The organism is Sulfitobacter sp. TCYB15 (genome assembly GCF_040435955.1).
In the GTDB taxonomy this organism is placed as follows: domain Bacteria; phylum Pseudomonadota; class Alphaproteobacteria; order Rhodobacterales; family Rhodobacteraceae; genus Sulfitobacter; species Sulfitobacter pontiacus.
The window spans coordinates 1367169-1422614 of record NZ_CP159193.1 but is presented as its reverse complement, the minus strand read 5'-3'; the positions used below and the strand labels follow the sequence as shown (position 1 = coordinate 1422614).

The 55446-nt window shown below is 61.7% G+C and carries 60 protein-coding genes (2 of these 60 running past the window's edge); 27 read left to right on the top strand and 33 right to left on the bottom strand.

The window, feature by feature from the left end; genetic code table 11:
- The 3 genes from phaR to ABM428_RS06780 all read right to left on the bottom strand — a co-directional run.
- On the bottom strand, positions 1-122 hold the 5' portion of the coding sequence (gene phaR, locus ABM428_RS06790; protein WP_005852439.1) for a polyhydroxyalkanoate synthesis repressor PhaR. It extends 445 nt beyond the left edge of the window; 122 of the gene's 567 nt are visible here — the first part of the coding sequence; it begins with the start codon at positions 120-122; its stop codon lies off the left edge, out of view.
- 133 nt (positions 123-255) lie between these two features.
- Complete coding sequence (locus ABM428_RS06785; protein ID WP_005852437.1) at positions 256-699, bottom strand: phasin family protein; 444 nt, start codon at positions 697-699, stop codon at positions 256-258.
- Positions 700-850: 151 nt separating this feature from the next.
- Positions 851-2656, bottom strand: a complete 1806-nt coding sequence (locus tag ABM428_RS06780) for an alpha/beta hydrolase (protein ID WP_132996871.1) — start codon at positions 2654-2656, stop codon at positions 851-853.
- A gap of 104 nt (positions 2657-2760) precedes the next feature.
- Here ABM428_RS06780 and phaZ point away from each other — a divergent pair, with 104 nt between their 5' ends.
- Both phaZ and ABM428_RS06770 read left to right on the top strand, forming a co-directional pair.
- A complete protein-coding gene (gene phaZ, locus ABM428_RS06775) occupies positions 2761-4077 on the top strand; it encodes a polyhydroxyalkanoate depolymerase (protein WP_064217447.1) in 1317 nt (438 codons plus the stop codon).
- Positions 4077-4667: a DUF6151 family protein gene (locus ABM428_RS06770; RefSeq protein ID WP_340289102.1), complete on the top strand. Its 591-nt coding sequence runs from the start codon at positions 4077-4079 to the stop codon at positions 4665-4667. Before phaZ ends, ABM428_RS06770 begins: the two co-directional genes overlap by 1 nt.
- Before the next feature lie 21 nt (positions 4668-4688).
- On the opposite strand, the gene ABM428_RS06765 is transcribed toward ABM428_RS06770, so the two are convergent.
- The 5 genes from ABM428_RS06765 to ABM428_RS06745 all read right to left on the bottom strand — a co-directional run bounded on the left by ABM428_RS06765 (position 4689) and on the right by ABM428_RS06745 (position 8439).
- On the bottom strand, positions 4689-5399 hold the full coding sequence (locus ABM428_RS06765; protein WP_037943831.1) for an alpha/beta fold hydrolase: 711 nt from the start codon (positions 5397-5399) through the stop codon (positions 4689-4691).
- A 65-nt stretch (positions 5400-5464) separates the two neighbouring features.
- Positions 5465-6079, bottom strand: a complete 615-nt coding sequence (locus tag ABM428_RS06760) for a hypothetical protein (protein ID WP_353628338.1) — start codon at positions 6077-6079, stop codon at positions 5465-5467.
- 35 nt (positions 6080-6114) lie between these two features.
- Complete coding sequence (locus tag ABM428_RS06755; RefSeq protein ID WP_353628318.1) at positions 6115-6864, bottom strand: alpha/beta hydrolase; 750 nt, start codon at positions 6862-6864, stop codon at positions 6115-6117.
- A 2-nt stretch (positions 6865-6866) separates the two neighbouring features.
- Positions 6867-7100, bottom strand: coding sequence for a hypothetical protein (locus tag ABM428_RS06750; RefSeq protein WP_005852428.1), 234 nt, complete (start codon positions 7098-7100; stop codon positions 6867-6869).
- 58 nt (positions 7101-7158) lie between these two features.
- Positions 7159-8439 (bottom strand): MFS transporter, encoded by a 1281-nt coding sequence (locus tag ABM428_RS06745; protein WP_353628317.1) that lies wholly within the window; start codon positions 8437-8439, stop codon positions 7159-7161.
- A gap of 204 nt (positions 8440-8643) precedes the next feature.
- On the opposite strand from ABM428_RS06745, the gene thrS reads away from it, so the two are divergent.
- From thrS to ABM428_RS06720, 5 genes are all read left to right on the top strand, one after another.
- Positions 8644-10593, top strand: coding sequence for a threonine--tRNA ligase (thrS, locus tag ABM428_RS06740; RefSeq protein ID WP_009826554.1), 1950 nt, complete (start codon positions 8644-8646; stop codon positions 10591-10593).
- Between the two features lie 220 nt (positions 10594-10813).
- Entirely contained in the window at positions 10814-11116 is a 303-nt protein-coding gene (locus ABM428_RS06735; protein ID WP_005852422.1) for a DUF2282 domain-containing protein, read from the top strand.
- A 91-nt stretch (positions 11117-11207) separates the two neighbouring features.
- A complete protein-coding gene (locus tag ABM428_RS06730) occupies positions 11208-12056 on the top strand; it encodes a DUF692 family multinuclear iron-containing protein (RefSeq protein ID WP_005852420.1) in 849 nt (282 codons plus the stop codon).
- A complete protein-coding gene (locus ABM428_RS06725; RefSeq protein ID WP_037963054.1) occupies positions 12053-12802 on the top strand; it encodes a DNA-binding domain-containing protein in 750 nt (249 codons plus the stop codon). The genes ABM428_RS06730 and ABM428_RS06725 overlap by 4 nt, the downstream gene beginning before the upstream one ends.
- A 1-nt stretch (position 12803) precedes the next feature.
- Positions 12804-13334, top strand: a complete 531-nt coding sequence (locus tag ABM428_RS06720; RefSeq protein WP_132996877.1) for a DoxX family protein — start codon at positions 12804-12806, stop codon at positions 13332-13334.
- 3 nt (positions 13335-13337) lie between these two features.
- Here the strand turns inward: ABM428_RS06720 and ABM428_RS06715 are convergent, their stop codons facing one another.
- On the bottom strand, positions 13338-13658 hold the full coding sequence (locus ABM428_RS06715; protein WP_289085910.1) for an arsenate reductase family protein: 321 nt from the start codon (positions 13656-13658) through the stop codon (positions 13338-13340).
- A gap of 155 nt (positions 13659-13813) precedes the next feature.
- On the opposite strand from ABM428_RS06715, the gene ABM428_RS06710 reads away from it, so the two are divergent.
- On the top strand, positions 13814-14020 hold the full coding sequence (locus tag ABM428_RS06710; protein ID WP_005852411.1) for a cold-shock protein: 207 nt from the start codon (positions 13814-13816) through the stop codon (positions 14018-14020).
- Positions 14021-14090: 70 nt separating this feature from the next.
- Here ABM428_RS06710 and ABM428_RS06705 read toward each other — a convergent pair whose 3' ends face one another.
- The 3 genes from ABM428_RS06705 to thyX all read right to left on the bottom strand — a co-directional run bounded on the left by ABM428_RS06705 (position 14091) and on the right by thyX (position 17109).
- Entirely contained in the window at positions 14091-14384 is a 294-nt protein-coding gene (locus ABM428_RS06705) for a hypothetical protein (protein WP_235183766.1), read from the bottom strand.
- Positions 14385-15020: 636 nt separating this feature from the next.
- Complete coding sequence (locus tag ABM428_RS06700) at positions 15021-16187, bottom strand: DUF3644 domain-containing protein (protein WP_353628316.1); 1167 nt, start codon at positions 16185-16187, stop codon at positions 15021-15023.
- On the bottom strand, positions 16168-17109 hold the full coding sequence (thyX, locus tag ABM428_RS06695) for an FAD-dependent thymidylate synthase (protein ID WP_353628315.1): 942 nt from the start codon (positions 17107-17109) through the stop codon (positions 16168-16170). The genes ABM428_RS06700 and thyX overlap by 20 nt, the downstream gene beginning before the upstream one ends.
- 201 nt (positions 17110-17310) lie before the next feature.
- Here thyX and ABM428_RS06690 point away from each other — a divergent pair, with 201 nt between their 5' ends.
- The 5 genes from ABM428_RS06690 (at position 17311) to ABM428_RS06670 (ending at position 21617) form a co-directional block, all read left to right on the top strand.
- Entirely contained in the window at positions 17311-18276 is a 966-nt protein-coding gene (locus ABM428_RS06690) for a thymidylate synthase (protein WP_353628314.1), read from the top strand.
- A gap of 12 nt (positions 18277-18288) precedes the next feature.
- Positions 18289-19674 carry a hypothetical protein gene (locus tag ABM428_RS06685; RefSeq protein WP_353628313.1) on the top strand — a complete coding sequence of 462 codons (1386 nt, stop codon included), beginning with the start codon at positions 18289-18291 and terminating at the stop codon, positions 19672-19674.
- 68 nt (positions 19675-19742) lie between these two features.
- Entirely contained in the window at positions 19743-20177 is a 435-nt protein-coding gene (locus ABM428_RS06680; RefSeq protein WP_005852400.1) for a VOC family protein, read from the top strand.
- Between the two features lie 4 nt (positions 20178-20181).
- Positions 20182-20892 carry a DUF1194 domain-containing protein gene (locus tag ABM428_RS06675; RefSeq protein ID WP_353628312.1) on the top strand — a complete coding sequence of 237 codons (711 nt, stop codon included), beginning with the start codon at positions 20182-20184 and terminating at the stop codon, positions 20890-20892.
- Positions 20889-21617, top strand: a complete 729-nt coding sequence (locus tag ABM428_RS06670) for a DUF1194 domain-containing protein (RefSeq protein WP_353628311.1) — start codon at positions 20889-20891, stop codon at positions 21615-21617. Before ABM428_RS06675 ends, ABM428_RS06670 begins: the two co-directional genes overlap by 4 nt.
- Here the strand turns inward: ABM428_RS06670 and ABM428_RS06665 are convergent.
- The 3 genes from ABM428_RS06665 to ABM428_RS06655 form a co-directional block, all read right to left on the bottom strand.
- The gene (locus ABM428_RS06665) at positions 21611-22111 is read right to left on the bottom strand and encodes a MarR family winged helix-turn-helix transcriptional regulator (RefSeq protein ID WP_037943810.1); all 501 of its coding nucleotides are present in this window, start codon (positions 22109-22111) and stop codon (positions 21611-21613) included. The two genes, ABM428_RS06670 and ABM428_RS06665, sit on opposite strands and share 7 nt — an antisense overlap.
- Positions 22112-22223: 112 nt before the next feature.
- The gene (locus ABM428_RS06660; RefSeq protein WP_353628310.1) at positions 22224-22490 is read right to left on the bottom strand and encodes a succinate dehydrogenase assembly factor 2; all 267 of its coding nucleotides are present in this window, start codon (positions 22488-22490) and stop codon (positions 22224-22226) included.
- Positions 22483-22881 (bottom strand): helix-turn-helix domain-containing protein, encoded by a 399-nt coding sequence (locus tag ABM428_RS06655; RefSeq protein ID WP_005852388.1) that lies wholly within the window; start codon positions 22879-22881, stop codon positions 22483-22485. Before ABM428_RS06655 ends, ABM428_RS06660 begins: the two co-directional genes overlap by 8 nt.
- 89 nt (positions 22882-22970) lie before the next feature.
- On the opposite strand from ABM428_RS06655, the gene ABM428_RS06650 reads away from it, so the two are divergent.
- Together ABM428_RS06650 and ABM428_RS06645 are read left to right on the top strand one after the other, a co-directional pair.
- Positions 22971-24173: a pyridoxal phosphate-dependent aminotransferase gene (locus ABM428_RS06650; RefSeq protein WP_184582590.1), complete on the top strand. Its 1203-nt coding sequence runs from the start codon at positions 22971-22973 to the stop codon at positions 24171-24173.
- 22 nt (positions 24174-24195) lie between these two features.
- Complete coding sequence (locus ABM428_RS06645; protein WP_005852384.1) at positions 24196-24591, top strand: hypothetical protein; 396 nt, start codon at positions 24196-24198, stop codon at positions 24589-24591.
- A gap of 29 nt (positions 24592-24620) precedes the next feature.
- On the opposite strand, the gene ABM428_RS06640 is transcribed toward ABM428_RS06645, so the two are convergent.
- Complete coding sequence (locus ABM428_RS06640; RefSeq protein WP_005852382.1) at positions 24621-25994, bottom strand: MATE family efflux transporter; 1374 nt, start codon at positions 25992-25994, stop codon at positions 24621-24623.
- A gap of 145 nt (positions 25995-26139) precedes the next feature.
- On the opposite strand from ABM428_RS06640, the gene ABM428_RS06635 reads away from it, so the two are divergent.
- Positions 26140-27291 (top strand): dienelactone hydrolase family protein, encoded by a 1152-nt coding sequence (locus ABM428_RS06635; RefSeq protein ID WP_353628309.1) that lies wholly within the window; start codon positions 26140-26142, stop codon positions 27289-27291.
- Positions 27288-28160, top strand: a complete 873-nt coding sequence (locus ABM428_RS06630; protein WP_353628308.1) for an alpha/beta hydrolase — start codon at positions 27288-27290, stop codon at positions 28158-28160. The genes ABM428_RS06635 and ABM428_RS06630 overlap by 4 nt, the downstream gene beginning before the upstream one ends.
- Positions 28161-28188: 28 nt before the next feature.
- Here the strand turns inward: ABM428_RS06630 and ABM428_RS06625 are convergent, their stop codons facing one another.
- Entirely contained in the window at positions 28189-28866 is a 678-nt protein-coding gene (locus ABM428_RS06625) for a dimethylsulfonioproprionate lyase family protein (RefSeq protein WP_132996886.1), read from the bottom strand.
- A gap of 150 nt (positions 28867-29016) precedes the next feature.
- Between ABM428_RS06625 and ABM428_RS06620 the strand changes: the two genes are divergently transcribed.
- From ABM428_RS06620 to ABM428_RS06610, 3 genes are all read left to right on the top strand, one after another.
- Entirely contained in the window at positions 29017-30978 is a 1962-nt protein-coding gene (locus tag ABM428_RS06620) for a type IIA DNA topoisomerase subunit B (protein WP_005852372.1), read from the top strand.
- An 85-nt stretch (positions 30979-31063) separates the two neighbouring features.
- Entirely contained in the window at positions 31064-31534 is a 471-nt protein-coding gene (locus ABM428_RS06615) for a hypothetical protein (protein ID WP_168592395.1), read from the top strand.
- Between the two features lie 278 nt (positions 31535-31812).
- Positions 31813-32493, top strand: a complete 681-nt coding sequence (locus ABM428_RS06610; protein WP_037943800.1) for a hypothetical protein — start codon at positions 31813-31815, stop codon at positions 32491-32493.
- Here ABM428_RS06610 and ABM428_RS06605 read toward each other — a convergent pair.
- Positions 32490-32975: a cytochrome c gene (locus tag ABM428_RS06605; protein ID WP_353628307.1), complete on the bottom strand. Its 486-nt coding sequence runs from the start codon at positions 32973-32975 to the stop codon at positions 32490-32492. The genes ABM428_RS06610 and ABM428_RS06605 overlap by 4 nt on opposite strands.
- Before the next feature lie 38 nt (positions 32976-33013).
- Here ABM428_RS06605 and ABM428_RS06600 point away from each other — a divergent pair, with 38 nt between their 5' ends.
- Positions 33014-33448 carry a DMT family transporter gene (locus ABM428_RS06600; RefSeq protein WP_005852364.1) on the top strand — a complete coding sequence of 145 codons (435 nt, stop codon included), beginning with the start codon at positions 33014-33016 and terminating at the stop codon, positions 33446-33448.
- Positions 33449-33454: 6 nt separating this feature from the next.
- Here the strand turns inward: ABM428_RS06600 and ABM428_RS06595 are convergent, their stop codons facing one another.
- From ABM428_RS06595 to proS, 5 genes are all read right to left on the bottom strand, one after another.
- Positions 33455-34189 carry a type I secretion protein gene (locus ABM428_RS06595; protein WP_353628306.1) on the bottom strand — a complete coding sequence of 245 codons (735 nt, stop codon included), beginning with the start codon at positions 34187-34189 and terminating at the stop codon, positions 33455-33457.
- A gap of 82 nt (positions 34190-34271) precedes the next feature.
- The gene (locus ABM428_RS06590) at positions 34272-34955 is read right to left on the bottom strand and encodes an ABC transporter ATP-binding protein (RefSeq protein WP_074635562.1); all 684 of its coding nucleotides are present in this window, start codon (positions 34953-34955) and stop codon (positions 34272-34274) included.
- Complete coding sequence (locus tag ABM428_RS06585) at positions 34948-36195, bottom strand: lipoprotein-releasing ABC transporter permease subunit (protein WP_132997195.1); 1248 nt, start codon at positions 36193-36195, stop codon at positions 34948-34950. The genes ABM428_RS06590 and ABM428_RS06585 overlap by 8 nt, the downstream gene beginning before the upstream one ends.
- A gap of 159 nt (positions 36196-36354) precedes the next feature.
- Positions 36355-36867 carry a DUF2937 family protein gene (locus ABM428_RS06580; RefSeq protein WP_132996890.1) on the bottom strand — a complete coding sequence of 171 codons (513 nt, stop codon included), beginning with the start codon at positions 36865-36867 and terminating at the stop codon, positions 36355-36357.
- 86 nt (positions 36868-36953) lie between these two features.
- A complete protein-coding gene (gene proS / locus ABM428_RS06575) occupies positions 36954-38294 on the bottom strand; it encodes a proline--tRNA ligase (RefSeq protein WP_132996891.1) in 1341 nt (446 codons plus the stop codon).
- 186 nt (positions 38295-38480) lie between these two features.
- Here proS and ABM428_RS06570 point away from each other — a divergent pair, with 186 nt between their 5' ends.
- The 5 genes from ABM428_RS06570 to ppx all read left to right on the top strand — a co-directional run bounded on the left by ABM428_RS06570 (position 38481) and on the right by ppx (position 45739).
- Entirely contained in the window at positions 38481-39842 is a 1362-nt protein-coding gene (locus ABM428_RS06570; protein WP_037943785.1) for an FAD-dependent oxidoreductase, read from the top strand.
- Positions 39843-39990: 148 nt separating this feature from the next.
- Positions 39991-41070: an AI-2E family transporter gene (locus ABM428_RS06565; RefSeq protein ID WP_037943783.1), complete on the top strand. Its 1080-nt coding sequence runs from the start codon at positions 39991-39993 to the stop codon at positions 41068-41070.
- A gap of 4 nt (positions 41071-41074) precedes the next feature.
- The gene (locus ABM428_RS06560; protein ID WP_005852349.1) at positions 41075-41758 is read left to right on the top strand and encodes a hypothetical protein; all 684 of its coding nucleotides are present in this window, start codon (positions 41075-41077) and stop codon (positions 41756-41758) included.
- 52 nt (positions 41759-41810) lie between these two features.
- Positions 41811-43985 carry an RNA degradosome polyphosphate kinase gene (locus ABM428_RS06555; protein WP_037944974.1) on the top strand — a complete coding sequence of 725 codons (2175 nt, stop codon included), beginning with the start codon at positions 41811-41813 and terminating at the stop codon, positions 43983-43985.
- 179 nt (positions 43986-44164) lie between these two features.
- Positions 44165-45739: an exopolyphosphatase gene (gene ppx / locus ABM428_RS06550; RefSeq protein ID WP_037954289.1), complete on the top strand. Its 1575-nt coding sequence runs from the start codon at positions 44165-44167 to the stop codon at positions 45737-45739.
- On the opposite strand, the gene ABM428_RS06545 is transcribed toward ppx, so the two are convergent.
- The 7 genes from ABM428_RS06545 to ABM428_RS06515 form a co-directional block, all read right to left on the bottom strand.
- Positions 45720-46166: a hypothetical protein gene (locus ABM428_RS06545; protein WP_353628305.1), complete on the bottom strand. Its 447-nt coding sequence runs from the start codon at positions 46164-46166 to the stop codon at positions 45720-45722. The genes ppx and ABM428_RS06545 overlap by 20 nt on opposite strands.
- A gap of 42 nt (positions 46167-46208) precedes the next feature.
- Positions 46209-47234: an endonuclease/exonuclease/phosphatase family protein gene (locus ABM428_RS06540; protein ID WP_132996894.1), complete on the bottom strand. Its 1026-nt coding sequence runs from the start codon at positions 47232-47234 to the stop codon at positions 46209-46211.
- On the bottom strand, positions 47234-47914 hold the full coding sequence (locus tag ABM428_RS06535) for a molecular chaperone DjiA (RefSeq protein WP_064217454.1): 681 nt from the start codon (positions 47912-47914) through the stop codon (positions 47234-47236). Before ABM428_RS06535 ends, ABM428_RS06540 begins: the two co-directional genes overlap by 1 nt.
- A gap of 32 nt (positions 47915-47946) precedes the next feature.
- Positions 47947-48432: a GNAT family N-acetyltransferase gene (locus ABM428_RS06530; protein ID WP_132996895.1), complete on the bottom strand. Its 486-nt coding sequence runs from the start codon at positions 48430-48432 to the stop codon at positions 47947-47949.
- A complete protein-coding gene (locus ABM428_RS06525; RefSeq protein ID WP_353628304.1) occupies positions 48429-49043 on the bottom strand; it encodes a VOC family protein in 615 nt (204 codons plus the stop codon). The genes ABM428_RS06530 and ABM428_RS06525 overlap by 4 nt, the downstream gene beginning before the upstream one ends.
- A gap of 69 nt (positions 49044-49112) precedes the next feature.
- Positions 49113-51242, bottom strand: coding sequence for a methylmalonyl-CoA mutase (gene scpA / locus ABM428_RS06520; protein WP_009826511.1), 2130 nt, complete (start codon positions 51240-51242; stop codon positions 49113-49115).
- Positions 51205-52134, bottom strand: coding sequence for a hypothetical protein (locus ABM428_RS06515; protein ID WP_132996897.1), 930 nt, complete (start codon positions 52132-52134; stop codon positions 51205-51207). The genes scpA and ABM428_RS06515 overlap by 38 nt, the downstream gene beginning before the upstream one ends.
- 168 nt (positions 52135-52302) lie before the next feature.
- Between ABM428_RS06515 and ABM428_RS06510 the strand changes: the two genes are divergently transcribed.
- Entirely contained in the window at positions 52303-52764 is a 462-nt protein-coding gene (locus ABM428_RS06510) for a DUF4174 domain-containing protein (RefSeq protein ID WP_132996898.1), read from the top strand.
- Positions 52765-52858: 94 nt separating this feature from the next.
- Here ABM428_RS06510 and ABM428_RS06505 read toward each other — a convergent pair whose 3' ends face one another.
- The 3 genes from ABM428_RS06505 to ABM428_RS06495 all read right to left on the bottom strand — a co-directional run.
- The gene (locus tag ABM428_RS06505) at positions 52859-54904 is read right to left on the bottom strand and encodes an acetyl/propionyl/methylcrotonyl-CoA carboxylase subunit alpha (RefSeq protein ID WP_009826508.1); all 2046 of its coding nucleotides are present in this window, start codon (positions 54902-54904) and stop codon (positions 52859-52861) included.
- Positions 54905-55020: 116 nt separating this feature from the next.
- A complete protein-coding gene (locus tag ABM428_RS06500) occupies positions 55021-55227 on the bottom strand; it encodes a hypothetical protein (RefSeq protein ID WP_005852327.1) in 207 nt (68 codons plus the stop codon).
- Between the two features lie 184 nt (positions 55228-55411).
- Positions 55412-55446, bottom strand: the 3' portion of a protein-coding gene (locus ABM428_RS06495) for a hypothetical protein (RefSeq protein WP_005852325.1). 313 nt of this gene lie beyond the right edge of the window; 35 of the gene's 348 nt are visible here — the last part of the coding sequence; its start codon lies beyond the right edge, outside the window; its stop codon occupies positions 55412-55414.

Here is a 55446-nt window from a genome sequence, read left to right as displayed (position 1 = left end):
TCGCGCCCGTCGCGGATAAACCCCGAGATATCATCCAGCGTCACATAGTCACTGGTTTCGGTATTATACAGGCGGCGGCTGGCATATCGTTTGATAAGCAGGGGCTTGACTGTTTCGGTCACGGTAGATCCTTCCCAAATAGCATGCTGCATTGCAGCTTAGGGCAGCTTAAATGAAAAAGATAGGTGCCACAAAAAAGGGCAGACCGCAAAGTCTGCCCTGATCAATCTTTACCTGAACCAAAGGCCGGTTCGATTACTTCGCAGCGGCTTTCTTTGTGGCGGCTGTCGCGTCGGATGTCGCTTTTTTCACAGCAGCTGTTGCTTCTTCGGACATGTCTTTGCCCGCAGCCATCATCAGCTCGACTGTGTCCATCTGAACTTTTTTCGCGATTTCAGCGAAAGCGGCCATATGCTCGGACGCGACTTCAGCTGAGGCCGAGGTGAACTCGGTCATTGCTTTGGCGTAATCTGCTGGCTCTTGCTTGGCTTTCGACATCTCGGACATTTTTGCCAGAGTGTCTTTTGTCCATTTGCTGGAAATCTCGGCGGATTTCTCGGCAGCGTTCAGCGCTACGCCGGACAGCTTTTCGTTCAGTGTCGCGGTTGTTTTAAACGCGTCGTTCATTGCGGATGTGTCAACTGGGAATGCACCCATCATGTCTTTCATCATCGCGGCGAAATCTGGTGTCTTCGTCATGGTAAACTCTCCTTCTGGGGTCAAGCGGCGTCTACCGCTACGTTATGACTACCCCATAGATAGATGCTGCGGTGCGGCATTGCAAGTTTTTTCTGCAATGCAGCATCAGGCCATTCCAGCCCACCGCCCCATAAAAAATTGACTAATCAGATCAGCCCCTTGCCTTGCGCACCACATAGGTACCCGGGGCTTCGCCCAAGGTATCACGGCCCTTTTCACCCGGAATACGGGCATCGACTTTCCCGTCAGAGCGATTCTCGAGCCACGCGCCCCAGCGGGGCCACCACGACCCTTCGTGGAACTTTGCCCCCTCCAGCCAGTCCTCGTGATCCAACGACAGGTTGTCGTTTGTGTAGTGGCCGTATTTGCCTTTGCTCGGCGGGTTCACGATCCCCGCGATATGGCCAGATTGGGTCATCACAAAGGTCTTGTCCTCGCTGCCCATCATGCGCACGCCGCGATAGCTGTCTTTCCACGGCGCGATGTGGTCGGTCTCGCAGCCGATGGCGATGAGCGGCACATCGATATCCTCCAGCTTCAGACGATGACCCAACAGTTCAAAGCCGCCCTCGACCAGCTTGTTCTGTTGGCAAAGCCCGCGCAGATACTCCATCGCCATGCGCTGCGGCAGGTTCGCCCCGTCGCCGTTCCAATACAGCAGATCAAAAGCCGGAGGCGTGTCGCCCAGCATGTAGCTTTTGATCGCGGGCCCATAGACCAGATCATTCGAACGCAAGAAAGAGAACGTTCGCGCCATGATGACCGAAGGCAGGATTCCCTTGTCCTTGGTCTCTGCCTCGATCCCGTCGATAAAGTCATCGGTCAGGAAGGGCTGGAACTCCCCCTGATCGGAGAAATCGGTGAGCGCGGTAAAGAAGGTCGCGGATTTGACGGATGTATCGCCGCGCTGCTTCATCAAGGACAGCGTCAGCGACAGCGTGGTCCCCGCGATGCAATAGCCCACGGCGTGCACCTGTTCCTGCGCGGTGATCTCCTTGACCTCGCGGATCGCGGTCAGGAACCCGTCCTCGATATAGTCGCCCATGCCGATGTCACGATGACTTTGGTCCGGATTGACCCATGACACCATAAACAGCGTATAGCCCTGATCCACGATCCATTTCACCAGACTGTTCTGGGCCTTGAGATCAAGAATATAGAATTTATTGATCCAGGGCGGGAAGATCACGATCGGCGTGGCATCGACCTTTTCGGTGCTGGGGCTGTATTGGATCAGCTCGAACAGATTGTTGCGATAGACGACCTTGCCGGGGGATGTGGCGATGTTGCGGCCCAGTTCAAACGCGCTTTCATCGGCCAGCCGCACGATCAGCTCGCCGTTATTCGCCTCCAGATCGGCAATCAGGTTCTCCAGCCCGCGGATCAGGCTTTCGCCCTCGGTCGCCACAGCGCGTTCCAGCGCATCGGGGTTGGTGGCCAGAAAATTGGTCGGGCTCATCATGTCGATGATCTGGCGGCTGAAGTATTGCAGCCGTTTCTTTTCATGCGGGGCCAGATCGGCCACATGATCCACCGCTTGACCCAAGGCCTCTGCGTTGATCTGGTACTGCTGTTTGACAAAGTTGAAATAGGGGTGCGATTTCCACAGCGGGTTGGCAAAGCGGCGATCCTCGGGCGAGGTATCTTCCGGCGCGGCCAGCTTGCCTTTGGCCAGCGCCTGCTGCGCCTCCATAAAGTGGCCGACGGATTTGCTCCAGTAGGATACCTGCTGTTCGATCATCTTGGCGGGGTTCTGTACGGCTTCGGTCCAATAGGACGCGGCGGCCTTTGCAAACAGCTCTTGATTCGGGCCGTCCAAACTCGCCTGATGCGTGTCCCGCCCGACCATGATCTGCGACAGCCGCGCGCCAAGCGCTTCGACCTTACGCAGGTTTTCCTCCATACGTTCCTGTGCCTTGGAGCTCTCTGCGTCGGTCTTGGTTGTTTTTATTGTCATGCTAACCGTTCCTCCCTATGTTTGCACCTGCAGCATCGCGCCGACCTTTGGGGGAGGGTCTGACAAGATGCCGGGCACAAGGCCCCCAACAGGAGACCCCTTACATGAAGTATATGGCATCTTACGATTTAATGGAAACGATGAGAAACACCAACCAGTGGCTGGGTGCCACAGCGTTGGCGATGGCATCGTATCCCGCTTTTGCCGCCATCCCGAACCCTGCGTTGAACTGGATGGCCGCATGGGGCGAAGTGACCGAACGCAGCTTTTCGCGCATGGTGGTCAAACCTGATTGGGATATCCCCCCCGCCGTTGGCGTCGATGGTGCGGACCATCCCGTCCTGATCGAGAAAGAGCTCGAAGGTGCCTTTGGCGATCTGGTGCATTTCGTCGTACAGGGCCGCGATGCGCCCAAGCGCAAGATCCTGCTGGTCGCGCCCATGTCGGGCCACTATGCGACGCTGCTGCGGTCGACCGTCATCAGCCTGATCCCTGACGCGGACCTTTATATCACCGACTGGCACAACGCCCGCGACATCCCCGTCAGCGCCGGCAAGTTCGACGTAGAGGATTATACCCTGCGGCTCGTTGACTATATGCGCCATCTGGGCCCCGACGTGCATGTAATCGCCGTGTGCCAACCCGCCCCGCTGACCCTCGCCGCGACCGCCTATCTGGCGGAACAGGACCCCAAGGCGCAGCCAAGCTCGCTTACATTGATCGGCGGCCCCATCGACACCGCGGCCAGCCCGACAGAGGTGACGGATTTCGGCCACCGCGTGAACATGAACCAGCTGCAAGAGATGATGATCCAGCAGGTCGGCTTCCAGCACCAAGGCGTCGGCCGCAAGGTCTATCCCGGTCTGCTGCAGCTGAATTCCTTTATCACGATGAACGCCGAAACCCATGCCAAGGCCTTCCGCGACCAGATCATGCGCGTCGCACAAGGGGTGGCGGGCGACCACGACAAACACAACAAGTTCTACGACGAATACCTCGCCGTGATGGACATGCCCGCTGAATTCTACCTCTCCACCGTGCAGCGGATCTTCAAGGATAACGAGATCGGCACCAACAGCTTCTCGATCAAGGGTCAGCCCGTGGACATCGGCAAGATCACCGATGTCGCCGTCAAAACGGTCGAGGGCACCAAGGACGATATCTCGGCCCCCGGTCAATGTATCGCGGCGCTGAACCTCTGCACCGGCCTGCCCGACGACAAAAAGGCAAGCCACCTTGAAGACGGCGCAGGGCACTACGGGATTTTTGCCGGCAAAAGCTGGCGCGAGAATATCCGCCCGCTGGTGCTGAAGTTCATCGACGACAACCAGCGCACGGCCAAGGCGACAGCCCCCAAGGCCCCTGCGGCCCCGGCCAGCGCGGGTAAAACCTCGATCCCCGCACAGAAGTCGACGGCATAATGCCCGCCGCGCCGCGTGACCTGCCCTTTGCCTGTGCCTGCGGCACGGTCAAAGGGGCCCTGCGCGGCGTGACACCCTCGCGCGGCAGCCACGCCCAATGCCACTGCATCGATTGCCGCGCGGCGGAGGTCTACCTCGACCAGCCCGACCCCGCGCCACGGGCGATCCAACTGTTCCAGACCACCCCCGACAGATTCCACTTCGATCAGGGTTTCGACAAATTGTCGGTGTTTTCCTTCGGGGAGACAAATCTGCTGCGCTGGTATGCCTCTTGCTGTGGCACGCCGATGTTCAACACGCTGCGCAAGCCCAAGCTCGCCTTTGCCAGCATCATGACCCGCACCCTGTCCGACCCTGCCCCGCTTGGGCCGATCGTCGGCACCGGCTATATCCCGACGCCCTCGGGCAAGCTGCGGAACGAAGGGCTGCCACGGTTGATCTGGGGGGCGCTGTCGCGGGCGGCCGGGGCCAAGGTGACAGGCCGCTGGAAGGTGAACCCCTTTATCGATCCGGACACAGCAACGCCCAAACGCCCCGTGCACATCGTCCCGCGTGACCAGCGCAAGGCGATCACCGAGGCGCTGCGCTAACCCGCACTTGACCCGCCCCGATCACGCAGGGGTCAGGGGCATCTTCAACCATTCCTTGATCGCGGCTGTCGTGGCTTCGGGCTGTTCCAGCGTAGGCAGATGCCCTGCCCCCTCGATCACGCGCAAAATCGCATAAGGCAGCAGTTCAGCCATGAAACTATGGCGCTTGACGGGGTTGAGCCTGCCCACCTCGCCACACATCACCAACGTCGGCACCTTGCACTTGCGCAATACCGCCTGCTGGTCGCGGGCCCGTTGCAAGGCGCGGGCTTGGCGCACATAGACTTCCGGCCCCAGCGTGTCGGCCATATCCAGCGCAATCTCCAAAATCGCCGCGCGGTCCGGACCGGGGGCGAGCCAGACGGGGTTCAGCTCTTCGCGCATGGCATCGGCCAGCCGCCCCGACTTGACCTTGACGATCAACATCTCGCGCGCGGCAGCACTCTGCGGCGTTTCGGCCAGCGGGCTGGCATCGATCAACGCCAACCGCGTCAACCGATCCGGCGCACGGCGCAAAATCTCAAGCGCGACAGCACCGCCCAACCCCAACCCCGCCAGCGCGAAACGCTTGGGCAACTGGTCCAGCAGACCAGAGGCGATTTCCTCGATCCGCTCGCCTTGGGTAATCGGGGCGACAGTCACCGCGGTTTTCGCCGACAGCTCGGCGATCTGCGGCCAGAACACCCGCGCGTCAGACATGAGGCCCGGCAGAAGAACAAGAGGGTCAGCCATGTATGTCCCTGTCACTAGTCATAAATTCGCGTCACTTCGGGACACTGCTGCTGCGCCGCACCTCATCACGGATAGGCGATGCCACGCAAGGGCGGAAAATCGCCATAGCGCGCACGGCGCTGTGCTAGGGGCTCCGACGGCGACTTCCCGCCGCGCAACAGCATCCCGCGCGGCGCGATATAGCTTGAGATGCTGCGCAGCGGCTGCGGTCTCCACGTCAGGTTGAAGGCGGCGAGCTTGGGAAAGAACCACATCTCGGAGTAGGGCAGATGGTCATGCACCCACCATGCCAGATCACGCCAGTCGCGCCCCTGATCATACTGGTCGGCAAACCACGGGATCACGATGGTCGCCCCCGCAATCGCCCCCGCCCCCGTGCCACGGTCCCAGATGTGACATTCGATCGGGTTGTCATTGGCCGCGCAATTCAGCTTGTGCCGGTTGCCATAGGCATTCAGCGCCGCCGACCGATACCCCGACCGCACGGCGATGCGGCCAAAGGTTTCCTCTAGCGGGTCCAGCAGGGTCGTGCAGAAGGCCCGTCCGTTTTCGATGGCAAGATCGGGATTGTCGGGGATATTAGGCTGCCCGTGAAACCCAGAAATCTCTGAGTACATGAAATCGCGCATAAAGAAATGCCGCGACAGCCGGACCCGCCCAAAGGTTTCAAGGCTCCACATGCTGGCCGGTTTACGCATGGCAAAGCCCCTTATGCTCAGGACGTGGCAGAGACCTCATCTACCGCTTGGATCAGCAGTTCCAGACAGCGGTCGTCGGAAAAGCGGTGGTCCGCATCCTTGACCAGTTGCAACTGCATGTCCGGCCCCTGCGCATGTTCCAGCAGCCGCACGGCTGTGGCAACGCTGACAGCGGTGTCTGCGGTGCCTTGCAGAAAGCGCGTCGGGAACGGCAGATGCAGCGGATCGCGCAGCACCAGCTGCTTGCGCCCGTCCTCGATCATCCGGCGCGTGATGATGTAAGGCTCCATATAATCGGACGGCAGTTCGACCTGACCCGTCTCGGCCAAAGTCTTTTTCTGCGCCTCGGTGAAGCTGGCCCAATAGCCGTCTTCGGTAAAATCAGGAGCCGCGGCGATGGTCACCAGCCCCGCGATCCGCGCGGGCAGCGCGCGCACCAGCAGCAGAGATTGCCAGCCGCCCATAGACGACCCCACCGGCAGGATCGGGCCCTCGGTCAACGCCTCTACCGCGGCCAATGTGTCTTCGGCCCAATCGCCAATGCAGCCCTCCGTGAACGCGCCAGAAGATTCCCCGTGACCCGAGTAATCGAACCGCAAGAACGCCCGCCCCTCGCGTTTGGCCCAGTCTTCAAGGAACACCGCCTTGGTGCCCATCATGTCGGATTTCAGACCGCCCAGAAACACCACGCAGGGGCCTGTGCCTTCGGTCCTGTGATAGGCCAGCCGCCGCCCTTGAGGCGTTTCCAGATACATCGGAGCCGTCATCCTCAGCCCCCCAGATAGGTGCCCTTGGCGGGGCGATAAAAGATTTTCTGGTTGTGCAGACGGCCCAGCAGATCGTCGATCCGGCGCAGGCTGTCTTTGGCGGCATCGGCGGGCAGCATCGATGCGGTGTCATTCAGCGCATCCATCGACAGATCGCGTTTGGTCACATGTAGCGCTGCCTCGATCAGGTCGATATCGCTGATCGTCAGCTCGAAGTTGCGGTTGTGTTTGGACATGGGCGAACCCCTTTGGATCAAATGCGCGCCCCAGTCATACGCCCCGCCGCCCCGACGATCAATCCGCCGCTTCGACTTCGCGCAGACCAAGCGCCGCAATCGCGGCCCCTGCGGACATGACTGCGAATAGAACCAGCGTCGCCACCGGCCCGATCAGCGCGGCACCGCCCCCCGCCACGCCCGCGACCAAAAGCAGCCCGCCAATCACCGTGTTGGACACGGCGGCATAGGCCGACCGCTGGTCCTTGGGCGACATATCCACCAGATAGGTAGACCGCCCCTGCCGCACTCCGTGATAGGCGATCATCAGGATGAACAGCACCAGCGGCATGGCCCAGATCTGCGTCGCCATCCCAAGCAGCGCCAGCGCCACCGCGCCCACCATCGCCAAGGCCCCGACAATGCCGGTCAACATCAGCACACGGCGGCTCGACTGGTCCGACAGCCGACCCCAGACGTAGGAGCTTAACAGCGACGCCAAGGCCGAGGCGAGCACCAGCGCGCCAAGCTGGCCGAGGGCGGATTGATCCTCGCCCCCCGCCAGCACCACAAAATACGGCGGCGCAAGCGATGTGGCGACCAGCAGCCCGCGCACCAGAATGAACCGCCGCAGGTTCGCGTCCTCCTTCAGGATAGAGAAACTGGCAGGCGTCGCCTTGCCGCCCTCGCTTGGGGCTTCGTCCAGCGTGGAAAACAACAGCGCCGCGCCGCCCCAAAGTCCGGCCGCCAGCGCAATGGCCGCGATCACCACGCCGCGATCCTGCACCAACCCCGACATCAGCAAGAGCGCCAGCACCAGCACCCCGGCAGAGGCGACAGACCCCGCCGTGCCCGTGATCGACCCGCGCCGCGACTTGCCCACGGTCTTGCCAAGGATATCCTTATACGACACCGAACAGGCCGCACGGCTGACCGCCAACCCCGCCAGCGCCGCGCAAATCGCCAGCCCCGCCGCTGACCCTTCCAACGTGAGCGCCGCCAGCACGATCAGCGCCGCGAAAATGCCCTGCCCCGCAGATCCCGCGACCCACGCCCATTTGCGCCGCGCCATCGCCTGCACCCAGCCCGCCATGACGATCTGCGGCAACAGCGCCCCCGCCTCGCGGATCGGCACCAGCGCCCCGGCATAGACCGCAGGCGCACCAAGCGCCGTCAGCAGCCACGACAGCATGAGCTTGGGGTCAATCAGCCCGTCAGCCACTTTGGTCATGGTCAGGCTGGCGATATGGCGCAGGGCGTTCGGGGCCTCGGCCTCTTGCGCATGGGACGACAGGTCCTGCGCGTCGCCCTCTGCCCCTGAAAGCGTCTCAAACGCCCGCTGCGCCACATCATCCTGCATGTCTTCGCGTCCCGTCTCTACCACTTAATCTGATGTTATCTATGGCACCGCGCCCCCAAGGAAAGGACAGCGCCCCATTTCACACGCCGCGCCCGCGCGCCCCACCGCGATATTGACAAGCCAGACCACCGACGCCAAACAGGCCGGACGCATATAACCCGCAACCGGGCGTCTCGTAGGCGCCAAACCGACGAGGAGGCCCAGATGGCCCAGATCACCCTCACCCTTCCCGATGGCAACGCACGTCAGTACGACGCAGGTATCACTGCGGGCGACGTGGCGAACGACATCTCCAAATCGCTTGGCAAGAAAGCGATCAGCGCCACCGTGGACGGTGCCCATTACGATCTGGCATGGCCGATCAACGCGGACGCCAGCATCGCGATCCACACCATGGCCGACGAAGCCCAAGCGAACGAGCTGGTGCGCCACGACCTCGCCCACATCATGGCCCGCGCCGTGCAAGAGCTTTGGCCCGACACAAAAGTCACCATCGGCCCCGTCATCAAGGACGGCTGGTACTATGACTTTGACCGTAAGGAATCCTTCACCCCCGAAGACCTTGGCCTGATCGAAAAGAAGATGAAGGAAATCATCAACAAGCGTGACCCCGTCCGGACCGAAGTCTGGGACCGCGAGCGCGCGATCAAGCATTACGAGGACAACGGCGAACCCTATAAGGTCGAGCTGATCAACAGCATCCCCGGCGACGAACCGCTGCGCATGTATTGGCACGGCGACTGGCAAGACCTCTGCCGTGGGCCGCACCTGCAACATACCGGGCAGGTGCCGGGCGACGCCTTCAAACTGATGTCCATCGCGGGGGCCTACTGGCGCGGCGACAGCGACCGCGCGATGCTGCAACGCATCTACGGCGTGGCCTTCACCGGCAAGGAAAAGCTGAAAGCCCACCTGAACATGCTGGAAGAGGCCGCCAAACGCGACCACCGCAAGCTGGGCCGCGAGATGGACCTTTATCACATGCAGGAAGAGGCCCCCGGTCAGGTCTTCTGGCACGCCAACGGCTGGCTGATCTACACCCAGCTGCAAGACTACATGCGCCGCAAGCAACGCGCCGGCGGCTATGTCGAGGTGAACACACCGCAGGTCGTGGACCGTAAACTCTGGGAAGCCTCCGGCCACTGGGAGAAATACCAAGACCACATGTTCATCGTCGAAGTGGACGAGGAACACGCCCGCGAGAAATCGGTCAACGCGCTGAAACCGATGAACTGCCCCTGCCACGTGCAGATCTTTAACCAGGGTCTGAAATCCTACCGCGACCTGCCCCTGCGCATGGCCGAATTCGGATCGTGCAACCGCTATGAACCCTCGGGCGCGCTCCACGGGATCATGCGCGTGCGCGGCTTTACACAGGACGACGGCCATATTTTCTGCGCCGAAGACCAGATCGAAGCCGAAACCGCCAAGTTCATCGAATTCCTGTCGGGCATCTACAAAGACCTCGGCTTCGAAAACTTCAGCGTCAAATTCTCGGACCGCCCCGAAAAACGCTCCGGCTCGGACGAGGTCTGGGACAAGGCCGAGGCGGCGTTGCTCTCGGCCACCCGCAAGGCAGGCATCGAACCCACGCTCAACCCCGGCGAAGGCGCGTTCTACGGCCCGAAACTGGAATTTGTGCTGACCGACGCCATCGGCCGTGACTGGCAATGCGGCACCCATCAGGTGGACTTCGTGCTGCCCGAACGGCTGGACGCGACCTATATCGGATCGGACGGCGCGAAACACCGCCCCGTCATGCTGCACCGCGCCACCTTGGGGTCGTTCGAACGCTTTATCGGCATCCTGATCGAAGAACACGCGGGCAAGCTGCCCTTCTGGCTCGCCCCGCGTCAGGTCGTCGTCGCCTCCATCACCTCCGAGGCGGATGATTACGTGCACGAGGTCGTCGCCACGCTCAAGGCGCAAGGCGTCCGCGCCGAGGCCGACATCCGCAACGAAAAGATCAACTACAAGGTCCGTGAACATTCGGTCGGCAAAGTGCCGGTGATCCTTGCGGTCGGCGCGCGCGAAGTCGAAGAGAAAACCGTGTCCGTCCGCCGTCTGGGGGAAAAGCAGACCTCGGTTCAGGCGCTGTCGGATGTGGCGAACGCCTTGGGCATCGAAGCCACACCGCCCGATTTACGCGGCTGAAAACTGTAACAAACCCCTCGGGGCGCAACGAACTTGCGCCCCGAACATGTCACTATGTTTCAAAATTGCGCCTCCCAACGCTGGAATCTCGCGAATTGTTACAAAAAAACCGGCGATTTTCTGACGCCTCCGTGACACACTCCGATGTGAGTAGCTTTGTCGCACCCCACGCGGCTTAATGTCCTTATCGACAAGCAACCAACCTTAGGAGGAAACACCAATGTCCAACACAATGAAAACACTCGCCGTTGCAGGCGCAGTTGCCGCTGCCCTGTCCGCACATTCGACCGCAGCAAACGCCGCGTCGAAAGAAAAATGCTACGGCGTGGCGCTTGCCGGTCAGAATGACTGCGCCGCAGGCCCGGGCACCACATGCGCTGGCACATCCGTCACCGACTACCAAGGCAACGCCTGGAAACTGGTTGACGCAGGCACCTGCGCCGACATGGAACTGCCCGCAATGGCCGACGGGTCCGAGCGTATGGGCTCTCTCGAAGCGCTGGACCGCGACCTGCCAGCCTAAGCCCTTAACGGCCTAAACCCTTCGCCTGCGCGGCACGCCCCATGCCGCCGCGCAGGCCCCTTTACACGACCCCTCGAATAGGGAGCCTCTTATGCCAGACGGTGCCACCCGTTTCGACACATTGCCCGCAAGCCCGGGCGTCGGCTATAAACCCCAGCATTTCAAAGACCTGCAAGACGATCCTGGTCCAGTTGAATGGATCGAAATCCATGCAGAGAACTACATGGGCGATGGCGGCCGCCCGCTGGCACAGCTGCGCGCCCTGTCCGAAAAATTCGCCCTCTCCGTTCATGGTGTCGGGCTGAGCATCGGTGGCGAAATGCCATTGGATCGCGACCACCTCGCCCGTTTGAAAAAGCTCTGTGACTGGGCAAACCCTGCCAGTTTCTCCGAACATCTTGCATGGTCCACCCATGACAGCGAGTTCCTGAACGACCTGCTGCCCCTCCCCTATACCGAAGCCACCCTGTCCCGCGTGGCGGATCATATCAGTCAGGTGCAAGACACAATCGGGCGTCAAATGCTGCTGGAAAATCCCTCCAGCTACCTCGCCTTTGATGAATCCACCTTGTCTGAAACTGACTTTTTAGCCGAGTTAACCCACCGAACCTCTTGTGGTTTATTGCTGGATGTCAACAATGTCTTCATTTCAGCGAAAAACCTCGCCCTCTCCCCGCGCGACTATATCGACGCCTATCCGGTAAACGCCGTGGGCGAGCTTCACGTCGGCGGTCACGAGGAAGACAGCGTCGGTTTCAACCAGCCGCTGCTGATCGACAGCCACAGCCGCCCCGTGGTCGACCCCGTTTGGGATTTGCTGGCTTATACGCTGGACCGTACCGGCCCCAAGCCCGTGCTGGTGGAATGGGACAATGACGTGCCCGATTGGCCAACCCTGCGCGCCGAGGCAGAGCGTGCGGCGGATGTGCTGGCCCGATGACCACGCTGCACCGGTTTCGGACGCCCCTGCTGGACCCGACGCAGGACCGCCCCGAGGGGCTGCGCGGTGCCGCTGGCGCGCCCGCTGACACGCGCTATGACGTTTACCGCAACAACGTCACCCATTCGCTGATCGGCGCGCTGCACAGCGCCTTTCCCTTGGTGGTCAAGATTCTGGGCACGCAGAACTTCGACCAGATCGCCCCCGCCTTTGTGCGTGCGCATCCGCCGAGCTCTCCGTTAATGATGCACTATGGCGCTGATTTTCCGCAGTTTCTTGCCGCGCAACCGCCTTTGTCAAAGATGGGTTACCTGCCCGATTGCGCCCGTCTCGACCTCGCACTCCGTCGGTCCTATCACGCCGCCGACAGCGCGCCCTTCGACCTTGCCGCCTTCCAGCAGATCGCGCCCGACGCGATGATGCAGGCGCAGTTGCCCCCCGCCCCCGCGACGGTGTTGCTCCGCTCTGACTGGCCGCTGTATGACATCTGGCGGTTCAACATGCAGGCGGATGCGCCCAAGCCGCAGATGCAGGCGCAGGACGTGTTGATCACCCGTCCCGACTTCGACCCCGCCCCGCATCTGTTGCCCCCCGGCGGCGGCGCATGGTTTGCCGCCTTGGCTGGGGGTGCCACGCTTGATCAGGCCCATGACACCGCGCTGGCCACGCACCCCGATTTCGACCTTGGCGCGGCGTTGGGCCTGTGCTTTGCAACCGGCGCGTTTTGCGCAAAGAACGGCGGATAAGATGCTGAAGACTCTCACCCTTTACGATCGCGCGACCGGCTGGATCACCGCGCAAGACTGGCTGCTGCCCACATTGGCGCGTTTTTTGTTCGCCGCGGTGCTGACGCAGTATTTCTTTACCTCTGGCCTGACGAAGCTTGACGGTCTGTTCACCCTGAGCACCGGTGCCTATGTCCAGATCTTCCCCCGCGCGTTCGAGGCGGCGGGCTATGACGCGACCGCGCTGTCGGCGTGGCACGGGCTGGTGGCCTATGCGGGGACGCTGGCGGAGTTCGTGCTGCCCGCGTTGATCGTGCTGGGGCTGTTCACACGGTTTGCAGCCTTGGGGATGATCGGCTTTGTGGTGCTGCAATCGCTTACGGATCTGTACGGCCACGGGCAATGGAGCGCGCTTGGCCAGTGGTTTGACCGCCTGCCGGACGGGACCATTCTGGACCAGCGCGGGCTTTGGGTGCTGCTGCTGGTGGTGCTGGTGGTCAAGGGCGGCGGGCCGGTTGCGCTGGATCGCGTCTTGCTGGCGCGCCGCCGCTGAGGGTTACTGCGCGGCTTTGACCTTTGCCTCCGTCGCGTCGTTCCAGCCGAGGAACAGATCCTCCCCCACCGCGATCAGGGGGCGTTTCATCAAGGCGGGATGGGCCGCGAGCAATTCGAGCGGATCGGCACCGCGTTCCGCGTCGTCCAGACCGCGCCATGTGGTCGAGCGGGTGTTGACCAGTGCTGCGCCGAATTGCGCGTGGGCGCGGGCCAGCACGTCGGCGGGGACACCGTCCTTGCGCACGTCGACGAGCTGCGCGTCGGGCAGCGCCTTGATCGCCTTGCGGCAGGTATCGCAGTTTTTCAGACCGTAGATCAGCATTCTCACCTCACTTTTTTGGGGTTTCATATGTCCTAAGATAATCGGGCAGCGCGAAATTTCTTGATTTCCGGCGCGGGTGAACAACCTTTTATCGCGTAAGGCGGCGAAAGCAATTTTTCGACGCTGTGACAGCGATTAATGAGGAGCGTTGAGAAATGCCAACGGGTACAGTCAAATGGTTTAACACCACCAAAGGATACGGATTCATCGCGCCGGAGGGCGGCGGATCGGATGTGTTTGTCCATATCTCTGCGGTGGAACGGTCGGGGCTGACCGGACTGGCGGACGAGCAGAAAGTGTCCTTCGAGATGTCCGAGGGCCGCGATGGCCGTCAGATGGCGACGGATCTGGAACTGCTGTAAAAAAGCCCGATGCCCAAGGGACACCGGGTTTTCTGGTCGTCATGCGGGCAGAGGCACGCGGGGCTGCGGCTTAGCGGCAGCCCTTTTCCCCCGGCACGCAGGAATAGGTGACGGGACGCGGCGTATAGTGCCGCACCTTGTGCTTTTTCGGCGCGGGATGCGCCATCATCTGCTGGTAGCTGGTGCTGGTGTTCGGCGTGCCGCAGCAGATGACACCGGAAATGGTGATCGGCTGAAGCCCTGCGGGGCAATAGTTGGCCGAGGACGGGTAGGCATAGATCTTGGGCTCTGCCGAGACCTGCGCGGGCAGCAGAACCGCGCCCATCAGACCCAATCCGGCCATCATTCCTGTTGTTAGACGCATAATATCCCTCGTTATTTTCAATTTCCCTTAATTTGCCCCGCGTCAGCGGCCAAGTCTAGCCTTTTTGCCCCCCAGGGGTGTGTTGCTGCTACGGCATACCGGCAGAGGCGCGGGCTGCGGAGCGGGGCTCGGGTTACCCATGGGTAACTTAAGTAATTGTTATTGTTGGTTTATTTTTGGTTATACTGGCGTGCGGTGGCGTGCGTTCGCTGGTGTGAGGTTTGGTTCGGCTTGGTTGAGGTTGAAGTGTACGGTGGACCGGTCAAAGGGCCGAACGCGGAATGTGCAAGCATTTCGCCGGAGGTGTGTGAGGTGACCTAAACAGGGACCGCCGCGCCCGAACAAGTGCCGGCTTCGTGTTGGGGTGAGGCATGGTTGGGGCGCAGCCCCAATCAATCCTTCCGGGGGAAGAATTGAAATGTCGAACGCGGATTTCGCGAGAAATGCGCCGGGGATGTATGAGGTGACCTAAATCGGGACCGCCGCGCCCGAACCGAGGGGTGGAAGCGAAGCGCCCGCCCCGTGGGGGCGGTTCGGGCGCTGCCCAATCGGAGATTGGGCATTCATAGCGTAAGCTGGGACTACATCAGCTGAAAACGCCTCCGACACTCGTTTAGGTAAGATGGACTGCAGATTTTAGACTTGCTTTCCGATTTCACCAACCAATTTATCGACCCAAGCTTGATTATAGCAATGGTAGTGGAACATCGGATTGTAGAAGCAATACTTGATATTAGTTTTGGTCTTGTCGGCTGCATGAGTTGGCGGACGAACTTTGTGTTTTTTCCATGCTTCCGTATGATCATTCACGGTGAAAGGCTTTCCAGTTGCTTTGGATACTAGATCCGCGACGACACTTGGCTTGTATGGGTGCGTCTCGGAACCCGGCTTAATTTTAACAAGTACATCATGGATCGCCTTCCCTTCGGCACTCTCTGGCGACACAAACTTGTAAGCTGCATTTGTTTTCGAAGATGCCACTTTGGTATAAACAACCGAAAATTGAAAAGCTTGATCTTCTTTTTGCATTTCAGTCAAACCTTCGAGAATTTCTGAATTGATTGCCTTGATCTCACTAGGCAATTTCGATTTTGAAAGCTCAATTAGTTGCTCGGGATTAAATGTTCCGAATTGCAAGGAAAGTGAGAGATTTCCGGCGAGAGATAACCTACGAGAAAAAAGACTTACAATTTGACTTTCAAAATTGAAACAGCACGCTTGAAATAGCGGCAACCATATTTCTTGATATGGGCCCATGATTTTATGGGCAACTAAATCTCTAAGTTTAATCATTGCCCTCAGGTTATCGCTAACTCCAGTAGGGAATGGACACTCAGGAAATTTCAGGAAATCTGCCAAGGATATCGCATCCCCATTTTTCCTAACGGTTGGCAGGTTCTCCCGTTCAGCGTATTCAAGAGCCAAATACGTCCAACCAGTAATTGCCAGCACTGCAAATGTTTCAGCACGAAAACTCAGCGTAGGATTGTTGAATACCGATATTGCGGTAATCATAGCCTCGCGCGACCGGACTATCCTTTCGTGCAGAAAGGGATTCAGTCCGGTCTTCGGATCGAATGCTTCCTTGAATACCTTGAACAATTCAAGTTCTTCATCTGTACATACAGCTTGCTTATGATCCGACTTAACAGCGCTTATTCGGGCAAAATTGACCGTTGCTGGACGCCCCATGTTAATGAATGCTTGGACATCTTGGTTCGTCCATCCTTCATTCAGGAGTTTTTTCGAAATCGACTTCTCCTGCTTTGTGAGCCCCCCAGTCTTACCTTGCTGAAACTCCATCTGTGTTAATCACTCCAATAAACTCCCGCCACTCCCCCTTGCTCATGCCAGAGGTCTCCTGCGTGACCTCCTCACCCTTCACCATCCGGCGGATACACTCAATAGCTGTATTGGACATAGTCGCGCCACCTAGACGGTAATCCTCGAAGGCGCGGTAGGCGGCGGGGACCCAGTCGGCGACGACGTTGCAGATGGCATCGGCATAGACGCGGATCTCGTATTGGGCGTGGGCATCGGCGCGCAGACGCAGGAAGTGGAACAGGTTGTGCAGGTCCACCTTCCAGTACCATTGCGTGTAGATGTTCGACGGCAGGTTCATCCGCGCAAGCTCTCGTGCCAGACCGTCCTGCGGTTCCCCGTCGGGGCCGGTTTCGGCGATCATCGCCTCGTAATTGTCATAGGCGCGGTTGCTGTCGGACTTGAGGATTTCGAGCACACGGGCGGCCTCTGCCCCTTCAAGAACACCGCCGCGGCCCTGATTGTTCACCACGCTTTGGGCGTTCACATGGGACGGCTCGGGGATGTAGAATTCGCGGTCCAGGATCGAATAGCGGGCGGAGTATTCGTTGACGTTGGCGGTGCGGTGGCGGATCCACTGGCGCGCGACGAAGACGGGCAGTTTGACGTGGAGCTTGATCTCGCACATCTCGAAGGGGGTGGAGTGCCAGTGGCGCATCAGGTAGCGGATCAGCCCTTCGTCGTTCTGCACCGATTTCGTACCGCGCCCATAGCTGACGCGGGCCGCCTGACAGATCGCCGCATCGTCGCCCATATAGTCGATGACGCGCACAAAGCCGTGGTCGAGCACGGGAATGGCCTTGTAGAGATGGGACTCCATCCCTTCGGAGACGGTGCGCAGGGTCTGTTTCGGCTCTGCCCGCAGAGCGTCGATTTCGGCTTGTTGGTCGGGGCTGATCGGCATGGGGGGCGTCCTGTCATATGGGCGTGGATTCGGGGTCTACTATATCTGCGGCAGCAGGCCACCGGAACCGCCATATGCGGTATTGTTTTTGGGTAGCACTTTGTCGGCAAATGCACGTGGGGCAAGGTGGAGCGTTGACAGCAGGGCGCAGGATTGGCGACTGTCGCGGCAATCAACAAGAAATTTTCGAGGCAGACAGTTATGAAATTCGGGACATCAGCGCTGGCGCTGTGCGTATTTTTGGCAGCATGTGGCAGTGGCACGCCGTTTAACGGCGAGACGGAGGCAGATACGGGCACGGGTACTGACGGGAGCACGGGTGCCAGTGCCATCCCCGAAGAACTGGCGAACGACCTCAAGAGCTTTAGTTATGACCCGGCGTCCCAGACGCTGTCGATCACGGGTATCACCGCAGATGATAGCGAGTTCACCGCCAATTATCGCCGCCGCCCCGGCTTGGACCGCAACGGATATGAAGCCTACACCGCGCAGGACGGATCGCTGGACCGCCACGTCACCGCGTATGTGAAGGACATCGATGGCACCCGCGCCGCTGTGGTGATGACGGGCGGGCAATTCGAGCAGGTCTTTTCGGGCGCTGGATATTCCAACACCTCGTATTCAGCGCCGGTCGCACCGGGCACGCAATCCGAGGGCGGGCTGGTGACCTATGCGGGGAATTACATCGGGTTGCTGAACGGAGCCGGGTCCGGGGAAGATCTGGCACCGGTTGCAGACGGGACTGACCCCGACCCCCTGTCGCGTCAGGCCGCCGAAGTGACGGGCAAAGTGGTTCTGACCGGCGACTTCACCGACGCGGCGGTTGCAGGGATCATCTATGATCGCAAGGTAACCGACTTTGATACAGGCGGTGCTTACGATCCCAACTCCGCCACCCCTTTCGAGGCGCAGAACATCGCGCTGGACAGCACTAGCATCGCGGAAGACGGCACTTTCTTCGGGACCGCGTCACAGTCTAACAACGCGGTCGGCGAATACGGCGGTATTTTCGGGGGCACGGGTGCCACGGAAGTTGCTGGTGTGATCCACGCCGAGAACCACATTGCGCTGGGCGGATCGGGCACACCGATCGAGTATGGCGCGTTTGTCCTGACCCAATGTGGCCAACCCGGTGAAGACGCGATCTGCGATCAGCCCGAGCGATAGAGCGGCTGTATCGTGTCTTTCGCCAATTGCGCCTTCGGCTGTGCAGTGGCCGGGCTCTGCCTGCTGAACAGTGATCCTGTCGCGGCAGAGCAGTCGGTCGCGTTGTCCCTGCCAGAGGCCCGATCATTGGCGGTCCATGCGCTGAAGGGTGAACGCCCTGCTCTGGCGTCGCAGATCGCGCGAGGGTTGCTGATCGCGGACCCGCATTCGGCGTATGCGCACTATGTTCTGGCCACAGCGCATGCAGATATGGGGCACGGAACGGATGGGCGAAAGTCTGCGGCCCGCGCCTACCGCTATGCAGACAACAGGGTACAGAAGTTTCAGGCCGCGGAACTGGCAGCACGGCTGACCTTTGCAGATGGGCACCCGACCCTCACTCAGCTTTGGCTTAGACGTGCCGTTCAAAACGCCCCGACCCCGGAGATAGAAGAGCAGCTTGCGCGTGACTATGCCCGTGTGCGGCGTGAGAATCCGTTTCGCTTTTCTATAACAGGCGGGGTGAAGCCCTCTAGCAATGTCAACAATGGTGCTGACACCGCACAGCAGGTGATCGACGGCTTGCCGTTTACCGGGCGGCTCAGCGGATCGGCGCAGGCCCTATCGGGTATCGTCGGTACCGTCGACGCGGTCGTCGGGTACCGTTTGCGGAGCACTCAAAAGACGCGGACGGATCTTTCGGGTCGCCTGTTTGTACAACGTGTGGCGCTTGATAGCGGGTCGCATGATTTGGCACCTGAAGCACGTAACAGTGATTTCGGAGCAACCTATGCAGATGTTTCACTTCGGCAGTCCTTCGCGGTCGGCGCGGCGGGCGGAAGCGCCGATGTAACCGGATCGCTTGGCGAATACTGGTCGGGAGGCGACCGCAGCTATTCATTCATGCGTGTTGGCGTCGGTCGCCGCTGGCAGCTGTCTGCTTCGACTTCGGTTTCCATGGGCGCGACGCTAGAAAAACGGTTTAGTGAACGAATTAGTTACTTTGACAGTAACACCGTGTCCCTGATTGTAGGGTCCCAACACAAGCTCGCTTGGGGTGATGGTATCGGCGTTTCCGTTAATCTACGCGAGACCGACAGCGACTTCGTCAACTATGCCTCGCAAGCCGCGTCCCTACGGTTAAGCTATAGCTTCGCCGATCAAATCGGTCCGGCGGTTGTGAACGCAGGCTTAACCTTGGGAAAAACCGACTACGACACCTATTTTGCGGTTTTCGATGTCCCCGGTGGCAAGCAAGACTACGCAACCTATGCTGACGTTAACATCATGTTACCCGATGTGGACTATGCGGGGTTTGCGCCCAGTGTGACTTTACGCGCCGGACGGACGCGATCCAATGTCAGCCGGTTCGAAACGAGCGAGTTTTCCGTCTCATTGGGATTTCAGTCAAAATTCTGACATCCGCTGGCAACCGCCGCCAGCCGTGCTACCCTGCAGGTCGAAGACGAAAGCAAAGGAGCCAACCCATGCCGATCAAATATTTGCACACGATGGTGCGCGTCAAGGATCTGGAGAAATCGCAAGCCTTCTACGAGCTGCTGGGCCTGAAAGAGCGCCGCCGGATCGACAATGAGGATGGGCGGTTTTCGCTGATTTTCATGTGCCCTCCCGGGCAGGACGACGGCCATGCGGATGTGGAGCTGACCTATAACTGGGACGGCGATGATGCGCTGCCCGATGACAGCCGTCATTTCGGGCACCTCGCCTATACCGTTGAAAACATTTATGAAACCTGCAAGATGCTGCAAGAGAACGGGATCACGATCAACCGTCCTCCGCGCGACGGGTATATGGCGTTCATCCGGTCGCCCGACAATGTGTCGGTCGAATTGCTGCAAGAAGGGGACCGGCTGGAGCCGCAGGAACCCTGGGCCAGCATGGAAAACACCGGCCATTGGTAAGCCGATGATCCGGGCGGCCTTCCTTGCCACAGCGCTGGGCGTCGCACCCGCGGCCCTTGCGGCGGCGGAGTGTCGGCTGGCGCTGCTGCTGGCGATGGATGTGTCCAGTTCGGTTGATGCGGTCGAGGACCGTTTGCAGCGTGGCGGCACCGCCGCCGCGTTGCTGTCAGACCCGGTGCGGCGGGCGTTTTTCGCCAGCGATCTGCCGGTGGCGCTGGCCGTCTATGAATGGTCGGGGCGCTATAACCAGCAGATCGTGCTCGATTGGCAGATGATAGACTCGCCCGACGATCTGACGCGCGCGGCGGGCGTGGTGGCGGGCAGCCAGCGCAGTCATAATGATTTTCCCACGGCCATGGGCTATGCGCTGGGGTTTGGTGCGGCGGTCATGGCGCGGGCACCGCGTTGTTTATACAAGACAATTGATCTGGCGGGGGACGGTCAGAACAACGAGGGTTTTGGCCCGCCGCTGGCCTATCGGTCGTTTGATTTTGACGATGTGACGGTCAACGGGTTGGTGGTGAATGCCGCCGATTTCGAGGCCGAGACGGGGCTGATCGCCTTTTACAAACGCGAGGTCTTGCATGGCCCCGGTGCGTTTCTGGTGATCGCCAACGGGTTCGAGGATTTTGAACGCGCGATGCGGATCAAGCTGGAACGCGAGCTGACGCCCCCTGCGATTGGCAGCCTGCCCTTGGCCGAGGACGCGGGATGATCCGCGCCGGGGTTGCGGCCCTTGTTGGCGCAACGCTTTGGGCGTCGACTGGCGTGGCGGAGTGTCGGCAGGCCTTAGCCTTGGGGCTGGATGTGTCGGGGTCCGTCGATGCGCGGGAGTACCGCTTGCAATTGGACGGGGTCGCCGGGGCCTTGGACGATCCGGCGGTGCGCGCGGCGATCCTGTCGGCACCGGAGGCACCGGTGTCCCTGTTGGTCTATGAATGGAGCGGTCCGACAGACCAGCGCGTTATTGCCCCGTGGCGGTCGATCAGTGATGCCGCCGCCCTGCAAGAGCTGATTGACGGGCTGCGACAGGTGGAGCGCGCGGCGGCGTCGCCCGGCACCGCGCTTGGCGTGGCGGTGGCAGCGGGGGCGGCCTATCTGGCGCAGCGGCCCGCATGTTTGAAGCACACGCTTGATATCTCGGGCGACGGGATATCCAACCTTGGGCCCCGCCCCCGTGACGTGAAACGACAGCTGGCGGGGCGTGAGTTGACGGTGAACGCGCTGGTGGTCGAAGCGGCGGGGGAGGACAGCACGCTGACGGGGTATTTCATGGCAGAGGTGATCACCGGCCCCGGTGCCTTTGCCCTGCCCGCCGCTGGGTTTGATGCCTATCAATCCGCCATGACCACCAAGCTGCTGCGCGAGCTGGCGGTGCTGTCGCTGGCGCAACTGGGTGACGAAGCCCCGCCCGCCCTGCGCGCCCTGCGCGGTCAGTAGATATAGCGGATCTGGTCCGTCCAGTAGCGTTCCATCCGCTTGAGCGCGCGGGTGATGTCATCCATGCCCGATGCGCCCAGCGCGCCCTTGTGCATCAGCCCGCTGGCGTGGCGACCAAACAGGTCTGACACGACTCCGCTGATGTGACGCCCCTTGCCGGTCAGCCGCACCCGCACCGAGCGGCGGTCGATCTGGCAGCGCTGGTGGTGCATATAGCCCATATCCACCAGTTTTTTCAAATTATAGCTGACGTTGCTGCCCTGATAGTAACCGCGGCTTTTCAACTCTCCGGCGGTGACTTCATTGTCGCCGATGTTGAACAGCAGCAGCGCCTGCACGGCGTTGATGTCCAGCACGCCGACGCGTTCGAATTCATCCTTGATCACGTCCAGCAGCAGGCGGTGCAGCCGTTCAACCAGCCCGAGCGCATCGAGGTAGCTTTGCATGAATCCCGCCTCTGACGGGGGGATGGGAATGGGGTTTTGGATACTCATATTCAACTCCGACATTGCGATTGGGGCGGAAGCTGAAGATAAAAATAAAATATATCGTTAAACCGGACGGATGTCGGCGCGCGGGGGCCGACATCCGCAGGGGAAACCGCGCCTAAAGCGGGTTCGCCGCCAGATGGGTCTGGATGTCCGCGATCAGCGCGGTAAAGGGTTCGGGCGCAGGTGTTTGCCCCGTAACCCATTGATAAAGGTCGTGATCATTCTCGCTTAGCATGTCGTCATAGAGCGACAATGCCGCGTCATCCATCGTCGCGAGACGGGTTACGGCATAAGAAGGTAAAATGAGATCCATTTCCTTAATACCTCGCCGCATGGAGCGCATATGCAGACGTTTGACCTTGTGTTCGTGCAGCTCAGCCATGGGTGTTCCCTTTGAAAATCCGGCGTAGTTTCTTTTCGAGACGGCCCATTTGTTCGGCCCGTTTCAACAGATCGGCGCGCATGTCGCGCAGTTCGATCAATGCTTCTTTGATATTGGCGTCGGTGGCGGCGGTGTCATCGGGGGCGTCGATGCCTTCGCCCTCGCCGTTGATCAGCCACATCATCGACACGCCCAGAACCCCGGCGAGCGTGGACAGGCGGTTGGCGCGGGGTTCGGACAGGTCGTCTTCCCAGCCGCGCAGGGTGGATTGCTTGATCCCCAACCGCTTGGCGAGCGCGGCTTGCGTCATATCCGCGTTCTCGCGCGCGGCGGCGACCCGGTCGCCAAAGGTTGCCACGTCGGATGCGTACCAGTCTTCGTTCTCGGCCATTGCGTCTCTCCTGTTTGGACCGATCTGGCTTGATCGGTGCGGGGGTGCGCCCTATGAGGGTGCTGCACACATATCAAACTGAGGCCGAAATGGAACTGCTGTCCAAGACCCTTGCGCGCGTAAAACCGTCGCCCACCATCGCCGTGACCCAAAAAGCTGCCGAGCTGAAGGCCGCAGGCAAGGATGTGATCGGGCTGGGGGCCGGAGAGCCGGATTTCGACACGCCACAGAACATCAAGGACGCCGGTATCGCCGCGATCACCGCGGGCAAGACCAAATATACTGCCGTGGACGGTATCCCCGAGCTGAAGCAGGCGATTTGCGCCAAGTTCAAGCGCGACAACGGGCTGGACTATACGCCGTCTCAGGTCAGCGTCGGGACCGGTGGCAAGCAGATCCTGTACAACGCGCTGATGGCCACGATGAACCCCGGTGAAGAGGTCGTGATCCCTGCGCCCTATTGGGTCAGCTACCCCGATATGGTGCTGCTGGCCGGTGGCACGCCGGTGATTGCCCCCGCGACGCTGGAGAATGATTTCAAGCTGACCCCAGAGGCCTTGGAAGAGGCGATCACGCCCAACACGAAATGGTTCATCTTCAACTCGCCCTCGAACCCCACAGGCGCGGGCTATAGCTGGGATGAGCTGAAGGCGTTGACCGATGTACTGATGCGTCACCCCCATGTCTGGGTGATGACCGATGATATGTATGAACATCTGGCCTATGATGATTTCAAATTCTGCACCCCCGCGCAGGTGGAGCCCGCGCTGTATGACCGGACATTGACGGTCAACGGTGTGTCCAAAGCCTATGCCATGACCGGCTGGCGCATCGGCTATGCAGCGGGGCCAGAAAAGCTGATCGGCGCGATGCGCAAGGTACAGTCGCAATCCACGTCGAACCCCTGCACCGTCAGCCAGTGGGCCGCGGTGGAGGCGTTGAACGGCACGCAGGATTACATCGCCGAGAACAACAAGATGTTCACCCGCCGTCGCAATCTGGTGGTGGATATGCTGAGCGAGATCGACGGCATCGTCTGCCCCAAACCCGAAGGCGCGTTCTATGTCTATCCGTCCATCGCGGGGCTGATTGGCAAGACCACCCCGTCGGGCGTCACCATCACCGATGACGAGGTTTTCGCCACGGCGCTGCTGGAAGACACCGGCGTTGCCGTCGTCTTTGGCGCGGCCTTTGGCCTGAGCCCGAACTTCCGCATCAGCTATGCCACCTCGGACGCGGCGTTGAAAGAAGCCTGCACCCGTTTGCAGCAGTTCTGCGCCGCGCTGAGCTAAGCCAGACCGTAAAGGAGCCCCCATGGCGAGCGACCTGCCAGAGTATTACTTTCGCGTGCGCGAGAATGGCGCGGCGGTGTTTCGCGTGGATGCAGAGAACCGCCAGCGGCGGATCGAGATGGACCAGATCGCCGTTGTGAACATCCGCAACGGCGAGATCAAACCCCAAGGCGATCGCGTGCTGTCGGACGGCGATCTGGAGCGTATCCGCCAGTGGATGACCGAGCGCGCACAGGTGCTGGCGCAGCGCGACATCGACGATATCCACCGTGCGGTGGATTATCTGAACCTGACAACGCAGTGGGTGCAGTCAAAGGCCACGGACGACCAGCTTGATGCCGTCACGGACGCGCTGCTGTTGGCGATGCATGATCTGCGCAGCACGTTGGTACGCAAGAAGGCCGACCGGCTGCCCTAGGCGAAGCGGCTGCCGGTCAGCAGGTGGTGTTACGCGGCTGCGGGGTCTGTTGGCCCCAGCCGTTTCAGCACGCTGCCCCAGAAGCGCGCGTTCAGCAGGATCGCCGCCACGCCAAGACCAAAGACCAGCCCGAGCCAGACGCCGACCCCTTCAAGATCAAAGACAAAGCCCAGCAGATACGACGCGGGCATGCCCACGATCCAGTAGCTGAAGCCCGCAAGGAGCATCGGCACTGTGGTGTCCTGCACTCCGCGTAGAATGCCCAAGGCCACGGCCTGCGCGCCATCGACAAGCTGGAACAGTGACGCCATCGCCAGCAGCCCCACCCCGATCACAAGGATCTGGTCGCGCGCGGGTTCGTCACGTTGCATGAACAGGTTGATCAGCGGTTCGGGCCACATCACGAAGACAAAGATCGTCAACACTGCGACCAGCGCCGACATCACCGTCGCGGTAATCGCGCCACGCGCCAGATGCGCCGGATCGCGGCGGCCATAGGCATTGCCTGCGCGGATCGTGGCCACGTTGCTGATACCGAGGTGCACCATAAAGGTGATCGACGCCAGTTGCAGCGCGATGCCGTGGGCAGCCAGTGCAACAGTGCCCAGCCAGCCCATCATGACGGCGCTGGCGGCAAAGAGCCCGACCTCGCTGAGCCCTGTGAAGCCGATGGGCAGGCCAAGGCGGAAAACACGGGCCAGCATCTCCCAATCGGGGCGCCAGAGGCGGACAAACATCTGGTGTTGCGGCATTTTCCACAGCACATAGATCACCACGGCAACCAGCGACACGCTGTGCGACGTGACAGAGGCGATGGCCGCACCGCGCACGCCAAGCTCTGGCGCGCCCCAGTTGCCGAAGATGAACGCATAGTTGGCCAGCACATTCGCGACGCCCGCCAGCAGCGTGATCCAGAGCACGACCTGTGTGCGTTCCAGCGCGGCGAGGTAGCTTTTGAGCACCATGACCATCAGTGCGGGGAAGATGCCCCAAGCGGCAATAAACAGATAGCCGTCCACCATATCGGCCAGCGCCTGATCCTGCCCCATCAACGCCATGATCGGCCGCGACCAGATCATCAGCGGCAGCGCCAGCACGGCAAAGCCCATCGACAGCCACATGCCCATACGGGTGGCGCGACGCAGGCCGACCTCGTCGCCCTCGGCGTCAAAGGCCGCGACCAGCGGCATCACGCCCCATGCAAAGCCCGATCCAAAGATCAGCAGCACGAAGAAATAGGTGCTGGCGAGGGTGACAGCGGCCAGCGCCTCTACGCTGTACCAGCCCGCCATGACCGTATCGGAGACCCCGATCGCGATCTGCCCCAGATGCCCGCCTACAAGCGGAAGCCCCATCACGGTGATGGCTCGGGCGTGGCCCGGATATGTCATTTGCTGTGTCATGCGCCTTTCCTACGCCGCCCCGCCCGCAAGGGGAAGAGCCGATGACCTAGGGGAAGGCAGCGCGGCGGTCTGCGTGGTCGGGCGGGCTTGCACCCTGCGGCTGGCCGCGCCACAGTCGCGACACCGAAGTTGGGAGGATACCGCCTTGCACAACCGCATCGATCTGCTGCGCCCCGACGCGCCAGCGCTGGCGCTGGCGCAGCGTGGCCCCCATCCCGTCGGCGTGACCACCCTGACCGCCGCTGTGTCCGACACGCGCCAATTGACGCTAGAGGTCTGGTATCCGGCGGCCGAGGGCACGGGTGCGGGGACGTCCTATGCCACCTTGCTGCGCGACGGTGTGACGCCGACTGTGTTGCACGGGTCGGCCTGCCGCGAGGCTTTTGTCGCCACGGGATTTTCCGCGCCGCTGATCGTGATCTCGCACGGGTATCCCGGGAACCGCTTTTTGCTGAGCCATCTGGCGGAATCCCTTGCGCGCCAAGGGTTTGTCGTGGCGGCACCGGATCACGCGGGCAGTACCTACGAGGATCAGCAAGCCTTCGGGGTGACGTTGCTGAACCGTCCGCTGGACCAGCGCGCGGTGATTGACGCGATGGAGGCGCTGACGGGCCCCTTGGGCGATCTGGTGGCGTGTCGCCGCGTCGGGCTGATCGGCTATTCCATGGGCGGCTACGGGGCGATGATCTTTGGCGGGGCCGGTCTGGCCGAGACGGCGTTGCAGCATCCGCGCGCGCCCGAGGGCGGCAGCCTTGCGCGGCATCTTGCGGGGTCAAAGACCCACGCCGCCCTGCGCGACCCGCGGCTGTGCGCGATCATGCCCATCGGCCCTTGGGGCAACGGGCAGGCGATGTGGGATGCCGGTGGGCTGGCGCAGATGGACACGCCGCTGTTCATGATGGCCGGCACCGTCGATGATGTATCAGACTATGCCGCGATGCGCCGCCTCTTCACCGGCTGCGCCAGCGACCGCTATTTGTTAAGCTTTATCAACGCGGGCCATAATGCCGCCGCACCGATCCCTGCCCCGCTGGAAAGCTGGGCGCATTCGGATCTGCTGGGGTGGGCACCGTTCCAGCACTATGCCGATCCGGTCTGGGACACGCTGCGCATGAACAATATCGCGCAACATTATGCGGCGGCCTTTATGGGGATGCATCTGCGCGGTGACGACACCGCAGGGATGCTGGACGGGGCTGACTGGCCCGGTTTCGCCCCGGGCTCCGCCGCAGGGCTGCGACTGGAGCATTTGCCCGCAGGCCCCGCCCCGGACAAACCGAAAAGGAAGACGACATGACCGCCCATTGGACCGAAACCCGCCAGATCAACGGCAATCCTTTCTTTATCCGCCACTGGGGCGATGAGAACGCGCCCAAGCTGCTGATGCTGCATGGCTTTCCCGAATATTCGGGCGCGTGGAACGATCTGGCCCCGCTGCTGGCCAAGCGGTTCCACTGCATTGCCCCCGACCAGCGCGGCTATGGGCAAAGCTGGCGACCCGCCGAGGTAGAGCAGTATAAGACATCGAAGCTGGTGGCGGATATGGCGGCGTTGATCGGGGACGAGCCCGTGATCCTGCTGGGCCATGACTGGGGGGCCTCTGTCGCCTATGCGCTGACCATCGGGCGGCCTGATCTGGTATCGAAGCTGATCATCATGAACGGCGTCCACCCCGCCCCCTTTCAGCGCGAGCTGGCCAAGGGCGGCGCGCAGACCGACGCGTCGCAATACATCCATTTCCTGCGCCGTGAGGGGTCAGAGGATATTCTGGCCGCGGATGATTTCGACAAGCTGATGGGGCTGTTCTCGGCGCATATGGATATGAGCTGGCTAGAGGGCGAGACGCTGGCGGGCTACAAGGCAGCCTGGCGTGATGCGGCGGGGCTGCGCGGGATGGTGAACTGGTATCGCGCCTCTCCGCTGAAACTGGGGGCCGAGGGCGAGGCGATTGATGACGCGCTGAGCTTTGATCCGGCGCGGTTGCAGGTGCGCTGCCCGCATCTGCTGGTCTGGGGCACCGCTGATACCGCGCTGCTGCCCGAGACGACCCGCGGGCTTGAGGACTACGCCACCGACCTGACCCGCGTCACCATCGAGGGCGCGGATCACTGGCTGCACCACCAAAAACCGCAAGAGGTGGCGGAGGCCATTCTGAACTGGCTTTAGGCCGCCCCTGCCCCGTCCCGCGCGTTATTTACGGGCGCGGGCGGGCGCGGGTAAAGACCATTTTCTGCTGGTGCAGATCGGCAGGATCGCCCATCCACGCATAGGCCAGAAGCGCCGGTTCGCGGTCGCCCACGGTGATGCGGTGCAGATGTTCGGGCGGGTTAAAGATCATCGAACCGGGCACATAGACGCCCTGATGGTTCTCGGACACCGCGCCGGACAGACAGACGTAGCTTTCTGTGATCCCCTTATGGGCATGCGCCGGATAGGTGCAGCCCGGTGCGAAGAGCACCACGCCCAGAATGATATCATGGCTGACAACCGGCCCCTGCGCCCCTGCCAGTTCGGCATAGGCATAGCTGTGGGTCAGCCCCTTGGGGACTTTCTCGTAGCCGTATTGCCAGCTGAGGTCATGGGCCACGGCATCCAGCGCCCGGACCGCGGGGGCCAAGGCCCCCTGCTTGCCCTCGTCCAGCGCGCGGCGCAGATGGGCGGTGACGGGCTTTTCCGCACGCGGCTGCAACCGCAGTTCGGCATTGCCCCGCAGCAGCCTTGCAATGGCCTCGCGCGCTTTGCGTTGATGGCTTTTGATCCGGTCGCTGCCGCCCGCGGGCAGGTAGCGATAAAGCTCGTCACATTCCTGCATCATATAGCGCCAGTCGGGCACATCTCGCAGGGTGGTGGGGGCGGCGGTGTCAAACGTCATGGCAAGCCTTCCAACGGTTTCCTGCCCCGATGATAGCAAAGGCACAGCCGCAGGAAACACCGCATTGCGACGTCATCCGCCCTTCCCCCGACCATAGCGCTCTGGCATAGTGGGAGGCTCAACAAAAGCAACAGACAGGCAGGCCCCTACATGTCCGATCTTCTTTCCGGTGCGCAGAGCAACGCCAAGGAATATGATGCCTCTTCGATCCAGGTTCTTGAGGATATGGAGCACGTGCGCCTGCGCCCCGGCATGTACATCGGGGGCAAGGACGATCGCGCGCTGCACCATATGGTCGCGGAAATCATCGATAACTCGATGGACGAGGCCGTCGCGGGCCATGCCACCTGGATTGAACTGGAACTGCATGAAAACGGCCATGTCACCGTGCGTGACAACGGGCGCGGCATCCCCACCGATCCGCACCCCAAAGACCCCAGCAAATCGGCGCTGGAGATCATCTTTTGCACGCTGAACGCGGGCGGCAAATTCTCGGGCGATTCGTACGAGACTTCGGGCGGTCTGCACGGCGTGGGGTCGTCCGTGGTCAACGCGCTGTCGGATCACCTGCGGGTCGAGGTCGCGCGCAACCGCGAGCTGTTCGCGATGGAGTTTTCGCGCGGCATCCCCCAAGGCAAGCTTGAAAAGATCGGCGCGGCCCCGAACCGGCGCGGCACGGCTGTCACCTTCCACCCCGATGCAGAGATCTTTGGCCCGCTCAAGCTCAAGCCCGCGCGGCTGTTCGCGATGGCGCGGTCCAAGGCCTATCTGTTTTCCGGCGTCGAAATCCGCTGGAAATGCGGCCAGCAGGACGGCGACACCCCACAAGAGGCGACGTTCCACTTCCCCGGCGGCTTGTCGGACTATCTGAACGAAACGCTGAAAGGGTCGACAACCTACGCCGAGCACCCCTTTGGCGGCACCGTCGACTTCCGCGAGAAGTTCAACGCACCGGGCAAGGTCGAATGGGCGATCAACTGGACGCCGTCGCGCGATGGCTTCATCCAGTCCTATTGTAACACCATCCCCACCCCCGAAGGCGGCACCCACGAGGCGGGCTTCTGGTCCGCGATCCTGAAAGGCGTCAAAGCCTACGGAGAGCTGGTCGGCAACAAGAAGGCCGGCACCATCACCCGCGACGATCTGATCACCGGTGGCTGTGCGCTGGTGTCCTGCTTTATCCGCGAGCCTGAATTCGTCGGCCAGACCAAGGACCGTCTGGCGACGGTGGACGCGCAGCGCATGGTGGAAAACGCCGTGCGCGACCACTTTGACAACTGGCTGGCAGCGGATACCAAATCTGCGGGTGCGATCCTTGATTTTCTGGTGCTGCGCGCTGAAGAACGCCTGCGCCGCCGTCAGGAAAAGGAAACCGCCCGCAAGACCGCCACCAAGAAGCTGCGCCTGCCCGGCAAACTGACCGACTGTACCTCCAAGACCCGCGAAGGCACCGAGCTGTTCATCGTGGAGGGCGATTCCGCCGGTGGCTCCGGCAAGGGCGCGCGCAACCGGAACACGCAAGCCTTGCTGCCGCTGAAGGGCAAGATCCTCAACGTGTTGGGGGCCGCGTCGAGCAAGCTGAACACCAATGCCGAGATCAACGATCTATGCGAGGCGCTTGGCGTCGGGATGGGCACGAAGTTCAACCTTGATGACCTGCGTTATGACAAGATCATCATCATGACCGATGCGGATGTCGACGGGGCCCATATCGCGGCGCTGCTGATGACGTTCTTTTACACCCAGATGCGCCCGATGATCGACGCCGGGCACCTCTACCTAGCCTGTCCGCCGCTTTACCGTCTGACCCAAGGGGCCAAGCGCGTCTATGTGGCGGATGATGCGGAAAAGGACATGTGGCTGGAAAAAGGCCTGGGCGGCAAAGGCAAGATCGATCTGCAACGCTTCAAGGGTCTGGGCGAGATGGACGCGAAAGACCTGAAAGAGACCACGATGGACCCCACCACCCGCAAGCTGATCCGCGTCACCGTCGACGAAGACATGCCCGGAGAGACCGGCGATCTGGTCGAGCGTCTGATGGGGAAGAAACCGGAGCTGCGCTACCAGTATATTCAGGAGAACGCCCAGTTTGTGGAGGAGCTGGATGTTTGAGGGGGGGGGGTGAAAACAGGTGATCTATGAATCTGGGATATGGCGAAAGGGCTTAATTTCAGCGTCGTCTCAAATTCATCGGTTTATGAAACTTCGGCGCTACCGAGAAGATTCCATTGCGATCACAGAACGCGAAATAATGATAGGTTTTTTCGCGGTGCGAAAACTGATCGATTCAAAACTTAAGTTATCGCCCAACTTTGCTAAAAAACTCATTCCTGTAGAAAGGTTTCAATCGGTTGAAGCTATGGGGAGTTTTGAACGATTTGAGTTCTACGATCATTACGATTTAGACAATTCAATTCCGGACGAAGTCACAACTTTGTATTTGTCTAACCAGTTTATTCACTCTCTCCTTTTTAATTTTTCATGGGACGAACATGATAGACCTCTCGGAGTACATTTCACCTCGGATTATGATCGAACTAAACACTGCTTCCACATAAGTTTGCAGCAAATTGCATTAGTTTTTGAAGAAGCCGCCGCGAGCAAAGCGGTGAGTTATCGATTGCAAGATGACCCCAAAGGAGGTCGAAATATAGTTGCTACAAACTAACACTAGCCCGAGGCCCCGCCTCGGGCCGCGCCCGACCCTCCCGACGGGAGGGCGCACTTCGTGCCCCCTGGTCTTCGACCGCTCCAGCCTCAAACTGTCCCCCGGACAGTTTGCAAGACGGCCTCCGCCGCAGGGTCAGGCGCGGCCCTTAACATCTGTTCCGCAGGATATCTGCTCCGCCCGTTCGCCCCTGAAACCTTCCCTCGGACGATTTCAACACGGGTCTCACGTGAAAAATACTGCTTGATCCGCACTGCGCTTTCACTCAACGTTTCGGCATGATCCGCGCCTTCATTCTCCTCATGTTTCTTGCCTCTTGCGGGCGGCCGTTGACCCAGAATGAGCTGCTGTTCGCGGGCGATATCATGGGGGATACGCTCAATTACCCCAAGGTGCGGCTGCATGACGGGTCGCCCTCGCGCGGGGTGACGATGACGCGCAAGGCGCGGCCGCGCACGACTTGTCGCGAACGTATCCTGCCGCCCGAAAAGGTCGGCGAGGTGATCACCACCAAACCCGCCGCCGTGGCGCTGTGGAATACGGTGCTGTTTGACGAAGACTGGTATCTGGACGATTACCTGCCCGACTATCCCGACCGGGTCGGGCTGATCGCGGCGATGATCTTTGCCCATGAGCTGACCCATATCTGGCAGTGGCAGAACCGCAAGACGACGGGCTATTCGCCGCTGCGTGCGGCGTTTGAACATGGCGGCGGCGCGGACCCGTATCTCTTTGATCTGGAGAGCGACCCGAAGTTTCTGGATTTTGCCTTTGAACAACAAGGCTCTATCGTCGAGGAATTCGTCTGCTGTCGTGCGTTGGACCCGCAGGCACCGCGCACCAAACGGCTGCATGCGCTGATCTCGCAAGAGATGCCCGTAGCACCCCTGCCCCAAAGCCGGCCCTATGCGGTGCGGATGCCCTGGGACGGGGTCGAGGTGAACGGGATCTGTAGTTAACGCTGGATGCTTTCAAGATAGACCAGCAGCCCTGCCAGCACCCGTGGTGTGGGCGTCAGCTGGCCATCCAGATCGACTGGCACCAGATCCAGCGCCATGCCCTCGCCAAACTGCGGCATCACCCGTCGCAGGTGGCTGTCTGTGGCATCGCCCGCAGGGTCGCCGTAGATGTAGGCCAGCGTTCTGGTCTGCGGAAACCGCCCGCCATTGTCGCGCGCCAGGAGGGTCAGGTCGCGGGGCTGCGGGCGAAGGCCCTTGGCCGCGGCACCGGCCCCTTGGGCGTTCACCCCGTGGCATTGCACACAGTTTTCGGCAAAAAATGCCGCCCCTTCCGCGCGGTCGGGGGCGTCGGGCTGGGTCTGTGCGGGCATACAGGCGGCCAGCCCCAAGAACAGCGGCACGCCGAGGGCGATTGTGGTTTTCATCATATGATCCTCCGGTAGGTCACGGGGATGCTTGCCCTTGGCGGGGGTCTTCGCCATGATCTGGATCAAGAAACGGGAAAAGATTAGGAATACTCATGGCGCATTATGCAGTTGTGATGCTTTTGGCCGGGGTTGGCATTCCCGTTCTGGCCGCGTTGAACGCGGGGCTTGGCAGCCGGATCGGATCCCCCGCAGCAGCGGCTACGGTGCTGTTTGTGGTGGCGTTTACAGTCAGCTTGCTGGTCGCGATGTTGGTGGGGCGGCAAGGGTTTGCGCAGATCCCCGCGGCCCCGAAGCATCTGCTGCTGGCCGGATTTCTGGTGGCGTTCTACATCCTGTCGATCACCTTTATCGCGCCGCATTTCGGCGTCGGCAACGCGGTGTTCTTTGTTCTGGTGGGCCAGCTTTTCAGCGCCGCGGCGATTGACCACTTCGGGCTGTTCGGCGCGCAGGTGGCGCCCTTGGGGGCCGCGCGGGCCGCTGGCATCGCCTTGATGTGTGCCGGTGTCTGGTTGACCCAGCAAGCCTGAGGCCGATCAGGCCGCGTCTTGTAGCGGGTTGGTCAGCACAAAGAGGATTTCATCCTCCGCCAAGGGGTTTTCGACCCCCGGCAGGGTGATGGTGAGCCCTGTGCTGAGCGTGACCGTCAACTCCCCATCCGCGACGGTCTGATCGGTGACAGAGGCGTTTTCATCGTCGGTTTCGACAATCAGCGCATCGGTGCCCACGTCATAATCGCTGACCGTGATCCCGCCTGTGGCACCGTAGATCGCGGTGAAACTGTCCGCACCCGTGCCCCCGATGCCGGTGTCATTCGCGCCCAATCGCAGGCTGTCGTCGCCGTCTTCGCCGATCAGCTCGTCCGCGACCCCGTCGTCGCTGCCGTCTTGGGCGTTGACCCCGCCCGAAAGCGTGTCATTGCCCTGCCCTCCAAACAGGATGTCGCGCCCGTCGGTGCCTTGCAATATATCATCGCCCGCCGTGCCGGTTTGCGACTGTGCGTCATCCTCGGGCGGTTGCGCGGTGTCGTCGATCGTCTCGACCGCTGGATCCTCCGCGGTCGGGACATCGGTTGGCGCGTCGGCTTCAGGATCTGCCGGGTCGGGGGTCAGTGCATCGTCCATGCCTGCGCCCGTGGTCGTCCCCATATCGGGCGTGCCGATGGGGATTTCTTCGTCCTCGACCTCATCCTCCGTATCATCGCCAAACGGGTCAAACACGGCCAGCATCGGGCCGAAAGCGGCAAAGAGCATGACGAGCAAAGGTGACATGGCAACATCCTGTTTTGACACAGTTTGCCCCCTGCTCGTGGCGCCAGTTGGGTCTGGGTAAGGATAAATTAAGGCAGCCGCCTTAAAGCGCGACGAGCTGCCCTGCCTCAAGCCGGATCTGGCGGTCCATCCGCGCGGCAAGCTCAAGGTTATGGGTCGCGATCACCGCCGACAGCCCCGTGCCCCGCACCAGCGTCATCAGCGCGGCAAAGACCTGATCCGAGGTGGTCGGATCAAGGTTGCCTGTGGGCTCATCCGCCAGCAGCAGCCGCGGCGCATTGGCCAGCGCACGACAGAACGCAACCCGTTGCTGTTCGCCCCCCGACAGCGCCGCCGGGCGGTGGTCGGCGCGGTGGCCGATGCCGACCTCGTCCAACAGCGATAGCGCGCGGGTCTGCGCCTCGGACTGCGAGACACCGTTCGCAAGCTGCGGCAACACGATGTTTTCCAGTGCGGAAAATTCAGGCAGCAGGTGGTGGAACTGATAGATAAACCCCACATCACGCCGCCGCACACCTGTACGTTTGCGATCGGACTGCCCTGTCATATCGGTGCCGCCAATCTCGACCGTGCCGGTGTCGGGCGTGTCCAGCAGACCCGCGATATGCAGCAGCGTAGACTTGCCCGCGCCAGAGGGGGCGACCAGTGCGACGACCTCTCCGGCGGCGACGGTCAGGTCGATGCCGCGCAGCACGTTGACTTCGTTCGGTTGGCCGGGGTTGTAGGATTTGCCAATCCCCGAGAGCCGCAAAACAGGATCATTCATAGCGCAGCGCCTCGACTGGGTTCATGCGCGCGGCACGGCGCGCGGGGAAGATGGTGACGACGAAGGACAGGCCAAGCGACAGGCCGATGGCCGACATCACGTCACCGAATTGCAGTTTGGCGGGCAGGAAGTAGATGCCGCGGATCGACGGATCCCATGCGTTGCCGCCCGAGATGTAGTTCACGACGGCAAAAATCTGATCGACATAGAGCGCGAAGAGACAGCCAAGGATCACCCCCATCGCGGTCCCGATGATGCCCGTGAAGGCCCCGCAGATGAAGAACACGCGCAGGATCGACCCTTCGCTTAAGCCCATGGTGCGCAGGATCCCGATGTCGCGCCCCTTGTTCTTGACCAGCATGATCAGGCCCGAGACGATATTCATCGCCGCGATCAGCACAAGGATGCTGAGGATCACGAACATCACGCGGTCCTCGATATCCAGCGCGCTTAAAAACGAGCCCGACGCATCGCGCCATGTCCAGATCAGGCCGCGTTCCCCCGCGGCGGATAGCAGCGGCACGGTCAGATCATCCACGCTATCGGGGTTTTCGACCATCACCTCAAGCTCATCGGCGACGCCTTCGCGGTTGAAGAAGGACTGCGCCTCGGCCAGAGGCAGATAGGCGCGGGTGCGGTCGATGTCATAGCGCCCGGCCGAGAAGATATAGGTCACCTCGTAGCCATTCACGCGGGGCGAGGTGCCAAAGGCGGTTTTCACCCCGTTCGGAGAGATGATCTTGATCGTGTCGCCCAAGCCGACCCGCAGTGCTTGTGCCACGCCGGACCCGATGGCGATGCCCTGTTCGAAATCGGCCAGATCGCCATCGGCGGTTTCGGGGTTGGCGATGCGCGGGATATTGGCCAGATCGGCGGCCTCGATGCCAAAAATCTCGATCCCTGCGTTGGCCTGACCCTTGTTGGCCATCACCTGACCGCGCACCAAAGGGGCCACCTGCGTCACGCCCGGCACCTCGGCCACACGCGCGGCCATCTCGGTGTAATCGGGTATCCCCGTCTGGGACACGCCGTTCTCATCCACCGACGCCATATTATACACGGTCACATGGGCATTGGCCCCTAGGATCGTATCAACAAATTCAGCCCGGAAGCCCGACCGCACGGCAAGGGTCGCGATCAGGGCAAAGACCGCCAGCGTGATCCCGATCAGGCTGATCCAGGTCATCACGCTCACGCCACCTTCGGCGCGACGCGCACGCAGATAGCGCCAGGCGATCATCCATTCAAAAGGGGCGAAGGGCGGTGTCGAGGATACTGGTTTGGCCAAGGGATGGTTCCGATCTGGGATCAATCGCGCGCAACCTCGCGGTTTCGGCGCATCGGGTCAAGCGAGGAGTGGTCGCGCGGCAGGGTGTACCGCAGGTAAAGGTGCCGCGTGTCAGCGGCCCTGCGCCGGTATGCGGGCGCCGCGCCGCCGGAACGGGGCGCGTAACAGTCGCAGCAGCACCCCCAGCCCCAAGCCGCCCGCGACAAAGCCCGCACCGGCAAACACCACCCCGGCAAAGTTCAACGGTACGGCGGGCTGAAACGCCTGCCACGCCGCCCCCGCGATCTGCGGGTCCGACATCTGCGGCAGGTGGTAGGCGCGCATGAAAGGCCCCTGCCCCTGCAAACGGGTCAGGGCGGTTTGCAATGTCTCGTAGCGGGTAAAGGTCGCGGCCATATCGGCGCGGCGACGCTCCATAAACGCGGTGCCGGTCATCTGCGCCAAGGCATCGCTGCGCGACAGGCCGACCGCTTGGGCGCTGGCATCGAAATCGGCAACGACCTCGTGCAGCGCATCGACCGCCCCGCCCAACCGTTGCAGATATTGTTGCGAGTATTCGGGGAATTGCGAAATCACCGCCGCGCCCGCCACACCGCCAGCAAGGGTCAGCGCCCGCAGGATCATGAAACGCCCCAAAGGTCCGTTGTGCAGCGCTTCATGATCCGCCCCCGTTTTTCAAGGCCCGTCGTTACAAGGCCCGTCGTTAAAGGTTAAGCGATACCGCGATAAATCCCGGCGATCTTTTCAACCGCGGCCTCGGGCGTCATCTCTTCGCTTTCGCCGCTGCGGCGCGAGGTCAGCTCGACCACACCGTTTTTCAGCCCCCGCGGCCCGACGGTGATCCGCCATGGCAGACCGATCAGGTCCATCGTCGCGAACTTGCCACCCGCGCGTTCCTTGGTGTCGTCATACAACGGGTCCAGACCCAGAGCCTGCAGGCTGGCATATAGCGCGTCACAGGCCGCATCCGCCTGTTCGTCGCCCTGTTTGAGGTTCACAATCCCCACATGGAAGGGCGTCACGCCCTCGGGCCAGATGATGCCCTTGTCGTCATGCGATGCCTCGATGATCGCGCCTAGCAGACGGCTGACGCCGATGCCGTGCGACCCCATGTGCACGGGCACAGGCTTGCCATCAGGCCCCTGTACGGTCGCCCCCATCGGTTCGGAATACTTCGTCCCGAAATAGAAGATCTGCCCCACTTCGATCCCGCGCGCGCTGCGCTGGCGTTCGGCGGGGACTTCGGCAAAAAGCGCTTCGTCATGGGTCTCGTCCGTGCGGGCATAACGCGAGGTGAACTCCTCCATCACGGCCTGACACTGGTCGACGGAATCATAATCGATCTCGCGGTCGCCGAACTTCAGCTCGGTGATCTGGCTGTCATAGAACACCTCGGATTCGCCGGTTTCCGCCAGCACGAGGAATTCATGCGTGTCGTCGCCGCCGATCGGGCCGGAGTCCGCGCGCATCGGGATCGCCTGGAGCCCCATGCGTTCATAGCTGCGCAGATAGGTCACCAGATGGCGGTTATAGGCGTGCAGCGCATCTTCTTTCGTCAGATCAAAGGTATAGCCGTCCTTCATCAGGAACTCGCGGCCCCGCATCACGCCGAAACGGGGGCGGACCTCGTCGCGGAATTTCCACTGGATGTGGTACAGCGTCATCGGCAGGTCCTTGTACGACCCGACGTGGCTGCGGAAGATATCGGTGATCATTTCCTCGTTCGTGGGACCGTAAAGCATATCGCGGTCCTGACGGTCCTTGATGCGCAGCATCTCGGGGCCATAGGCGTCAAAGCGGCCGGATTCCTTCCACAGGTCCGCCGATTGCAACGTCGGCATCAGCATCGGGATGTGGCCCGCGCGCTGCTGTTCTTCATGCACGATGGTTTCGATCTTGCGCAGCACCTTGAAGCCAAGCGGCAACCACGAATAGATCCCCGCCGCCGATTGCTTGATCATGCCCGCCCGCAGCATCAACCGGTGGCTGACAATCTGCGCCTCAGAGGGGTTTTCCTTGAGCACAGGCAAAAAATAACGGGACAGACGCATGATGATCCTCTCAGAGTGAATTGGCACCTGACTATGATAATCCCCGCGCCGAGACAATCACGAAGAGACGGGGCACCAACAGCAGGCACCAAGAAGCGGGGCACCAGGTCCCGCGTCCCGCAACCGATTGACCCTCGGCGCACAGACGCGTTTGTTGTCAGCGGCACAAAACAAAAAGGACGCCCCATGACCATGATCCTAGAGCCCGCGCGCGAAACCCCTGTGATCCACGAGACCGGCGTGCTGGTGATCGGCTCCGGCCCCGGTGGTCTGGCCGCGGCCCTTGCCGCCGCCCGCGCCGGGGCAGAGGTGACGCTGCTCGACCGGTTCGGCTGCTTTGGCGGCAATATCACCGTGGTCGGGGTCGAAGGCTTTGCCTGGTACCGCCATGAACAGACGATAGAGGCCGGCGGCATCGGCTGGGAATTCGAGGAACGCGCCAAGGCGATGGGGGCAGCCAGCCCCGAATCCCAATCGCTCAGCTACGAGCTGGACAGCGAGGGGTTCAAACTTGTCGCCGACCGGCTGGTGACCGAAGCAGGCATCCACCCGATGCTGCACCGCCAGTTCGTAGCCCCCATCATGGAGGGCGACACGATCCGGGGTGTCATCGTCGAATCAAAAGCGGGCCGCGAGGCGATCCTCGCCAAAATCGTGATCGATGCCACGGGCGACGCCGATGTCGCCCACCGTGCCGGTGCCCCGACCTACAAGACCCCGGTCGAGGAGATGCAGGCCGCCTCGGTCATGTTCCACATCGCGGGCGTCGATAAGGCGGCCTTCATGGCGGGGGTCAAGGCCGACCCGCAAACCTATGCCAATTGGTCCACAGGCGAATGGGTGGTTGAAACCGATGGCAAGGAAGACGCGATGTTCTCTCCGTTTCTGGCCAAACCCTTTGCCCAGGCCATCCGCGACGGGCGTATGCCCGCCAACCTCAATACCATCGGGGGCACATGGGGCGCTGTGCATGACAGTGGCGAGATGACCTATATGAACCTGATCCACCTTGCGGAATGCGACGGCACCGACCCCGACAGCATGACCCGCTTCGAGATCGAGGGCCGCGCGCAGGCGATGCACGCGATTGACGCGCTCAAGGCCTATACGCCGGGCTGCGAGACCGCGCGGCTGCGCAATTTCGGCATGAGCATTGGCATCCGCGATACGCGCAAGATCGACGCGGTCTACAATATGACCGAAACCGACGTGCGCCAGCAGGCCCGATTTGACGACAGTATCGGCATCTACCCCGAGTTCATCGACGGCTACGGCGTGTTGATCATCCCCACCACGGGGCGCTACATGCATATCCCCTACCGTGCGATGCTGCCCAAAGGGGTGAAGAATCTGCTCGTCGCGGGCCGCGCCATCGGCGGCGATAAAATTGCCCATGCCGCCACGCGCAACATGGCGTGCTGCACGGTGGCGGGCCAAGGCGCGGGCGTCGCGGCGGCCATCGCGCTGGCTTCGGGCTGCCCGCTGGACGCCGTCCCGCTGGAGCGCGTGCAAAAAACCCTGCAAGATCAGGGCGTCCGCCTGCATTGACCGCGCCACGCCCGCTTCCAAATGGCTCTAAATCCTCGCCGAAGGCACCTGCCCTATCGGCGGGTGCTGCCGATCCATTTCACCACGGGCCTTGAAAAATCGCCCCCGTTGCGCAATGTCGACCGAAACCAGAATGCGAGGATGCGGCATGGGCCTGCCTATCAGAGATCAGATGAAATACTGGGGTGTCGCGGGGGCGCTTTTTCTGGTGTTCCTGTGGTTCACCGGTGACGTGCTGCTGCCGTTTCTGATCGGGGCGGCGATTGCCTATTTCCTGGATCCCGTGGCCGACCGGCTTGAAGCCATGGGTCTAAGCCGCGCGATGGCCACGATGGTGATCACGCTTGTCGCCTTGCTGATCTTTGTGCTGATGGCCCTGCTGGTGATCCCGACCTTGATCAATCAGGCCGTCAACCTGTTCGAGGTCGCCCCCGAGCTGACCCGCAATTTCACCAATTTCCTGACCGAACGTTTCCCCGCCCTGCTGGACGAAGGATCGACGCTGCGCAGCTCGATCAACTCTATCGGGTCGACCATTCAGGAACGGGGCGGCGAGGTGCTGAACACGGCGATCTCCTCGGCGGCGTCGCTGCTGAACGTGATGGTGCTGTTTGTGATCGTGCCGGTGGTTGCCGTCTATCTGCTGCTGGACTGGGACCGTATGGTCGCCCAGATCGACCGCTTGCTGCCGCGCGACCACGCGCCGGTGATCCGTCGCCTTGCGCGTGACATCGACCGCACGCTGGCGGGGTTCATCCGCGGCATGGGCACCGTCTGCCTGATTTTAGGGGCCTATTATGCCATCGCGCTGATGCTGGTGGGGCTGCAATTTGGCCTTGTCGTGGGCTTTATCGCGGGGCTGGTTACCTTCATCCCCTATCTCGGCGCGGTTCTGGGCGGAGCCTTGGCCATCGGTCTGGCGCTGTTCCAGTTCTGGGGGGATTGGTTCTCGATCGGGATGGTGGCGGGCATCTTCGTGCTCGGCCAGATGATTGAAGGCAACTTCCTCACCCCCAAGCTGGTGGGCAATTCGGTCGGGCTGCATCCGGTCTGGCTGATCCTCGCGCTGTCGGTCTTTGGCTCCTTGTTCGGCTTTGTCGGCATGCTGGCCGCCGTGCCGATTGCCGCCGCCCTTGGCGTGATTGCACGCTTCGCGACCGAGCAATATGTCGAAAGCTCGCTATATCAGGGCACGCAGCGCAAGACCTTGGACGAAACGGCGGACTGACACGATGGCACAACAGCTTGGACTTGACCTTCCCAGCCGCCCCGCACTGGGACGGGACGACTTTTTCGTCGCCCCGTCCAACGCGATTGCCGTGGCCATGATCGAGGGCTGGCAGGCCTGGGCGGGGCGCAAGATGGTGCTGACCGGCCCGCCCGGGTCAGGCAAGACCCATCTGGCGCATGTCTGGGCCAATCTGTCCGGCGCGGGCATCATCGACGCGCGCGACATTGCCACAGGCGATATCCCCGCGCTGGCCCAAGGCCCGCTGGCGGTCGAGAATGTCCCCGACATCGCGGGCGACAATGCGGCCGAGACGCATCTTTTCCACCTGCACAATCTGGTGCTGGCCGAAGGCCATAGCCTGCTGCTGACCGGCACCCCGGCGGTGCCCCAATGGGGGCTGCATCTGCCTGATCTGACCAGCCGTATGCGCGCGGCGACGGCGGCCGCACTTGAAGCGCCCGATGACAGCCTGCTCACGGCCGTCATGGCCAAGCTGCTGGCCGACCGCCAGCTGACCCCCAAACCCGATGTGATCCCCTATCTGTTGCTGCGCATGGACCGGTCTTTCGCAGCTGCGGGTGATCTGGTCGCGGCCCTGGATGCCGCCAGTCTGGCGCAACAAAAGCCGGTGACACGGGCGCTGGCCGCACAAGTGCTGGACAATGGGTTTAACGCCGCGCGATAATCTTCTCAGATTTCGTCACAAACCCATTACAATGCAACGCCATAAGGCCGTCATGACAAACGCTGACTTTCTCGAATCCGCCTTCGTTCCGCCGCAGGATATGCCCGATCTGGACATCACCGGCCCCGGTCGTTTCTATAACCGCGAGCTCAGCTGGCTCGGGTTCAACTGGCGTGTTCTCGAAGAGGCCAAGAACCCCCGCGTGCCGCTGCTGGAACGCCTGCGCTTCCTGTCGATCTCTGCGGGCAACCTCGACGAATTCTATACCGTGCGTGTTGCGGGCCTGCGCGAGCTGGCTCAAGCGGGCAACACCACCCCCGCCAGCGACGGGCTGACACCTGCCCAGCAACTGGTGCTGATCAACGAAGACGCGCGCAAGCTGATGACCGAACAACAGCGCGTGCTGGTCGATCTGATGTCAGAGATGGACGACCAGAACATCATGCTCGAACGCGCCGCTGATCTGGACGCGGCCGATCTGGCCTATCTTGACGATGTATTCCTGCACCGTGTCTTTGCGGTTCTGACCCCGCTGGCGATTGACCCCGCGCACCCCTTCCCCTTCATCCCCAACACCGGCTACGCGCTGGCGCTGCAACTGGAACGCACCAGCGACAAGCGCCCGCTTCAGGCGCTGCTGCCGATCCCGGCGCAGATCGACCGTTTCGTCGCCCTGCCCGCCGCCGAAGGCTCGCTGCGGTTCCTGCCGCTCGAAGATCTGCTGGTGCTCAAGGTGCCGGGGCTGTTTCCGGGCTACAAGCTCAAGGCGCATTTCGAATTCCGCGTGCTGCGCGACAGCGATCTTGAGGTCGAGGAAGAGGCCGAAGACCTGGTGCGGGAATTCGAGGTCGCCCTGAAACGCCGCCGCCGCGGCGAGGTCGTGCGCCTGACCCATTCCGCCGGTGCCCCCGAAAAGCTGAAATCCGTGGTTATGGCCGAACTGGGCGTGCGCCCGCAGGATGTGATCGAACTGGACGGGATGATCGGCATCAACGACCTGTCCGAACTGGTGACCGATAGCCGCCCCGATCTGCTTTGGCCGCAATTCACCCCGCGCATCCCCGAACGCGTGACCGACCACGAAGGCGATATGTTCGCCGCGATCCGGTCCAAGGACATGCTGCTGCACCACCCCTACGAGACCTTCGATATGGTGGTCCGCTTTCTGGCACAGGCCGCGCGCGATCCCGATGTGGTGGCGATCAAACAGACGCTTTACCGCACCTCGCGCGACAGCCCCATTGTCGAGGCGCTGTGCGAAGCCGCCGAAGACGGGAAATCCGTCACCGCGCTGGTCGAGCTCAAGGCGCGTTTCGACGAGGCGGCCAACATCCGCCAGTCGCGCCGGCTGGAACGCGCAGGCGCACATGTCGTCTATGGGTTTCTCGACCTCAAGACCCACGCGAAAATCTCGACCGTGGTGCGCCGCGAGGGCGATCAACTGGTCACCTATACCCACTATGGCACGGGCAACTATCACCCGATCACCGCACGCATTTATACCGACCTGTCGCTGTTCACCTGTGACCAGAAGCTGGGCCGCGACGCGACCAAAGTGTTCAACTACCTGTCGGGTTACGCGCAACCTGACACGCTGGACAACCTCGCCATCTCGCCCATCTCGTTGAAGCCGCGCCTGCTGGCGATGATCGCCGCCGAGGCCGACCATGCCGCAGCTGGAAAACCGGCAGAGATCTGGGCCAAGATGAACTCCATCGTGGATGCGGATGTGATCGACGCGCTTTACGCCGCGAGCCAGGCAGGGGTAAAAATCAGCCTGGTGATCCGCGGCATCTGCGGGTTGCGCCCCGGCATCAAGGGGCTATCCGAAAACATCCGCGTGAAATCCATCGTCGGGCGCTTCCTGGAGCATTCACGCATCGTCTGCTTTGGCAATGGCTACGGGCTGCCGCATAAGAAATCGCGGGTCTTCATGTCCTCCGCCGACTGGATGGGCCGCAACCTGACCCGCCGCGTCGAAACCCTGGTCGAGATCGAGAACCCCACCGTCAAGGCGCAGATCACCAGTCAGGTCATGGCGGCCAATCTTGCGGATGTGGCGCAAAGCTGGGTCATGTCCCCCGATGGCAGCTTTGCCCGCCCCGAGATTGCAGAAGGCACCTTCGCCTTCAACTGCCACCGCTTCTTCATGGAGAACCCCTCTCTCTCCGGGCGTGGCACGGCGGGCGCATCCGACGTCCCGAAACTGACCCATACCGAAGACTAACCGCTTCATTTTGCCTGTAAACTCTCGCCGAAGGCGCATCTGTCCGATTGCGTTCCCGCTGGCGTTTATATCCCCCCAACGCGGCGGGGTTTTTCACGTGCCCGTTTGCGTTAACGATTGACGCGGCGGGCCGGCTGGGCCAACTTGCCCCCCAAACAAAGGCCCCCGCAGGAGCGTCCGTGGCAGATAAAACCGACACCCCTCCGCCCTCTCCCGTCCCCGAAACGGGCGTCGCTGATCTGGGCCTGTTCGGCAAACCCCTGTTCCAAGACCCATCGGCCCGTGCGCTGGCGCGTGTGGGTGTGGTCGATGTGGGGTCGAACTCTGTCCGGTTGGTGGTGTTTGACGGGGCCGCGCGGTCGCCTGCCTATTTCTACAACGAAAAAATCATGTGCGCCCTTGGGGCGGGCATGGCCGAAACAGGCCATCTGTCGCCCGAAGGCCGGGTCCGCGCCCTCTCTGCCATGCGCCGCTTCAGCAAGCTGGCACAGGGCATGGGCCTGTCCGAGCTGACCGTCGTCGCCACCGCCGCCGTGCGCGATGCCAGCGACGGGCGTGATTTCTGCGACGAGGTGCAGCGCGAGACGGGCCTGAAGATCTGGGTCATCGACGGCGAGGAAGAGGCGCGGCTGTCAGCGCAGGGTGTTTTGCTGGGCTGGCCCGGTGCCTTTGGTCTGGTCTGTGACATCGGCGGGTCGTCGATGGAGCTGGCAGAAATCTCGGGCGGGCGCGTGGGCAAACGGGTGACCTCGGCGCTTGGGCCGCTGAAACTGCGCGACATCAAGGGCGGTGCCAAGGCACGGCAGGCGCAGATCAAGACAGTGATCGAAGGGCTGGCCGAAAAGATGGGCGCACAGCGCGACCGTCTGTTTCTGGTGGGCGGCTCATGGCGTGCCATCGCGCGCATCGACATGGTACGTCGCGGCTACCCGCTGCACGTGCTGCATGAATACCGGATGACCCCGAAATCCGTCCGCGAGACGGTAAAACACATCCAGACCAGCGACCATGAAGAGCTGCGCAAAATCAGCGGCGTCTCCTCCAGCCGGATGGCATTGGTGCCCTTTGCCGCCGAAGTGCTGTCGCGGCTGGTCAAGACCTTCAAACCCAAGGATATCGCGATCTCCAGCTACGGGATCCGCGAGGGGATGCTGTATGAACAGATGCCCCAACGCCTGCGCGACCGCGACCCGCTGATCGAGGCCTGCCGCTTTGCCGAAGCCAAGGACGCGCGCACACCGGGGTTCGGCAAGGCGCTGTTCGACTTCATCCTGCCGCTCTATAAATCCGCGCCGCCGCAGCGCAAACGTCTGGTCAAGGCCGCCTGCCTGCTGCACGACGTCAGCTGGCGCGCGCATCCCGACTACCGCGCCGAAGTCTGTTTCGACAACGCAACACGGGCGAATCTGGGCGGGCTGAAACACTCAGAACGGATCTATCTGGGGCTGGCGCTGCTGCACCGCTATTCCAACAAGCGCGAGAATACCCGTTTCGAAGACCTCTATGAAATGGTCGATGAAAAGACACGGCTAGAGGCCGAGATTCTGGGCAAGGCCATGCGCTTTGGCGCGATGCTGTGGATGAACCCAGAGGAAGAGCGCGGCCACCTGCGCTGGTTCCCCAAGAAAAAGCTGCTGGAGCTGTGGCTGACCGACGACATGATGCCCCTGTTCGGAGAGGTCGCCGAAGCGCGGCTGAATTCCCTCGCCCTGTCCCTGGGGGCCGAGGTCCAGCTTAAGACCTGCAAGAAATAGCCTGTCTTACAGGTCGATCTGCGGGCACCTCGTCCAGATAGATCGCGGGCGGGGGCGGCGTTTCATCGGGTGTCTTGTCTTCGGGCATGCCATCTTCCGGCGCGGGGTCTGGCTTGCGGCGGATCACGATATCGCCGTTGGGCATCTTTCGGGGCGGCTCATAGACGCTCCAATCCTCGACCTCTTCCAGCAGATCGGTAAAGGCGGGCCCCATCTCGGAGATGAAATTCCGCAGCGCGGGGCTGGCCTTGCGCCCCCACTCGCCCAGCCCTTCCAGCGCGGGGGCCATCTCTTTCTTCATACCGTCAAAGAAATCCCGCGCCCCGCGTTCCATCAAGGAAAAGCCGGAGCCGTCGTTTTCCTGCTCTTGTGCCACGGCGACACTGGACAGGCAGATCAGGGTGGTGGTCAAAAGAAACTGTCTCATGCTGCGAAGACTGCCCTATTTCATCTTGTGATGAAAGCGGGATTAAAGGCGCGTCGTCAGGTCCAGATCAATCGTCACCGGAAAGTGATCCGACGCCGTGATCAAGGCGTCGCGCAACGCGGCATCCCCCCAGCATTCCGGATCGTCCAACGGGTGCCAGATGCGCCAGTGCGGCCGATACGCGGTCAGGGACGGGCTGATCATGATGTAATCCAGCAGTGCCTGCAGATAACGTTTTTCGGGCGCGATCCAGAAGCGTGACGTGGTGGGCATCGCCCCGATCCGCTGGCCCAAGGCGCGGATCGCATGGGGATCGACGAGCGCGCGATCCTGCCGGTGGCCCATCACAATCTCGACCGAGGACCGCCCGAAAAGGTCCTCGAAACTGTCAAGGCCCGGCCCATCGTTCAGATCGCCCAAGACCATCAGCGGCGTGCCATCGTCGAGCCGCGCATCGATCCGCCGACGCAGCCAGATCGCCTGCGCCAACTGCTTGCGTCGGTTGGCGATACCGATGCGCAGCGCATCCTGCGGCGTCTTGGCCCCATGGGGGGCCTTGGATTTCAGATGCGCGCCGATCATGTGAAACGGCACCCCTTCACAGGTAACGATATCAAGCTCGAGCGGCGGTTTGGAAAAGACGACATGATCCTCGCGCGCGTCGATATCCAGATCAATGTCCAACGTCCCGTCAAAGCGCGGCGCATCCCCCTGCCCGACCGCACCACCGGGCGCATGGATGGCCGACAGCCGGTCCGGATCGAACAACAGCGCGATTTCCTGCTGCGTGTCATTGGCAAAGCCGATCACTGCCTTGCGTGTGCGCAGATCGAAATGCGCGGCAAAGCGTTCCAATGCGGCCACCGTGCCGCGTTTTCGGCTTTGGTCAGGGGCCTCGATCACCATCACAGCATCGGCATCCATCGCCCGAAACACGGTGCCCAAAGCCTGCGCCTGCTGCGCACGGGTGATATTGTGGCGTGCCGACCACCCGTCATCCAGCAACAGTTGATCCTCATCGTCGAACAGACCTGTGAACCATTCGACGTTATAGGTCGCGATCCGCATTACTGTGCCTTGCCTGACCAGGTCTCCCACGCGCGGTTGATGTCGATCATGCGTTTTTCGGCCATGGCGATGGCCTCTTGCGGCAGGCCGCGGGCGACCAGAGCGTCGGGGTGATTGGCCCGCACCAGCTTGCGCCAGGCAGCGCGCCCCTCTTCAAGCGAGGCATTGGGGGGAATGCCCAGAACCGCATGGGGCAGCGGCGAGGTATCGGGCACGAACCGCGCCCGAAGCGAGGCAAAATCGCTGTCATCCATCGCGAAGATCTGCGCCACCCGCACCAGAAACGCATCCTCGTTCGGGTGGTACATGCCATCGGCCATGGCAATGTGGAACAACCCTTCGATCAGATCATGCAACGTTTCGGGCTGGTCCGCGAACATCTGCGCAATGCGCGCGGCGTAATCCTCGAACCCGGCCACATCGTGCCGTGCCAGATTGAACACCCGCGCCGCCCCCTGCTGGTCGGCCTCGGCAATCTGGAACACTTCACGAAAGGCGGTAACTTCGTCGCGGGTCACCTGCCCGTCGGCCTTGGCCATCTTGGCCCCAAGCGCGATCACCGCGATGGTAAAGGCCACCGACCGCTCTGGCGGGGTGCGCAGACGGTCGAAAACAGCCGACAGCCCCTCACCGGCGGTGAGCGCTGACAAAGCTTCGGTGATGCGAGACCAAATAGACATGACGCCCACCATACGGGGCAGCGCCGGGGAAGTCAGCGGGGCGTCAGCATTTTCTGCATCAAAATTAGGTCAAGCTGCTGCCCGTTCTTCTGCCCGATGCGCGGCATCCTGCCCACGTGATCAAACCCGAGTGCCGCATGAAAGCCGATGGCACCCGGATTGGCCCCGCTGATCGCCGCCACCATGACGCGCCGCCCCTGTGCGACGGCCGCATCACAGGCAGTTTGCATCAAGGCACGGCCGGCACCCGCGCCCTGTGCAGCGGCATCAAGCACGATCGAATGCTCCACCGCATCGCGATACCCCACCCCGCTGCGAAAAGCCCCGTAGGTGATGAAACCGGCGACACCCTCCGCGTCGGCCACCCAGAACTGACCCGTGCGACCGGCGATCAGCGCCTCGACCTCTGCACCGGTCTTGGGCTGCGACGTGAAGGTGAACAGCGTTTGCGTGATCATCACATTCCACAGGGCCGCCACCACACCGGCATCACTGCCCGTTGCAGGCCGGATGATCACGCCAGCACAGCACGGCCCGCGGGCGTGTCAAAACGGGCAGACAGCGCCGGTGTTCCGACCTCGAACACGACGCGCGCATCGGTGAAGACCGGGGCAAGCGCTGCCGCCAACGTCTCGGCCTGCGGATGCTGGACCGTCAATGTCACCAAACGACAGCCAGAGGCATCAAGCCGCTGGGTCGGATGGGCCTCGCCTTCCCATTGCATCAAGGCGGGGGCGCAATTGTCATAGGGAAGCATACCGGTTTCCGGCACCGCCATACGCCAGCGCAGATCCCCACGCTGCAACGCCACCGGCGCGCCATAGCCTTCGGGCAAGGCTTCCAGCGTCGCCTCAAGATCATCGCAGCGGCAAATCCAGTTGGACAGCCGCGCCGGTCCGTTGAACCGGTCCAGATCAAACCAGCGCGCATAGGCAGGCGCAGGCGCGTCGGGGTCGACGGCAATCGCCTCCAGATACAGCGCATCCGCAAGCCCCAGCAGATGGTTATGCGTGCCAAACACCGCATGTGCGCCACCCGGCTGCAACGGCACCCCAAGCACCTGCGCGGCCATGTCAGCGGCGGCTTTCAGGCTCTCGCCCGCGACGGCAAGATGGTCCAGTTCGATCATTGGTCCTGCTTCCAGATGGTTCAAATCCTCGGGGGAGTGTGAGGGGGCAAACAGCCCCCTCGCGCCCGTTTAGCTGCGTGCGGCACGGATCAGTTTCAGGATATCCTGCGCGGCATTGGGGATATTGGTCCCCGGCCCGAAGATCGCCTTGACCCCCGCATCCTTGAGGAACTTGTAATCCTGCTGCGGAATCACCCCGCCGCAGATAACCAGAATATCCTCGGCCCCTTGATCCTTCAGCGCCTTGATCAGCTGTGGGGCGAGCGTTTTGTGACCCGCCGCCTGGGACGAGATGCCGATGACATGCACGTCGTTGTCCACGGCGTCCTGCGCGGCCTCGGCGGGGGTCTGGAACAGCGGCCCCACATCCACGTCGAACCCGATATCGGCAAAGGCGGTCGCAATGACCTTGGCCCCACGGTCGTGCCCGTCCTGACCCATCTTGACCACCAGCATACGCGGACGGCGGCCTTCGGCTTCGGCGAAATCCTCGACCGATTTCTGGATTTCCGCAAAGCCGCTGTCGCCCTCATAGGCCGCGCCATAGACGCCGGCCAATGTCTTGACCTCGGCGCGGTGACGTCCGAATTTTTCTTCCATCGCCATGCTGATCTCCCCTACGGTGGCGCGGGCGCGGGCGGCTTCGACCGCCCCTTCCAACAGGTTTCCGCCCTCTGCGGCGCGGCGGGTCAGCTCGGCCAGGGCGGCTTTGCAGGCGTCTTCGTCACGCGCGCCACGGATCGCTTCGAGACGCTTGATCTGGCTGTCGCGCACCTTGACGTTATCGACGTCCAGAATGTCGATCTCGTCCTCGACCTCGCGGCGGTATTTGTTGACCCCGACGATCACCTCGGTGCCGCGGTCGATCTTGGCCTGACGCGTGGCGGCGGCCTCTTCGATGCGCAGTTTCGGCATGCCGGAGGCGACGGCCTTGGTCATCCCGCCCAGCTCTTCCACTTCCTCGATCAGCTTCCACGCGGCGTCTGCCAGATCGGCGGTCAGCTTCTCGACATAGTAGCTGCCGGCCAGCGGGTCGACGACATTGGTGACGCCGGTTTCTTCCTGCAAAATCAGCTGCGTGTTGCGCGCAATGCGAGAGGAGAAATCGGTGGGCAGGGCAATCGCCTCGTCCAGGGCATTGGTGTGCAGCGACTGCGTGCCGCCCAGAACCGCGCTCATCGCCTCGTAGGCGGTGCGGATCACGTTGTTATAGGGGTCTTGCTCCTGAAGGCTCACGCCGGAGGTCTGGCAGTGGGTCCGCAGCATCGAGGATTTGGGGTTCTTCGGTTTGAATTCATCCATGATCCGCGACCACAGCAGACGCGCCGCGCGCAGTTTCGCGGCCTCCATAAAGAAGTTCATGCCGATGCAGAAGAAGAAGCTCAGCCGGGGTGCAAACCGGTCCACATCCATGCCCGCGGCAATCGCCGTGCGCACATATTCGCGGCCATCGGCAAGGGTAAAGGCCAGTTCCTGCACAAGGTTCGCGCCCGCCTCTTGCATGTGGTAGCCCGAGATCGAGATGGAGTTGAATTTCGGCATGTGGTCCGAGGTATATTCGATGATATCCCCGATGATCCGCATCGAGGGCTCGGGCGGATAGATATAGGTGTTGCGGACCATGAATTCTTTCAGAATATCGTTCTGAATGGTGCCCGAGAGCACGGATTTATCATGCCCCTGCTCTTCGCCCGCGACGATGAAATTCGCCAGGATCGGGATCACCGCGCCGTTCATCGTCATGGAGACCGAGACTTTGTCGAGCGGGATGCCGTCGAACAGGATCTTCATATCCTCGACGCTGTCGATGGCCACGCCCGCCTTGCCCACGTCGCCCTCGACGCGCGGGTGGTCGCTGTCATAGCCGCGGTGGGTGGCCAGATCGAAGGCCACCGACACCCCCTGCTGCCCCGCCGCAAGGGCGCGGCGGTAAAAGGCGTTCGACTCCTCTGCCGTAGAGAACCCCGCATATTGGCGGATCGTCCACGGGCGGCCGGCGTACATGGTCGCCTTCACCCCGCGGGTAAAGGGTGCCTCGCCGGGGATGCCGCCCAGATGGTCCAGCCCTTCGGTGTCTTCCGCCGTGTAAAGCGGCTTGACATCAATGCCTTCCAGCGTGTGCCACGTCAGGTCATCGAGGCTACGCCCGCGCAGTTCCGCCTCAGCCAGATTGCGCCAGTTTTCTTTGTCCGCTGTCATGGTGGTGTCCTTTTCTTCTATCGCCGTCTGGCCAGCTTGTGCCGGCTCTTGGGGCGGTTGATGTCTCTGTCAGGGTGGCAAGACCATCCGCACCGGCTGTCAGCCAGAACAGATCGTCCGCATAGGTTTCACGCAAGGCTGCGGCCTGCGCGTCGCTAAAGGGGTGCCAGTTGCCCAGCCCGTCGCTGCGCAGCCCTGCCACGGCAGGGCCCATCTGCGCGCGCAGGCTGGCCTCGTCCGGGCGGCGGTTCAGCCAATAGCCTTGGGTGGTGGCGGGGGCAGCACGACCGGTGAGCTGCGTAAACAGCGCATCGGGGCGGCCCGCGTAATCGTCATAGCGGGCGATGCTGATCTTCGCCTCGGGCAAGGCGCAGGCAAGATCGGTGATGACATCGCGCCAGCCGCGCCGGTCATGAGCGATACGGTCAATCTGGTCGGCATCCGGTACGGGATGCCCGCGCCCCACGGTATAGGCCAGCGCAGAGGCCCACCAATGGTCCGTCTGCCGGATGGTCAGCACCACCTGCGTCACGCGCCCGCCAAAGCTGGCCCCGAACCGCGCCATACGTTCGCCGATGGCCGGAAACAGCCGCCCGCTGCGCACCGAATGGCGCGCCGAGCCGATCATATTCTCGTCCGAGATCAGCAGTTGATCCGCCCCCAGGTCCCGCGCCTTGCCCATCAGCAGCGACACGCGCCCGTTTACCAAATTCGGCCCCGAGGCCAGCATTCCCGACGCCGGAAACAGCCCCGCAAACAGCCCGCCACGGGTCTGGCGCGGCCCCCAGACGCAGGTGCCCTGCGCCGCAATGGGATCGGCGTGATCCGCCAGATAGCGTTGAAAACTTGTGGTTCCTGTACGGTGTGCACCGACGTGAAGAAGAATATCCATGATCTGCTTGCCCAATCCTTGAACGGGGGCCAGCCACTGTGGCCCACTAAGAGTTTGAGCCACAGTCATGCCTGCAAACCTGTTGCAGAGTGCTTAATATGCGCAGATGTCCGGTTGTGCATCGCAATTGCGTCGCGCAAGCTTATATCTGTACGGACAGGAGACAAAATGAAACCAGTGATAGCCCTTGTTTTTGCAGGATTGTTTGCGGTCTCGGCGGGGGCGCAAACGGCCACGGAACCCGAGGTTCCCACGTTGTTCCTGCCCGCAGATATGGAAGATTTAAGTGAATTCCACTGGAAAAAAAGACCGGTTCTGGTCTTTGCGGACAGCGAGGATGACCCCGCCTTCCAATCCCAGATGGAGCTTTTGCGCGAACAGCCCGAAGACCTGATCGAACGTGACGTGATTGTCCTGACCGATACCGACCCGGGCGCGCGCAGCCCGTTGCGGCTGCGGATGCGGCCGCGCGGGTTCATGTTGGTGCTGGTGGGCAAAGACGGCGGGATCAAGCTGCGCAAGCCCCGCCCCTGGGATGTGCGCGAGATCACCCGCAGCATCGACAAAATGACCATCCGGCAACGCGAAATTCGCGAAGCCAAGGAAAAGTCGGGTAAAATCTTCGACTGAACAGCCAGCAGCCGCTGCAATATGGGCCGGTGCTGCGAAGGGATCCCCCGCAGCGCCGTGTTGTATCCCATGATGGCAACGGCTGGCATGGCGCTTATTCGAACTCGATGATGACATCATCCACAGCGAGGCTATCCCCCGCTGCGGCATTGACCTTGGACACTTTGCCCTTCTTCTCGGCGCGCAGGATGTTCTCCATTTTCATCGCCTCGATGGTGCAGAGGTTCTGGCCTTCCTGCACCTCGTCGCCGACCTCTACATCGATTTTCACCACCAGACCCGGCATGGGGCACAGCAGCATTTTCGATGTGTCGGGCGGCAGTTTCTCGGGCATCAGACGGGCCAGTTCGGCCTGACGCGGGTTGCGCACATGCACTTTCATATCCGCGCCACGGGCCCGCACGCGGAACCCGCCAGAGATTTTGCCGACCTTGAACACCAGCGGTGCGTCATCGATGGTCATCTCGGCCAGTTGGTCGCCCGGTGTCCAGTCGCCCGCGACGCGCAGCGCTGTGCCGTCGTCGAAGGTCACCGTCGCGCCCTTTGGGTCGGCCTGAATTTCCACATCGAACGACTGGCCTTGCAGCGCGACGTTCCAGGCGGTGCCGACCTTGCGTTCGTGGTTGTCCATGCGGCCCGACACGCGTGTCCGGCGGATCTCTCCGACGCGGTGCATGGCTGCGGTGGCCGCCGCGATCCGGCGCAGTTCGGCCTCGGGCAGCTCTACCCCGTCGAAGCCGTCGGGGTATTGTTCGGCGATAAAGGCGGTGGTCATGTTGCCTTCGACAAAGATCGGATGATCCATCACGGCAGAGAGGAACGGCAGGTTGTGCCCGATGCCTTCGACCTCGAAGCTATCCAGCGCCACGCGCATGCGTTCAATCGCCTCGGCGCGGGTCGGTGCCCATGTACACAGCTTGGCGATCATCGGGTCGTAATACATCGAGATTTCGCCGCCCTCGTAGACGCCGGTATCGTTGCGCACAGCCGTGTCACCCGCTGGCGCATCGCCCTGCCATTTGTCGTTGGTCAGCAAGGGGCCGGCCGCAATCTCCATCGGAGGACGGTAGCGCGTCAGACGCCCGATGGAGGGCAGGAAGCCGCGGTACGGATCTTCGGCATATAGCCGGTTTTCGATCGCCCAACCGGTCAGTTTCACGTCGTCCTGGGTGATGGTCAGCTTTTCGCCATTGGCAACGCGGATCATCTGTTCGACCAGATCGACACCGGTGATCAGCTCGGTCACGGGGTGTTCCACCTGAAGACGGGTGTTCATTTCAAGGAAGTAGAAGTTCTTGTCGCCGTCCACGATGAATTCGACCGTACCGGCAGAGGTATAGCCAACGGCCTGCGCCAAGGCGACGGATTGCTCGCCCATGGCTTTGCGGGTGGCTTCGTCAAGGAAAGGCGACGGGGCCTCTTCCACGACCTTCTGGTTGCGGCGCTGGATCGAACATTCGCGCTCGCCCAGATAGATGCCATTGCCGTGGGCGTCGCAAAGCACCTGAATTTCGATGTGGCGCGGCTGGGTGACGAATTTCTCGATAAAGATACGGTCATCGCCAAAGCTGTTGGCGGCCTCGTTCTTGGACGACTGGAACCCCTCGCGGGCCTCTTCGTCGTTCCAGGCGATACGCATGCCCTTGCCGCCCCCACCGGCAGAGGCTTTCAGCATCACCGGGTAGCCGATTTCGTTCGAGATCTTCACCGCCTCATCCGCGTCTTCGATCAGCCCCATGTAGCCGGGGACGGTGGAAACACCGGCTTCCTGCGCGATTTTCTTGGAGGTGATCTTGTCGCCCATCTTCTCGATCGCGCCCTTAGGGGGGCCGACAAAGGCGACGCCAGCGGCCTCGAGCGCCTCGGCGAATTTCGCGTTCTCGGACAGGAAGCCATAGCCCGGGTGTACGGCCTGCGCGCCCGACTGCTTGATCGCGTCCATGATCTTGTCGATCACGATATACGACTGGTTCGCGGCGGGCGGGCCGATGTGGATCGCCTCATCGGCCATCTGGACGTGCAACGCCTGCGCATCAGCGTCGGAATAGACGGCGACGGTTTCGATGCCCATCTTCTTGGCGGTCTTGATAACGCGGCAGGCAATCTCGCCGCGGTTGGCGATCAGGATCTTATTGAACATCGACTGTCCCTTTTGGTCTTGAGTGAACGGAAAAACCCCGCATCAGCACGCGGCTGAGCGGGGCAAAATCTTTGGCACTGCAGCTACCGCGACCCAAGGCCGCGGCAGATGTCAGATTATTGGCAGCGTACTGCGCCGGTTTGGCACGCCAGTACATTTGCGCCGGCACCGATGGCCGCGCCTTGCGCGAGGCTACCGCCTGTGACGGCTGCAGCACCGGCACCCACGACACCACCGCCGAGCGCTTGTTCGCCCAGTGTGTCACCGCATGCAGCGAGGCCAGCGGACGCAGTAACGGCGAGAAGAATTGTTTTGATGGACATGGGATTAAACCTTTTATTGATCGTGCGTTATTCGCGATGTGATACTGATAAACGCATGGTTTCGCAGAAGGTTCCACCGCGGTTTGAATAACGGCGCGCGCCCCTGCCCCAACGGGCAAATTACCGCCCAACATGCCATGCACGTGGCGAAAACCAGCCGAAAGGAAGGGGGCGACGCGCATGATCAATCCTCGAACGCGTCGGGGAAAGACGCCCGGG

Coding starts and splice junctions, on each gene's coding strand:
- ABM428_RS06785 (WP_005852437.1), bottom strand. CDS start 699: ATGACGAAGACACCAGATTTCGCCGCGATGATGAAAGACATGATGGGT.
- ABM428_RS06780 (WP_132996871.1), bottom strand. CDS start 2,656: ATGACAATAAAAACAACCAAGACCGACGCAGAGAGCTCCAAGGCACAG.
- phaZ (WP_064217447.1), top strand. CDS start 2,761: ATGAAGTATATGGCATCTTACGATTTAATGGAAACGATGAGAAACACC.
- ABM428_RS06770 (WP_340289102.1), top strand. CDS start 4,077: ATGCCCGCCGCGCCGCGTGACCTGCCCTTTGCCTGTGCCTGCGGCACG.
- ABM428_RS06765 (WP_037943831.1), bottom strand. CDS start 5,399: ATGGCTGACCCTCTTGTTCTTCTGCCGGGCCTCATGTCTGACGCGCGG.
- ABM428_RS06760 (WP_353628338.1), bottom strand. CDS start 6,079: ATGTGGAGCCTTGAAACCTTTGGGCGGGTCCGGCTGTCGCGGCATTTC.
- ABM428_RS06755 (WP_353628318.1), bottom strand. CDS start 6,864: ATGACGGCTCCGATGTATCTGGAAACGCCTCAAGGGCGGCGGCTGGCC.
- ABM428_RS06750 (WP_005852428.1), bottom strand. CDS start 7,100: ATGTCCAAACACAACCGCAACTTCGAGCTGACGATCAGCGATATCGAC.
- ABM428_RS06745 (WP_353628317.1), bottom strand. CDS start 8,439: ATGCAGGATGATGTGGCGCAGCGGGCGTTTGAGACGCTTTCAGGGGCA.
- thrS (WP_009826554.1), top strand. CDS start 8,644: ATGGCCCAGATCACCCTCACCCTTCCCGATGGCAACGCACGTCAGTAC.
- ABM428_RS06735 (WP_005852422.1), top strand. CDS start 10,814: ATGTCCAACACAATGAAAACACTCGCCGTTGCAGGCGCAGTTGCCGCT.
- ABM428_RS06730 (WP_005852420.1), top strand. CDS start 11,208: ATGCCAGACGGTGCCACCCGTTTCGACACATTGCCCGCAAGCCCGGGC.
- ABM428_RS06725 (WP_037963054.1), top strand. CDS start 12,053: ATGACCACGCTGCACCGGTTTCGGACGCCCCTGCTGGACCCGACGCAG.
- ABM428_RS06720 (WP_132996877.1), top strand. CDS start 12,804: ATGCTGAAGACTCTCACCCTTTACGATCGCGCGACCGGCTGGATCACC.
- ABM428_RS06715 (WP_289085910.1), bottom strand. CDS start 13,658: ATGCTGATCTACGGTCTGAAAAACTGCGATACCTGCCGCAAGGCGATC.
- ABM428_RS06710 (WP_005852411.1), top strand. CDS start 13,814: ATGCCAACGGGTACAGTCAAATGGTTTAACACCACCAAAGGATACGGA.
- ABM428_RS06705 (WP_235183766.1), bottom strand. CDS start 14,384: ATGCGTCTAACAACAGGAATGATGGCCGGATTGGGTCTGATGGGCGCG.
- ABM428_RS06700 (WP_353628316.1), bottom strand. CDS start 16,187: ATGGAGTTTCAGCAAGGTAAGACTGGGGGGCTCACAAAGCAGGAGAAG.
- thyX (WP_353628315.1), bottom strand. CDS start 17,109: ATGCCGATCAGCCCCGACCAACAAGCCGAAATCGACGCTCTGCGGGCA.
- ABM428_RS06690 (WP_353628314.1), top strand. CDS start 17,311: ATGAAATTCGGGACATCAGCGCTGGCGCTGTGCGTATTTTTGGCAGCA.
- ABM428_RS06680 (WP_005852400.1), top strand. CDS start 19,743: ATGCCGATCAAATATTTGCACACGATGGTGCGCGTCAAGGATCTGGAG.
- ABM428_RS06675 (WP_353628312.1), top strand. CDS start 20,182: ATGATCCGGGCGGCCTTCCTTGCCACAGCGCTGGGCGTCGCACCCGCG.
- ABM428_RS06670 (WP_353628311.1), top strand. CDS start 20,889: ATGATCCGCGCCGGGGTTGCGGCCCTTGTTGGCGCAACGCTTTGGGCG.
- ABM428_RS06665 (WP_037943810.1), bottom strand. CDS start 22,111: ATGAGTATCCAAAACCCCATTCCCATCCCCCCGTCAGAGGCGGGATTC.
- ABM428_RS06660 (WP_353628310.1), bottom strand. CDS start 22,490: ATGGCTGAGCTGCACGAACACAAGGTCAAACGTCTGCATATGCGCTCC.
- ABM428_RS06655 (WP_005852388.1), bottom strand. CDS start 22,881: ATGGCCGAGAACGAAGACTGGTACGCATCCGACGTGGCAACCTTTGGC.
- ABM428_RS06650 (WP_184582590.1), top strand. CDS start 22,971: ATGGAACTGCTGTCCAAGACCCTTGCGCGCGTAAAACCGTCGCCCACC.
- ABM428_RS06645 (WP_005852384.1), top strand. CDS start 24,196: ATGGCGAGCGACCTGCCAGAGTATTACTTTCGCGTGCGCGAGAATGGC.
- ABM428_RS06640 (WP_005852382.1), bottom strand. CDS start 25,994: ATGACACAGCAAATGACATATCCGGGCCACGCCCGAGCCATCACCGTG.
- ABM428_RS06630 (WP_353628308.1), top strand. CDS start 27,288: ATGACCGCCCATTGGACCGAAACCCGCCAGATCAACGGCAATCCTTTC.
- ABM428_RS06625 (WP_132996886.1), bottom strand. CDS start 28,866: ATGACGTTTGACACCGCCGCCCCCACCACCCTGCGAGATGTGCCCGAC.
- ABM428_RS06620 (WP_005852372.1), top strand. CDS start 29,017: ATGTCCGATCTTCTTTCCGGTGCGCAGAGCAACGCCAAGGAATATGAT.
- ABM428_RS06615 (WP_168592395.1), top strand. CDS start 31,064: ATGAAACTTCGGCGCTACCGAGAAGATTCCATTGCGATCACAGAACGC.
- ABM428_RS06610 (WP_037943800.1), top strand. CDS start 31,813: ATGATCCGCGCCTTCATTCTCCTCATGTTTCTTGCCTCTTGCGGGCGG.
- ABM428_RS06605 (WP_353628307.1), bottom strand. CDS start 32,975: ATGGCGAAGACCCCCGCCAAGGGCAAGCATCCCCGTGACCTACCGGAG.
- ABM428_RS06600 (WP_005852364.1), top strand. CDS start 33,014: ATGGCGCATTATGCAGTTGTGATGCTTTTGGCCGGGGTTGGCATTCCC.
- ABM428_RS06595 (WP_353628306.1), bottom strand. CDS start 34,189: ATGTCACCTTTGCTCGTCATGCTCTTTGCCGCTTTCGGCCCGATGCTG.
- ABM428_RS06590 (WP_074635562.1), bottom strand. CDS start 34,955: ATGAATGATCCTGTTTTGCGGCTCTCGGGGATTGGCAAATCCTACAAC.
- ABM428_RS06585 (WP_132997195.1), bottom strand. CDS start 36,195: ATGATCGCCTGGCGCTATCTGCGTGCGCGTCGCGCCGAAGGTGGCGTG.
- ABM428_RS06580 (WP_132996890.1), bottom strand. CDS start 36,867: ATGATCCTGCGGGCGCTGACCCTTGCTGGCGGTGTGGCGGGCGCGGCG.
- proS (WP_132996891.1), bottom strand. CDS start 38,294: ATGCGTCTGTCCCGTTATTTTTTGCCTGTGCTCAAGGAAAACCCCTCT.
- ABM428_RS06570 (WP_037943785.1), top strand. CDS start 38,481: ATGACCATGATCCTAGAGCCCGCGCGCGAAACCCCTGTGATCCACGAG.
- ABM428_RS06565 (WP_037943783.1), top strand. CDS start 39,991: ATGGGCCTGCCTATCAGAGATCAGATGAAATACTGGGGTGTCGCGGGG.
- ABM428_RS06560 (WP_005852349.1), top strand. CDS start 41,075: ATGGCACAACAGCTTGGACTTGACCTTCCCAGCCGCCCCGCACTGGGA.
- ABM428_RS06555 (WP_037944974.1), top strand. CDS start 41,811: ATGACAAACGCTGACTTTCTCGAATCCGCCTTCGTTCCGCCGCAGGAT.
- ABM428_RS06545 (WP_353628305.1), bottom strand. CDS start 46,166: ATGAGACAGTTTCTTTTGACCACCACCCTGATCTGCCTGTCCAGTGTC.
- ABM428_RS06540 (WP_132996894.1), bottom strand. CDS start 47,234: ATGCGGATCGCGACCTATAACGTCGAATGGTTCACAGGTCTGTTCGAC.
- ABM428_RS06535 (WP_064217454.1), bottom strand. CDS start 47,914: ATGTCTATTTGGTCTCGCATCACCGAAGCTTTGTCAGCGCTCACCGCC.
- ABM428_RS06525 (WP_353628304.1), bottom strand. CDS start 49,043: ATGATCGAACTGGACCATCTTGCCGTCGCGGGCGAGAGCCTGAAAGCC.
- scpA (WP_009826511.1), bottom strand. CDS start 51,242: ATGACAGCGGACAAAGAAAACTGGCGCAATCTGGCTGAGGCGGAACTG.
- ABM428_RS06515 (WP_132996897.1), bottom strand. CDS start 52,134: ATGGATATTCTTCTTCACGTCGGTGCACACCGTACAGGAACCACAAGT.
- ABM428_RS06510 (WP_132996898.1), top strand. CDS start 52,303: ATGAAACCAGTGATAGCCCTTGTTTTTGCAGGATTGTTTGCGGTCTCG.
- ABM428_RS06505 (WP_009826508.1), bottom strand. CDS start 54,904: ATGTTCAATAAGATCCTGATCGCCAACCGCGGCGAGATTGCCTGCCGC.
- ABM428_RS06500 (WP_005852327.1), bottom strand. CDS start 55,227: ATGTCCATCAAAACAATTCTTCTCGCCGTTACTGCGTCCGCTGGCCTC.